The following is a 44,444-nucleotide window of genomic DNA, read 5'->3' as shown; positions in this document are numbered from 1 at the left end:
GTACTACTAATAACGGAGATTTGCAATGCAGTTGAGCCTCAAAAGTATTGAATTTACGCTGTTTTCAGAGCCTTGACAGTAGTTACTAGTACAAATGGCTTAAAACTCAGAATCCACGATGTGTTCAAACCATACGGAAAGGTCAGCATCGCTGTATATCAATGTGATCTGCTTATCCGGGTTCTCCTCGTTCCATGCCTCGATTGCATTCGACACATTGGAACCAGCATCTGATTCAATCTTATATCCCCGCTCTGCAGCATCCGCAAGTGACGTCAGCGGCTTGTCGTCCTCTCTCTGAATGAAGACATTGGAAGTTACTCCGTAGGGAAGAGAATAGTAGTAAATTTCGGCGTGCTTTTTCTGGTAGCTGATATTGTTCACTACTATGTCGTAAGTGCCTGCATCCAGACCGCTGAAAAGAGATGCGAATTCAGCTGTCTGAAACTCCAGCTTGTATTGAGGAAGCTGGTCAAAGACTGCGCGGAGAACTTCAATATCATATCCTGTGAGATTTCCATTTTCGTCCTGATATACATACGGCTTGGGCATACCTGTGGTTGCCGCCTTGATCACAGTCACATCGCCGCTGCCATCCTGTGTCCCCGCATCTGCGGAACCGGTCTGTGCCGAAGAAGCCGCTGCAGTACCTGATGGGTCATTCGGACATCAGCGTAACGATGAACACCTACACGCATCTGGGACTGGAGGATGCGGAAAATGAATTGCGGAGACTGTCGGAGATAAACAGCGCGCGAGTGGAACTTGACCGGCTGAACGGAACGGGCTTCAGCATCGAGAGCAGTGTGAAATTTGGATAAGGGAAGAAAAAAAGACTGGATGAATGTGACCAGAAGGAGCATATAGATCAGAAGGACCCGGGAGGCAGATGCGATTGTGTGAAATGCTTTCTAGGTCTTTTGTCGTCTCCGGCATCATGATAAACTGAAATATCAGGAGGAAGGAAATATTATATGATAAAAATACTTTTCGTCTGCCACGGCAATATTTGCCGCTCTGTCGGAGCCCAGTATATCCTTCAGGATATGGTGAATCGCCGTGGGCTTGCCGGAGATTTTCTGATTGAGTCTGCAGCGGCAACTACGGAGGAGATCGGAAATCCGATCTATCCGCCGATGGAGCGGGCGCTTCGCAAAAAGGGCATTCCGATCGGCGATCACAGAGCACGCCAGCTTCGAAAGGCGGACTATAACCGATATGATTTGCTGATCGGAATGGATGAAGAGAATCTGAGCGACATGAACTGGATCCTCGGCGGCGATCCGGAGGGAAAGCTGCATTACCTGATGGAGTATACAGGCAGACCGGAACATAAGATCGAGGATCCCTGGTATACCCGGCGGTTTGATGCCTGCGCGGATGAGATCATCGAAGGATGCGAGGGACTGCTCGCGCACTTTGAATCAAAACGGCGCTGACAGATCGTCTTGAATGCAGCTTGATAAATGAATCTGAAAAAGGAGATAAGCAGGTGGAAGAGGGCAATTCTGATAAGATATATATCGGCTGCCATTTATCCATATCGAACGGATATGAGGCCATGGGCAGGGAATGTCTTTCGATGGGCGGCAATACATTCGCATTTTTCACACGCAATCCGCGGGGCGGTCAGGTGAAAAAAACGGAACCGGCCGATATGGCTGCGCTTGAGGGGTTTCTGAAAGCGCATGGGTTCGGGAAGCTTGTAGCGCACGCGCCATATACCATGAATCTGTGCTCAGATAAAGAGCGGGCACGCGAATATGCGGAGGAGTGCTTTCGAGATGATCTGGCGAAAATGGAGCAGCTTCCGGGCAATTTCTTCAATTTCCATCCGGGGAACTCGCTGAAGCAGGATCAGGAGAGTTGCATGGATCGCATTGCGCAGGTTATGAACCGCTATATCAGTCCGGGGCAGAGTACGGTTGTGCTGCTGGAGACGATGGCAGGGAAGGGAACGGAGATCGGCAGAACATTTGAACAGCTGCGTGAGATTCTGGACCGGATCGATGAGGACAAGCGGGAGAAGGTTGGGGTCTGCTTTGATACCTGTCATGTATGGGATGCAGGGTATGACATCGCTGGGGATCTGGACGGCGTGCTTTCGGAATTTGACCGGGTGGTAGGTCTCCGGAATCTGCGGGCAGTGCATCTGAACGATTCCAAAAATCCGTGCGGTTCTCACAAAGACCGGCATGAGAAGCTGGGGCAAGGCTGCATCGGATTAGAAGCACTTCGGCGCGTCGTGCGTCACCCGGCACTGTCAGGGAGACCGTTTGTACTGGAAACACCGAATGAATGGGACGGATACATCCGGGAAATCAGAATGGTGAAAGAGTGGCAGTCTGCATGAGACAAATCGTGGAAAGAAAGGATGAGAGATGCTTCAATGTCTGATTGTTGCCGTCGGAGGGGCGGCCGGTGCAGTGCTGCGTTATCTGATGGGTCTGCTTCCGATGAACCCTGAGAATGGGTTTCCGCTCAGGACGTTTCTGATCAATGTCATCGGCGCCTTCGTTATCGGTCTGGTAGCGGCGGCTGCCACGAAGAATTCACTCAATCCAAGACTGGTGTTGTTTTTGAAAGTCGGGATCTGCGGCGGGTTTACGACATTTTCCTCCTTTGCGCTGGAGACGGAGGCACTGATGGCGAAGGGACAAAATGGGGTGGCAGTTTTGTATGTCATTCTAAGTCTTTCCTGTGGCATACTGGCGGTGTCGGCAGCTGAGCATATTGTGTAAGAAAGGCATGCGGGAAAGGCTGCATCGTGTAGAATGGATATGATTGTGAAGCATAGTCAAGGGCTGAGGAGGCAGCGAGTTTACGACATGAAAACCTTTACACTGGATGGAACATGGAGCATGCTGGCACCGGATGGAAACAAGACCGAGGGGAAAATTCCCGGATCTGTCTACAGTTTCCTTCTGGATGCAGGCAAGATGGAGGATCCTTTCTACAGGGATAATGAATACAAGGCGCTGGAGCTTGTGAAGGGGGACTATACCTTCGTGAAGGCGTTTGACGCAGATCCAGCGCTTCTGAGTCGGGCTCATCAGGTGCTTCGCTTTGATGGCGTCGATACCATCTCGGACATCTACCTGAACGGGATGTGGATCGGGTTGACGATGGATATGCACACGGCTTACGAGTTCGATGTGAGAGGTCTGCTCCTAGAGAGCGGAAATGAACTGAAGGTATGTATCAAGTCTCCGACGAGGTGGATTGCACAGAGGGACAAGGAACATCACCTTGGCGGCTCGATCGAAGCAATGAAGGGTTTCTCGTATCTCCGGAAGGCTCACTGCATGTTTGGCTGGGACTGGGGCCCGAGACTGCCTGATGAAGGTATCTGGAAGGATGTCACCCTCCTTGGCTGGAATGATGAGAGAATCACGGATGTGCGCATTCACCAGAATCATCTGCTGGAGGATGGCAGTGCGGCGATGGGCGCTTCGGAGCATGCTGCACAGGCAAAGGCGGGCAGGGTGCGTGTGCAGCTGACGGTGAAAGCAGAGACATCAGCATCCAGTACTGATGGTGCGGACAGCTGCGCAGCTGCATCACACAGTGTTGGTGCCGCGAGGAGCAGCAAAGCTGTATCACACGGTATTGATAGCGCTGGAAGTGGTGAAGCCGCAGGGCAGACCGGCAGCGATCAGATATGCGGCAGGGACGATGCTAAATCGATCAGAATCGAACTGACAGCCCCGGACGGACAAGTCTTCTGCCTGAAAAACGGTGAGCCGTTCGAGGTAGAGCGTCCACAGCTCTGGTGGCCGAACGGACTTGGAGACCAGCCCCTTTACACAGTGACGGTCAGTCTCCTTGGAAGAGAGGGAGAGGTCATCGAACGGCAGACCAGGAGAATTGGCCTCCGCACGATGACGATGAGAAGAAAGAAAGATCAGTGGGGTGAAACATTTGCCACAGAGGCAAATGGTCAGACATTCTTCGCCATGGGGGCAGATTATATTCCGGAGGACAACATTCTTTCGAGGAGATCGCCGGAGCGGACGAAGCGCATGCTCGGATACTGCAGAGAGTCTCACTTCAATGCGATCCGGGTCTGGGGCGGCGGCTTCTATCCGGATGACTGGTTCTTCGACTACTGTGATGAATACGGCCTGGTTGTGTGGGAAGATCTGATGTTTGCCTGCGCGTTCTATCCGTCCGATGAGGCATTCTATGACGAGATCCGGGAGGAAATCCGACAGAATGTCAGACGGATCCGCCATCATGCGAGCCTGGGACTCTGGTGCTGCAACAACGAGATGGAAGGATTCACCTTTGACGGTGGCTACGAGTGCAATGCCATCACGAAGGCAGATTATCTGATTCAGAATGAATATGTGATTCCGCAGATTCTGAAAGAGGAAGACCCGGACACCTTCTGGTGGCCGTCCTCTCCGTCATCAGGCGGAAAGCTGGACAATCCGAGCGATCCCAGCCGCGGAGATGTCCATTACTGGAACGTCTGGCACGGCGGTGTCCCGTTTACGGAATACCGGAAGTTCCGGTTCCGCTATCTGTCAGAGTTTGGATTTCAGTCTTTCCCGTGCCTGACGACGGTGAAAAGCTTTACGGAGCCTCAGGACCGCAACATTTTCTCTTATGTGATGGAGATGCATCAGAGAAATGCAGGTGCGAACGGGAAGATCATGATGTACCTGTCGCAGAATTACCGCTACCCGGAGACTTTTGAAAACCTGCTCTATGCATCACAGCTGCTTCAGGCTGAGGCCATCAAGTATGGTGTTGAGCATTTCAGACGAAACAGAAACGATGACAGATGCATGGGTGCAATTTACTGGCAGCTGAATGACATCTGGCCGGTCGCGTCCTGGGCGTCTTTAGACTACTATTATCGCTGGAAGGCACTCCAGTACTATGCAAAGCGTTTCTTTGCGCCGGTCATGCTGAGCTGCGAGGAAAACGGCATGGCATCTCAGGGACTGACCTGCATCAGTGAACCGGAACCGCATACCTATTCAGCGCGGCTTTGCCTGACAAATGAGACCTGGGATGTGCAGAAGAGGACGGTTGTATGGGAACTGCGGGATGAGTCGAGCTGCATTCTCAAAAGCGGACGTATTGAGGCGGAAGTGAAACCATTCTCAAGCGAGTGGTTCGACACCATCGATGTTTCAGATGCTGACATCCGCTCCGTGCATCTGCACTATGCACTGCTGAAAGGAGAGGGGACGCAAGGCGCAGCGGACGGAGCCGATCTGACTGCGGATGATACGGCACAGGGAAGCGTTCTGTTTGTGCCGACGAAGCACTATCGTTTTGCTGATCCGCACCTGGAGCTTGATGTCAACAGGAAGGACCGCACGGTCACAGTGACAGCTGAAGCGTACGCAAAGTCGGTGGAGATCTATAGTGCAGGCGGTTACGTACGGCTGGACGACAACTTCTTCGACATGGAGAAAGGCAGCCGCACCCTTCAGATTCTTGAGGGAGATATGGACGATCTGAAGGTGAGAAGCGTATTTGATATTTGATGAATCACAGAGAGGACGATTCTGCATGGCATCTGGGATGCTGTGGAATCGTCCTCTTTTTTTATACGTCAGAAGGACGACGATGCAGTCTGACTGGTCCTGCGCAGGTTCCGCCATCATAGTATGACACTGGCAGAACAATATCCTGGCGGGCTGCGGCGGGGTGCTCGATCCGGTTCATAAGCGCCTTCACTGCATACTCCGCGATGCTGTATCCCTTGGTATGGGCAATGCTGGACAGCCTTGGCAGAAACCGGATATCGCTTCCGATGCTGTCGAACCCGCAGAGAGATACATCCTGCGGAATACGATACCCTTCGTCCTGCAGAGCCTGCATGCAATAGTAAGCAACTTCGTCATTAAAGCAGACAAGCGCGGAATAGTCACGCGGTGTTAGAAGACGGGCCAGCTGGCCGGATCGGATGGCGGCGAAACAGTCGTTTTCTTCAGTGATTCTGACACTTCTATTTGTCGCGGGGCAGTAATCGCTGACAGCCTGTAAAAAACCCTTTTGCCTGAGTGGCTGTGAGGTATTGTTCTGGGGACCAGCCAGGAACAGAAAATGACGATGTCCAAGCTGAGATAAAACTTTACCGGCAAGGTATCCGCCTGCCTCATCGTCTACTCTGACACAGTCGATATCCTGCTGCCGGATGGAACGGTCTACAATGACAACCGGGATGTGGTTTGCCTGAAGAAGCTGAACTGCAGAAGATCCCTCATTCGCCGTCTTCACACTATCCTGAGGAAAAAGAAGGACACCGGAGACAGAGTAAGAGACGGCTAGGGCAGCCAGTTCCTTTTCCGATGCAAGACTTTTGTTGTTGCACAGGATTATCACGTTGTAGCCTCTGATTTGAAGCTCCTGTTCGATCCTTGCCATCAGATGCGAATAATGCGGGTTCTCGATGTCCTCGATGATGATTGCAACGACATGCGATTCATGCGACCGCAAACTTGAAGCGAGCCGGTTCGGAATGTATCCGGTTTCATCTGCGGCGGCCTTGATCTTTTGAACTGTAGCCTGGGGAAGCTTTGGGTCTCCGCGGAGTGCGCGTGAAACTGTATTGACGGAGTAGCCGCAGCGCTGCGCAACTGTCGAGAGAGTTGGTCTTTTTTTATGATTCAACATTGTGCTCTCCTGCTCTCGCTTTATACATATGCGAATGGGTTTTATATGCAGATAATGTACATCAATAGAATCGGAGAGTCATGTCATGATCACACTTTCAAGTATTACGATGATGGAAAACATGACAATAAAAAATGATATCGGTACCAATTATTGTAAATAATAAACATATATAATAAAAACAATCAATGATTAAATGTATATAATAATATTATTATAATCTTGTGAAATAATTATATTGACATATACGTAAGATAACGTTAATCTATCTTCATCGTAAGAATAACGTTCACCCTCCGTACGGAACTGTATTTCGAATGAAATACAAAAATAGTAACATAATAATCAGGGAGTCAGGAAAGGAGAAACTGATGAAGAAATTAGTCGGAAAAGTTCTTGCATCTACACTGGCTGTTTCCACAATTCTGGGAGCGGTGCCGGCGTTTGCTTCCGGGACTGATGGAGCTACGCAAGGGACAAATACGTTTGTTGATGGAGGAACAGATATCCAGTTCTGGACTTTTCAGGAACTTCATGTTCCGTTCTGGACATCGATGGCAGATGAATGGAACAAGCAGAACCCGGACAGACCGATCAACATAACGGTAACCACAGGAGAATCGCATGCTCTGCATGAGAAACTTCTTACGGCCTGCGCGGCAGGTGAGGGAACACCGGATATGGCTGATATCGAGATCGGCTACTACGGATCGTTCCTGAACGGCGGATATCTGATTCCAATTGATGATGCTGTCGAGCCGTACAAGAATGATATTGTCTATTCCAGAGTATCCATGTATGGGGATGGGGAGCATGTATATGGAGCGGACTTCCATCTTGGAGCGACTGTCACATACTACAATATGGATATTATGAATGAGGCAGGTGTTGATCCATCAAAGATTGACACATGGGATGATTTCGCTGCAGCTGGAAAGACAGTTCTGGAAAAAACCGGAAAACCAATGGCGTGTGTCGAAGTGAATGATCTCTTCCTGCCGCAGGCGATGCTGCTGGAGAAGGGAAGCCAGTATGTAGATGAAGATGGGAATCCATCGATCGCAAACCAGGATCACGCAGATGTCATCAACTTCATTCGTCAGATGATCAAAGACGGCACAATCCAGATTGCTCCAGGCGGCGGCTTCCATACTGAGGAGTGGTACGGATTTATGAATAACGGTGGATGCGCATCCATCACGATGCCGCTGTGGTACATGGGACGTTTCACCGATTACATGACAGACCTCAAAGGAAAGATGGCGATTTATCCGATGCCGGTCTGGAAGTCGGGAGATGTGCATGAGGTTCTGCAGGGCGGAACGGGTACTTCCGTAATCAAAGGAGCGAAGGACGAACAGCTCTGCAAGGATTTCCTTGCTTTTGCAAAGCTTTCGAAGGAAGGCTGCACTTATGAATGGGAAAAGCTCGGGTTTGATCCAATCAGGACGGAGCTTTGGGATGATAAGACGATTACAGAAGATCCTGACAATAAGTTCCTTCAGTTCTTCACAACCAATCCATTCGATATTCTGAAGGCAAATGGAACAGACATTACGGCACCGAACATCAGAGGAGCATATTCAGCCACTTATTCTGTGCTGGTGTCCACAACCTATGCAAATGCATTCGAAAATTCTGTTGATGAAGATGCTATGCAGCTTCTTCAGGATGAGCAGGATACAATCGTTTACTGATCGGCAGGCTTCAGAAGAGAGGTGTCAGGCAGTAGCCGTGACACCTCTTTTTTAGATGATTCAGGACACATTGGAGGAATTGAAAGATGCATAGAAAACGCGCTGCAACGAAATTCATATACTCGAAAAAGGTAGCACCATATATGTTTGTCCTTCCGTTTCTGATTTCATTTGCAGTGTTTTATGTATACTGCATCTTCAGCATGGTAGGAATGAGCTTCCAGAATGTTCAGACAGGAGCATTCGTTGGATTGAAAAATTATAAAATCGTAAAGAATGCGGTCTTTATCAAATCACTGAAAAACAGCATTTTTTATACAGTTGTATCCTGCGCGTTGATGATTCCGATTCCTCTGATATTAGCCGCTCTTTTAAACAGTCGGGAAATGCGGGCAAAAACAACATTTCGAAGTATTCTCTTTATCCCGGCGCTAACGTCAGTTGTTGTGGCTGGCGTTGTCTTCCGCCTGATGTTTGGTGAACTTCCCGGTTCGTTTATGAATCAGTTCATTGAAATATTTGGGGCAAAGCCCGTTGTCTGGCTGCGCAATCCTGCCACAGTCTGGATGGCACTGTTCTTTATTTGTTTGTGGAGATGGACAGGTGTCAATATGATGTATTATCTGGCAGGAATTCAGCAGATCCCGGGAGATCTGTATGAGTCTGCTGAAGTCGATGGCGCATCCAGAATGCAGCAGTTCTTTTATGTGACACTTCCGCTCCTGAAGCCGACGGCCATATATGTACTGACGATTTCAATATTCGGCGGTATGGCGATGTTCTCGGAGTCATATATGCTGTTTAACGGGAACAAGTCTCCTAACAATGTTGGAACAACGCTTGTCGGTTTTTTGTACAGGATGGGGCTGGAGCAAAATCAGCTAGGAATCGGATCGGCTGTAGGAGTTATATTCCTGATTATAGTAATAGGAATCAACCTGATTCAGCTGACAGTGAATGGAACGATTGGAAAGAAAGGAAAGGGGGTGTAAGCAATGAAAAAGAACGAAAAGAGACGCTCTGTCCAGCTATTCATTCTATTTCTGATCATTGTGATCATTACGCTCCTGCCTCTGGCCTTGCTGTTTGTTGCATCTCTGAGACCTGGCGCGGAACTGATGAGAAATGGATTGAATTTTAAGATTGATTGGGCTCACGCAAACTTTGACGAGTACAAGCTCCTGTTCAGCGGGAAAAATGATTACTTTGTTTGGTACAAGAACAGTCTGGTTATCACAGTTGTTCAGACGGCCTTGTCCTTGTTTTTGAGCGCCTGGGTTGCATACGGTTTTGCCATGTATGAATTCAGGTTTAAGAATCTGTTTTTTGTCTTTGTTCTCATGGTCATGATGGTTCCAACAGAGGTTATTCTTCTGCCTCTGTACAAATTAACGATTCGTATGCATTTGATTAACAGCATGTGGGGAATCATTCTGCCATATGTGGTCGTCCCGATGATGGTGTTCTTTTTTCGCCAGTATTTATCAGGGCTTCCGAAGGAGCTGATAGATGCTGCAAGAGTGGATGGATGTTCAGAATACGGCATCTTCTTTCGGGTGATCTTACCCCTCATGAAACCTTCCTTTGCTGCGATGGGAATTTACGAGGGGATGACAAGCTGGAACAATTTCCTCTGGCCGATGATTGTTATTAACAAGATGGATAAAATCACACTTCCTGTTGGATTGCAGTCATTGCTTTCACCATATGGCAACAATTACGATATTTTGATAGCGGGCTCGTGCTTTGCGATCATCCCGATATTGATTTTGTTTATCTGCTTCCAGAAATACTTTATTGAAGGAATGACAGCGGGCAGTGTAAAAGGATAATAATCGCATGGAATGATGGCTTTATTACATTCACATTATTGGATCAAATGATTGATGAGGAGGAGTTTATCATGGAAGAGAGAAAGCAGGCAAGAATCAGTATTGACCGTGAGGTTGAAGTATCCAGAGTAGATGAGCGGATCTTCAGCTCGTTTATCGAGCATCTGGGAAGGGCGGTATATGAAGGAATCTATCAGCCGGGCAGCAAATTCGCCGATGAGGATGGGTTGAGAACGGATACCATCGACCTGATCAAAGAACTGAAGGTCCCATATGTCCGCTATCCGGGCGGAAACTTTGTCTCCGGGTTCAAGTGGGAGGATTCTGTCGGTCCGGTCAGCCAGAGACCCCACAGGATCGACCCAGCGTGGGGCGTGATTGAGACGAACGAGTTCGGCCTCCATGAGTTCATGAACTGGGCGAAGAAGGCGGATGTGAAGCCGATGTACACGATCAATCTTGGAACCCGCGGCGTGACTGAAGCAAAGGATGTGATTGAGTACTGCAACATCAAGAGCGGAACCTATCTGAGCGACCTCCGCAGAAAAAACGGGGCCGAGGAGCCTTTAGGCATCAAGCTCTGGTGCCTCGGCAATGAGATGGACGGTCCCTGGCAGATGGGGCATAAGACAGCACGCGAGTATGGAAGAATCGCCCATGAAGCGGGTCGTATGCTGAAGTTTATCGATCCATCGGTGGAGTGCGTCGCCTGCGGGTCCTCGAATTCATCCATGCCGACATTTGCAAGCTGGGAGCGGACGGTGCTCGAGGAAAGCTACGACACAACCGATTACATCAGCCTGCACACATATTACGGAAACCGCGACAACAACACACCGGATTTTCTTGCAAGCAGCGTGGACATGGATCAGTTCATCAGCAGCGTTGTCGCGACCTGCGATTATGTCAAGGCGGTGAAGAGATCGGACAAGAAGATTAATCTGAGCTTTGACGAGTGGAATGTCTGGTACCATTCCAACGAGGCGGATGCGAAGCTTGAAAAGTGGGTGCAGCATCCGCATCAGCTCGAGGACATCTACAACTTTGAGGACGCGCTGCTGGTTGGAAGTATGCTGATCACACTTCTGCGGCACGCAGACCGTGTCAAGATCGCCTGCCTGGCGCAGCTGGTGAACGTCATCGCACCGATCATGACATCTGATACAGGTGCCTGGAAGCAGACAATCTTCTATCCGTACCTGCATGCCAGCACGATGGGGCGCGGCACGGTTCTCAATACCGCCGTCAAGGTCGATACATATGAGAGTAAGTATGGAGATGCACCCTTCGTTGACGCGGTTGTGATTGCGGATGAGGGGAAGGAAACGCTCACGCTCTTTGCCGTCAACAAGGATCTGAAGAGCGATTACAGCGTAACGATGGATGTCAGACAGTTCGAGGGGTATCAGGTTCAGGAGCATATCCTTCTGACGAATGAAGACCTCAAGGCTGTCAACACGGAAGAGAAGCCGGACAATGTGGCGCCGGTATTCTGTCAGAACAGCAAAGTTGAAGACGGAACACTGAAAAGTGTTCTGCCGGCGAGAAGCTGGAACGTGATCAGGCTGAAAAAGACGGTCTGATCAACATGCAAAGGCCGCTGTCTTCTCTGGGAACCAGAAGAAGGCAGCGGCCTTTTTGAAAGGGGAGAGTCACATGATGTCTGCCAAATATCGCTTCAGCTCCTCATCTGCATCCGCAACAATCTTTTCTTCATCTGCGCCGGCAAGGCGGCCGTGCTCGACCGTCACCTTTCCATTCACAACAGTCCAGTCTACAGCGCCTTTCAGGCCGACCGTAGCAAGGACGGATTTCGGATCATAGCAGGCACCGACCAGCTCGAGCCTGTGCGAGTCGATTAGGAAGAAGTCCGCACACTTCCCGGTTTCGAGGCTGCCGATTTCATGCTCACGACCCAGAAGGGCAGCGCTTCCGATGGTTGCCATCTTCAGCACCTGATAGCCGTCGGGTGCTGCCTTCGAGGAGTTCAGACGGTGCAGAAGGAAGCAGACACGCATCTCTTCAAGAAGATTGCTTCCATCGTTGCTGGCACTTCCGTCGACACCGAGGCCGACATGGACGCCGGCCTTCAGCATGTCCGGGATGCGGGCAATGCCGGAGGAAAGCTTCATATTCGAGATCGGGCAGTGGCAGACGCCGGTGCCGGTGTCTGCCAGAAGCTGAAGCTCCTCATCATTCAGGTGGATGCCGTGCGCAAACCAGACATCCGGTCCGAGCCAGCCGAGGCTCTCCATGTAGGCGACAGGCCTCATCCCGAAGCGCTCGAGCGTGAAGCGTTCTTCATCCTTTGTCTCGCAGAGGTGCGTATGGAGACGGACATGGCAGCTTCTCGCCAGCTTCGCGCTTTCCCGGAGCAGGTCTGGTGAGACGGAAAATGGAGAACAAGGTGCCAGTGCAATGCGGTGCATGGACGTGAAGGAATTGTCCTGATATTTTTCCACCAGGCGAACAGAATCCTTCATGATCTCATCAACGCTCTGTACGACGGAATCCGGTGGCAGCCCTCCGTCCTTTTTGGACAGATCCATGGACCCTCTGGAAAAATGCATCCGTGCGCCAAGCATTTCTGCCGCCTGCCACTGAGCTGCCAGCAGATCGCCGCCATTTTCCGGAAAGACATAATGATGGTCAAAGATGGTCGTACAGCCGTTCTTCATCAGTTCGCCGATTCCGACAAGAGAGGAGAGGCGGATGGTGTCTTCGTTCAGATTCTTCCACACCTCGTACAGAGTGGTGAGCCAGTCGAACAGCTCCATGTTCTGAACCTGCGGCAGGTTCCGCGAGAAGATCTGGTAGAGATGATGGTGCGCGTTCACCAGCCCCGGGTAGCAGAGCATGCCTGTTCCATCGATCACTGTGTCATATTCCGCTTCGGCTGCGTCGCCTTTTGGCATATGGCCGGAAGAGTCGCCTGATGTGCAGCAACTGCTGGAACGAACCGCCGGCGAGTCCTCATGCGGACGAATCGCGCAGATCCTTCCGTCCTCACAGACCAGATCGACATGGTTGTAGACATGATCGTCGTTATCACAGGAAACAAGCGTATCAATATTCTTTACAAGAAGTCTGCTCATCACAACACTTCCTTTCCAGATTGCAGATCCAGGTCGATTATGAGCCAGTTTTCTCAAACTGGGAGCTGTCTGCTATACTTGAGCAGACAAGTCTGATTCATCAGCCTCATCGTAGCACACATTGCAAATGATTGGAAGACTGTCAGACAAAAATTCAGGATTTCGGGAATGGAACCGGAGTGTAATATCTGGTATATTCAGGCTATATCTGAGGCCGGGACAGCAGCCTGAGACGGGAGGGCATTCATGGACAAAGACCAGAAGAAAGACCAGAAGAAAGACGGACAGACGATTGAGACAGATGGTCTGAAGGAGGATCCGGGAGTGAAGGGAGCAGCCCCCGATGCGGAGAAAAGAGCGTCGAAGCAGGAGAAACACTTCCGGGACCGGATCCCGAATAATCACAGATACAGCGTGATCTCATTCTACGTGGTTTTTACGGTTGTTGTGATCTTCATTCTGATCCGGATCGGGGACAATCTGGACAAGATCGCGCTGGCACTCGGCGCGGGGTTTCACTGGATGAGGGTGATCTTTGTACCGCTGGCGCTGGGCTTTGCACTGGCGTACCTGTTCGCGCCGATTGTACGTTTTTTCAGGCGGAGGCTGGAGAAACTTCCTTATTACAGGAAAAGAAATAAAAGTGGGCTGGGAGCAGCGGTCGGAATCACATTTCTGATTGTAGCCGCAGCGCTGGCACTGGGGCTGACATTCCTGATTTCTGCATTTACGCATGAGCTGACGGTTGTCAGCTTTGACAGCATCACCAACTTCATCAACGGAATCTCGAAGTCATTCAACGAGGTATACATTCAGCTGAAAAAGTGGTCCGAGCAGATGAACATCTCCTCGGATGCGCTCGCGACGGTCACAGACACGATTACGTCGTGGGCAGGAAATCTCGCCTCTCAGGCAGGAAGGGCGGTCAGCGATGCTTTGTCTCATCTGACTGGCTATCTTGCAAATGGAGCCTTCGCGGTTATTTTTGCGGTGTATTTTTCACTTGACGCCGATGGATTGAAACGGTACTGGAAACGATTCTTCCGGTCTGTTTTTCCGGAAAAAGCGACAAATGTGATGCGGACAGCAGTGCGCGATGCCGACAGAGTTTTCTCCGGATATATTCGCGGACAGCTGCTCGATGCGCTGTTTATGATGGTGGTTGTGAGCATTGCCCTTCTGCTTCTGAATGTGAAGTTTGCCGTCATCATCGGCGTGCTGACGGGGATCGGGAACCTGGTTCCGTATGTGGGTCCGTTCGTGGCGTACGGATGCACAGGCTTTGTCGGAATTATGAGCCAGGACTGGAAAAAACTGATCGTCAGCATCATCGTCGTGTTTATCATCCAGACAATCGATGGAAACATTGTGAATCCGAAGCTTCTGAGTCACGCGGTGAAGGTTCATCCGATGTTGGTGATCATTGCCCTGCTTCTGGGAAGCAAAATCGGAGGACTGGGCGGGATGATTCTGGCCGTTCCGGTGGCAGCGCTTCTGAAAGTATGGCTGGATCGATGGGTCGGCATCATGGAAGCGAGAAAGCTGCGGCAGAAGGAATGAGGAGAGAGCCGGGATGGGCCGCGGGCGTGAGATGCAGGCACTATGGACCGGAGCTGAAACTGGGATATGATCGAAAGAATCCGGTCTGGTGGGTGGCCGAAAATGCGTCGGCTGGTTGAGTATGCAGACAGAATCGGGTACAATAGACTCAGATTAAGATATGGAAAGGAAGCAGTTTCAAGATGTCAGAAAAGAAGCGTAAAGTAATTCTGACCGGTGACCGGCCGACAGGCCGTCTTCATATCGGCCATTATGTCGGATCTCTAAGAGAGCGTGTGGTGCTTCAGAACAGTGGTGCGTTTGATGATGTTCTCATCATGATTGCGGACGCGCAGGCGCTGACCGACAACTGGGATAATCCGGAGAAGGTCAGGAGCAATATCATGAATGTCACGCTTGATTACCTGTCAGCAGGCATTGACCCGAAAAAATCGCACATTCTCATTCAGTCTCAGATCCCGGAGCTGCCGGAGCTCACCCAGTACTACATGAACCTGGTCACGGTTCAGAGACTGCAGCGAAATCCTACTGTGAAGGCAGAGATCAAGCTGAGGGGCTTCTCCGAGCGTGAGGAAAGTCAGGGAACGCCGGTTGGCTTTTTCTGCTACCCGATCTCACAGGCAGCGGACATCACAGCCTTCCGCGCAACGGTTGTCCCGGCAGGGGAAGACCAGGAGCCGATGGTCGAGCAGACGAGAGAAATTGTCAGAAAGTTCAACTCCATCTATGGAGAGACACTGGTGGAGCCGGAGATCCTGCTGCCGAAGAGCGCTGCGTCCCGCAGGCTCCCGGGGACAGACGGCAAGGCGAAGATGAGCAAGTCTCTCGGAAACTGCATCTATCTTTCAGATGATGAGAAGACGGTAAAGACCAAGGTCATGAGCATGTTCACAGACCCGGGACATCTGAAGGTTTCTGATCCGGGAAAGACGGAGGGCAATCCGGTGTTCATCTACCTGGAGGCATTTGCGGGGGAGGATGCGCCGAACGCAAAGCAGCTGTTTGAGGAGTATGCGCCGGATTATCAGAACCTCAGCGAGATGGAGGAGCATTACAGAAGAGGCGGACTCGGGGACGTAAAGGTGAAGAAGTTCCTGAACAACGTGCTGGAGGAAGCGCTGCGTCCGATCCGGGCACGCCGCGCCGAGTACGAGAAAGATCTCCAGTCGGTTATTGAGATCCTGAAGGACGGTACCAAGTACGCAGAAAACATCGCCGCTCAGACACTGAGCGACGTCAAAAAATCCATGCAAATCAACTACTTCAGCGCATAAGTCCAGTCGCTGTGCGGACTCGCACGACGCGCTTGCGCGTCAGGGGGAGTCCACACAAGCGACGACAACAGAGATGAGCGCGTAGCAGCGCGGAAGCGGTGCGGGAGCGCGAATCTCTGGAAGCGGGCCGGAAGCTGCGGAGCAGCGCCGGGCCGCGGGGACTTATGCAGAGAACACGGCGTCCAGTCGCTGTGCGGACTCGCACGACGCGCTTGCGCGTCAGGGGGAGTCCACACAAGCGACGACAACAGAGATGAGCGCGTAGCAGCGCGGAAGCGGTGCGGGAGCGCGGCACAACAGAGATGAGCGTGGGAGCACAGGAAGGGAGGGAGTTTATGGAGAATAAAGGGAAAGTCCGCAGGCTGCTGTTTTTGACGGCTATCCTGACAATGCTGATGGCGGGCTGTACGTATGCGGCGAGCCTGTCATCGAGGTCGTACACACTATCGCCGCAGGGGTATATTGCCTGGTCTGACTTCAGTGTCCCGTCCAGCGAGACGGTGACGATCAACGTCTCTTCTTCCACCGTGAACAAGGCGGGACTGACGCAGAAAACGCTTAGTGCCCTGAAGTATGAAATCCTGAACCTCTCGAATGGAACGGTCGCCGGAACCTATACCCGGTACGGCGCCCAGCGGTATGTTCAGGTCAAGTCATCCAAGTACCAGGTCTATGACCGGATCAGTGTGACGCTCCAGGCAGGATCTTACCGGTTCCGCGTTACCGATACGGAAGCGGTCCGGCAGCCGCTTCTGGTATCCTATGCTGTGACGGACAACCGAGCGGAAGCGGGGCCATCCTACATCCTCTCCTCGGAGATCACTGTCGCGGCGGGAAAGACGGTTCTGGTTCCGACCCGGAACAATCAGGGAGCTCTGGTCAAAGTGTCCTCAGCGAAGTCTTCCAATACAAAGGTTGCGAGGGTGTCGGTATCTGGAACGAATCTCTCTGTGACGGGTGTGTCAGCCGGGATCTGCAGCATTTCGGTGACATACCAGAAGAAGGTCCGGACATTCAAGGTGACTGTTCAGACAAGAAAACCGGAGTTTCAGGCCTATATCAAAAGCATTTCCAAAAACAGGAAGTATATGTACGTCCGCATTCACAACGCGGGAGACAAAACGATTTCGTTCTACAGCGCATATGCGGCTGAATATTCGGTCAATAAGTCGGACAACAATTCCGCAGCGTCTGATAAGATAGCGAAGCTGAAGATGGCAAGCCGGAAGCGGGTCGATATCCAGCCTGGCAAATGGGCGACCGTGAAGCTGATGCGCAGGAGCGGGCTGTTCCCGAGCCGGAGCCTTTTCTCGAAGGAGATTCGGCTGAGATTCCGCTATGAAGGGATCAAGTATACGGCGGCGATCGAGGACAGCTGGCTGGATGGGCAGTATCATCTCCGGAAGGTGACGGCGCCCTGGTATCCGGCTCTTCCGCCAGAAACAATTTCAGAGCAGCATGAAAGGAAGGTGATTCAGACCTCTTGCATTTCCGGCAGCTTTTTCATACAATGAACCCGGCAATTTAATAATGGGAGAAGAGATTCCAGTCGATAGGAGACAGGCAATGAATAAAAAATCACTTGCTGCTCTGCTGACTGCCTTCGTGCTTGCGGGTTCACTTGGCACTGTCTGCCTTGGAGCTACGACTGAGACGGAGGCTTCCAGCGACGGAGATGTTGCTTCTTCCGGGGACACCGGGATTACGATCGGTCTGCCCCAGGACCTGGATTCGAGTCTTGACCCGTATCAGATAACGGCTGCAGGAACCAGAGAGGTCATGTTCAATGTGTTTGAAGGGCTTGTAAAGCCCGACAAGGACGGTAATTTTATGGACGCTGTCGCGTCGTCGCACGAGATTTCGGACGACGGTCTGACCTACACTTTCACGCTCAGGGACGGGGTGAAGTTCCACAACGGAGAGACAGTGACAGCGGATGACGTTCTCTATTCATTCAAGACCTGCGCCGATACCACGGTTAATTCTTCTGTGGCGTCGGCGCTTTCTGATATTGCGGGTGAGAAGGCGGATGGAAATACTGTCACCATTACGCTGAAGGAGCCGCTGAGTAGTTTTCTGAGCGCTGTTTCAAGCGTATCCATCGTTCCGGCAGATTATACCGATCAGGCGTCTGCACCGGTTGGAACCGGCCCCTACAGGTTTGTTTCCCGCTCGGTGCAGGACAATGCCGTGTTTGAGCGCAATGACGATTATTACGGAAAGCTGCCGCAGATAAAGACAGTGACCTGTAAGATCTTCGAGGACAACAACGCGCTCTTCACCGCCCTGAACGCGGGAGCGTTGGACATGGCGTTTCACCTGACAGTGGACCAGACAAAGAATCTTACGAATGGCTACAAGGTCACGGAAGGGGAAATGAATCTGGTTCAGGCGCTTTATCTGAACAATGCGAAGGCACCATTTGACGACGAGAAGGTTCGTCAGGCGCTTTGCTACGGAATCGATGTGGATTCGATTCTGGAGCTCACGGAGGACGGACATGGCGCAAAACTCGGAAGCTCGATGTACCCGAGCTTTAAAAAGTACTTTGACGACAGCCTCACCGATGCCTATCCGTATGATCCGGAAAAGGCACAGCAGCTTCTTGCCGACGCGGGGGCCCAGGGGTTGAGCTTCACAATCAAGGTACCTGGCAACTATACACAGCATGTAGACACTGCGACGGTCATCGCGGAGCAGCTGTCCCAGATCGGCGTGACGGCAAACATTGAGCAGGGCGACTGGGAGACCTGGCTGAGCGATGTGTATCAGAATCGGGATTTCGATGCGACCGTGATCGGCTTCGATGCGGCGTATCTCAGTCCGGACGCGCTGCTTCAGCGATGGATGTCAGACGATGCGACAAACATGATCGGGTACAGCAATCCGGATTATGATGCTGTCATGAAGAAGGCACAGTCGACAACCGATGACAAGGAGCAGACGGAGCTGTACAGGCAGGCGGAAAAGATTCTGTCTGACACAGCCGCGAATGTCTACATCCAGGACCTGGCGGACTTTGTCGCGCTGAGCCCGAAGTTCACAGGCTACACGCCGTATCCGCTTTACGCGCTGGATTTTTCCACGCTGAAGCTGGCGTAATCTGCAGATTCTTTTGCGAGGAGAGAGCATGAAGGTTTTGCTGAGAAAAATACTGAATCTCATGATCGCATTATTGATTGTCACATTGCTCACCTTCCTCGCGCTGCAGGTCATTCCCGGAGATCCGGTGACAAAGATGCTTGGCGCGGATGCAACAGCGGCGCAGGCGGCACAGCTCCGCGCCAGGCTGGGGCTGGATCAGCCAGTTCTGGTCCGGTACGGCCGGTGGCTTCTTTCATTTCTGAAAGGAGACCCCGGGATGTCCTACAGCTACAGCATGCCCGTTGCGGAGATGCTGAAGGGAAAGCTGTCTGTGACAGTGATCCTGACCGCGCTGTCATTCGCCATGACGGTGTTTATATCGATACCGCTCGGGATTCTGACTGCAAGGTCAGAAAGCGTGCGGGTGAATCATTTCTTCCTGATCATGGATCAGCTGTTCATGGCACTTCCGCCTTTCTTTATCGGAATCCTCAGTGTCTATCTGTTTGGTATTGTGCTGAAGCTCTTTGTGCCGGGCGCCTATGTTCCGCTTTCTGAAAGTGTGACAGGGGGACTGGGGTATCTTCTGCTGCCGGCGCTGGCGATGGCGCTCCCGCGGTCTGCCATGACCGTGAAGATGCTGCGCAGCTCAATCCGCAGCCAGATGGCCGAGGACTATGTGCGGACTGCCCGCTCAAGGGGGCTGACGGACGGCCAGATTTTGCGGCGCCACGCCCTGAGAGGCGCAATGGTGCCGGTTGTGACATTTCTCGCGCAGTCGGCTGCGGAAATCATGACCGGAACCATCATCATCGAGCAGGTTTTTACGATTCCGGGGCTGGGACGGCTGCTTCTGTCCTCGATCGGGAGCAGGGATTTCCCGGTCGTCCAGGCAATCGTGGTCATGATGGCAGTCTTTATCATTCTGGTAAACTTTGCGGCGGATCTCATCAATATGGCAATTGATCCGAGAATCCGGGTATCCTGAGGGAATTTCATGAAGATTCGGAAGAATAGTTTTCTGAAAACAGGCGGAATCATGTCGCTGGTGCTGGCTGCTGTCATTGTTGCAGGATTTTTCTGGACACCGTACGGGACGACCGCGATGAATGCGGCGGAGAAGACCCTGCCGCCTTCCCTGCATCACCTTCTGGGAACAGACAACTTCGGGAGGGATGTGCTTTCGAGGGTGATCAGCGGGGCTGGAACCAGCTTCCTGATTGCACTGGGGGTGGTCGCTGTCGGATGCATCGGCGGTGTGCTGATCGGAAGCCTGTGCGGCTATTTCGGAGGGATTGCAGATGCTGTTTTAATGCGGGTATGTGACGCGATCACGGCATTTCCGGCCATCCTGCTTGCATTGGTGGTGGTCAGTCTCTTCGGCGGAGGCATGGCGAACATTCTGCTCTGCCTTGGTCTTCTGTTTATTCCGAGCTTTGCACGGGTTGTCCGGACGGAGGTTGCCCGCGTGCGGGATACGAACTACATTCAGTCCGCAAGGCTGATGGGTGTTTCCACAGGGCGGATTCTGCTTCGGCATATTTTGCCGAATACGTTCCCGGTTCTTCTTCCGGCGGTGACGATCGGCTTCAACAATGCTGTGCTGGCGGAGGCAAGCATGAGCTTTCTGGGGGTCGGGATCCAGCCACCGCAGGCAAGCCTGGGTTCCATGCTGAAGGACAGTCAGACCTACCTGAATACAGCACCCTGGTATGCGCTCGGGACGGGAGGCATGATTGTGCTGCTTGTTTTAGCCGTCTCGCTGCTTTCCGAAGGCATACAGCAGGGAACCGGAAGAGGACAGGCATGAAGAGAAGGATGGCGTACGGCAAACGTTCAGTCAAATGCCAGGTGAGAATGCGGGAGATGAGATGACGGACAGACAAAGCCAGAAGAATGGTGGGCAGCAGGCACCAGACCTGCTGAAGGTGAGCGGACTCAGGGTTCACTTTCACAATGCGGCACCGGAGCGGTATGCGGTGAACGGTGTTTCATTTTCCCTGAAGAGGGGGGAGACGCTGGGCATTGTCGGAGAGAGTGGAAGCGGGAAGACGGTGACGGCAATGTGTGTCAGCGGTCTGATGCCGCGCGGGAAGGCGGACGAGGAGGGCAGCATTCTGCTTGATGGACGGGAGATGTTTTCCTGCAGTGAGGAGGACCTGCGCAGGATCCGGGGACAGGATGTAGGCGTGGTGTTCCAGGACCCGATGACGACCTTCGACCCGCTCTGCAGGATCGGCAGGCAGGTGGAGGAGGCTCTGACAGTCCGTGGTATACCGAAAATGGAGCGGAGGAAGCGGGCCATCGAGGCCATGGGACTCGCAGGCCTGAGAGATGCGGAGGAGCTGTACAGCCGGTATCCGTACGAGCTTTCGGGCGGCATGCTCCAGCGGGCCTCCATCGCGGCAGCCATGATCACAAAGCCAAAGCTGCTTATCTGCGATGAGGTCACGACGGCGCTGGATGTTCTGATCCAGGAACAGATCCTTGAACTGCTGAGGAACCTGAATGAGGATTACGGCATGACAATTCTGTTTATCAGTCATGATCTGCATGTCGTGAAGAAGATCTGCAAGAGCGTCCTGGTCATGGAACGGGGAAAGATTGTGGAGAGAGGGGAGACAGCGGAGGTGTTTGCCCGTCCGCAGCACGCTTATACGAAGAAATTGATCGCATCCATTCCGACGAGGGAAGAGAGGTGCAGGGCATATGACTGATTCTGTGCTGGAAGTGAGGCATGTAAGCAGCTATTATAGGAAAGCACGCAGATTCTCCGGAACACATTCTGGATTCGGTGAGAGGGATATGCAGGTCCTCCGGGATGTGACATTCTCGATTCAAAAAGGCGAGACACTGGGACTCGTCGGAGAGAGCGGGAGCGGAAAAACGACGCTCTGCCGTGCGGTCCTGGGGCTTGGAATGGACTACGAGGGTGAGATCATCCACCATACGGATCATCCGCAGATGGTGTTTCAGGATCCTTACTCGAGCCTGAATCCTGTAAGAACAGTGGGGTGGACGCTGCGGGAAGCCCTGCGTGCAGGGGAGAGGCGCGGCAAACGGGCAGACCGGACTCTTGTTCCGGAGATTCTGGAACAGGTAGGACTTTCAGAGGAGTATATCGATAGATATCCATACGAATTGTCCGGCGGACAGCGGCAGCGTGTCTGTATTGCCGCGGCTATGATTCAGCAGCCGCAGCTGGTCCTGCTGGATGAACCGGTGTCCGCACTGGACGTGACCGTCCAGGCGCAGATTCTGAGGCTGCTGGTCCGGCTGAAGGAGGAATTCAGACTGAGTTATCTGTTTATCAGCCATGATCTGAACGTGATTTACCAGATCTGCGACCGGGTGCTGGTCATGAAACAGGGCGAAATTGTGGAAAGTGGAGATGTCCGGCAGGTATTTGAAGAACCGCAGCACGACTATACAAAAATGCTGCTTGCTGCAGTGGACTGAGCGGAAATGGAGTGACTGAAATGAAACTGACTTGGCTTGGAACTGCCGTTTTTGTGCTTGAGAGCGGGAAAGAGAAGATCCTGTTCGACCCATTCATGGAGCTGCAGGGCGGACATGTCGCGCTGACAGATGATGAACTGCTTCAGTATGATACGGTGTTTATCACACACTGTCATTTTGATCACTTTGCCTTTACCGCGGACAAGATCGATGACAGTGACTTTACGGTTTTCTGCACGAGGCAGTGCGTAAAGACGCTGGAACGGTTTGAGGCGGATCAGGACCGCGTGGTGGAAATTCAACCGGACAGAACGTACCCGATTGGTGATATCAGGATTACACCGCTTCGTGCAAGGCACATTGCGTTCAGATGGCGATACATCCTCGACACACTCTCGCCCTGGCGTATGATCCGGTATGCGGGAAATCTGCCGTTTTTGTTCTGGGCAAACCGGACCTTCAAGGAAGCAGGGGAGATTGTGGCATATGATATCAAGGCGGAAGGACGTGAAATCCTGCTCCTGGGGAGTCTGGCACTTGATCCGGCGGAAACCTACCCGAAGCATGCTGATGTCCTGATCCTTCCATACCAGGGCAACAATGATCTGCCAGCCCGTGCACGCGAGGTCCTGTCTGTCCTTCAGCCGAAAAGCGTCGTCCTGTCGCATTTTGACAATGCCTTTCCGCCAATGTCGCGGGATGTTGATCTCAGACCGCTGAAGAAGCTGATGCAGGAGGAATTTCCGGATATCAAAGTGGTAAAGCCGGAGGCGTTCAGGACAATGACCATCTGAGCCGGTACTTTGTAAAAGCAGGGAGACTCCTGCCGGACAGCCGGAAAAGCACGAAACATATGAAGAAGGCACTGGATCCATCGTGTGATCCGGTGCCTTCTTGATACCTGTGCGCGGGGAAATAATCTGACATTGTGAGGCAGACGCTCCGGCTGCGCGGAGCTGTCTGGTACGGCAATTCAGCGTGTGAGCGGACTCCCCGGCTGCGCGGAGCTGTCTGATGGTATCAGACGGTGAGCGTGCTCTCCACCTTCTTCAGGGCTCTGTCCAGGAAGTCGACATCCATCTCTGCGAACCGACCTTCATCTGCGAGCTGGGCGTAGTCCGGGTTGATCGGGATGTTGCCGCAGACCTCAAGTCCTGTGCTCTTTGAAACCTCGTCGATGTGACTCTCGCCGAAGACCTTGATGATCTTCCCGCAGTCAGGACACTTCAGATAGCTGTAGTTTTCGATCATGCCGAGGACCGGAATCTTCATCATCTGTGCCATGTTCCAGGCCTTCGCGACGATCATGCGAACCAGATCCTGCGGGCTGGTGACGATAAAGATTCCGTCAACCGGCAGTGACTGGAAGACTGTCAGCGGAACATCACCTGTTCCGGGCGGCATGTCGACCAGCAGATAGTCGAGCTGTCCCCAGGCAACGTCGCTCCAGAACTGCTGAATCACCTGTCCGAGGATCGGCCCTCTCCAGATGACAGCCTGTTCCGGGTCCTGGATGATCAGATTCAGACTCATGACCTTGATGCCGTTTGCCGTAGTGACCGGGAGCAGCGTGTGCTCATCCACCGCGCGCGTCTGGTCAGCGGTCAGTCCATACATCTTCGGGATGGACGGACCGGTAATGTCGGCGTCAAGGATTCCGACGCTGTGACCGGCTTTTACAAGTGCATTTGCCAGGGAAGCGGTCACGAAGCTCTTTCCGACACCGCCCTTACCGGACACGACACCGATCACATGTTTGACAAAACTTCCTGGATTCTGCGGAAACTTCTGCGGACCATGTGCTTCTTTTTCATGCTCCGGGCAGCCCTCACAGCTTGAGCGGCTGCAGGAAGAAGCTTCCTGGCAGTCCTGATCTTTCTGTGCCATATGAAAAACCTCCTTCTTGGATGTCTGTTTTGAGAGACTCTGCAGATAGTGTACCATAGAGCCTGCTGCAGATACAAGGATTAATCAGAATACAAAATCAAATTTTGTAAAATCAAATAGTAATTGTCTATGCACGGGTTTCTCCTCTTGTGGTATACTCGGGATGCTTCGAAAGGGCTGTTCCCCCATGCTGCTGAACCTGCACATTGCGAAAGAGGGTGTGATCCATACATTTTTGTATGGGTAGAAGGTGAGAGCGGGGCGGACAAGCGAAGCGGTCTGATGAAAAGGAGACGGGCGGATATGCTGCTTGCAATCGATATCGGGAATACCAATACGGTCCTTGGAGGGTATCAAGGATGGAAAGCCATATTCACGGAACGCATTTCCACGGATACTTCCAAGACATCGCTCGAATATGCGATCTTATTCAAGACAGCCCTGGATCTTCATGGAGTGGATGTGTCCATGATTGACGGGGCAATCATCGGCTCTGTAGTCCCGCCGCTGACATACATCGTGCGGACTGCCCTGAAGAAGGTCTGCGGTGTGCAGGCATACGTGGTCGGACCCGGCTTGAAAACCGGTCTGAATATCCGGATGGATGACCCGACATCGATCGGGGCGGACCTGATTGCCGGAGCGGTCGGAGCGCTGGCGAAGTTTGATCCGCCGCTGATGGTGATTGACATGGGGACCGCAACGACGATGATCGTGATTGATGAAACCCGCAGCTATGTCGGCGGCATGATCATGACCGGACTTCGGCTGTCGCTGGATGCACTGGTGAAGGAAACGTCGATGCTCCAGGGAATCAGTCTGGAGGTGCCGAAGAAGGTCATCGGAAAGAATACGGCGGACGCGATGCGCAGCGGACTGCTCTACGGGAACGCAGCGATGATTGACGGCCTGATTGACCGGGTGGAGGCAGAGACTGGAACTCAGCTCCAGGTCGTTGCGACCGGCGGGCTGGCCGGCACAGTGATCGGAGCCTGCACACATGACATCACCCTGGTCCGGACACTCGTCCTGGACGGGCTGGTAGAAATCTACCATAAGAATACAAAATCCGGGGTGGATGCAAAATCTGCCGGAGCACTGGTCTGATCCGGCTTTGGCGGAAAGTCCAGGACAGATTCATCCTGCATAAACCGGGCGGGATGGAACGTCGTTTTCGCGATCAATGATGAAACAGGAGGAGGAAAGACGATATGACAGTACCGGAGAGACTGACCGCTCTGAGGGCGGAGATGAAAAAGCATGGGATTGATGCCTGGCTGGTGCCGACGGACGATTTCCACAGCTCAGAGTACGTCGGGAATTATTTCAAGTGCAGAGAGTTTATCACCGGCTTCACGGGCTCGGCGGGGACAGCATTGATTCTGAAGGACAGTGCCTACCTCTGGACGGATGGCCGGTATTTCCTGCAGGCAGCAGATCAGCTGAAGGATTCCGGGGTGACACTGATGAGAATGGGCGATGAGGGTGTCCCGACGACAGAGGAATTCATCGCAGCGCACCTTGCGAAGGAACAGGTACTGGGATTTGACGGCCGCTGCATGACGGCCGGAAAGGGCAGCAGGCTGGCCGGGATCGCAAAAAAGAACGGAGCTTCCATATCGTCTGACCTGGATCTGGTCGGGGCGATCTGGGAAGACCGCCCGGCACTGTCCTGCCGTCCGGTCTGGGAACTTGATACAAAGTGGACGGGGAAGTCGAGAGCGGACAAGATTGCGGATCTGAGAGAGGCGATGAAAAGTCATAAGGCAGACTATCATGTGCTGACTTCCCTTGACGATATTGCCTGGCTTCTGAACCTCCGCGGGGACGATGTCGCCTGCAATCCGGTCTTTCTGGCCTATGTTGCCGTGACACCGCAGGAAGTCCTCCTGTTCACGCAGGCAGAGGCGTTTGCGGACGGGGCAGACCCGGCGGCCGTCCATGGTGTCTGCGGGAGCGCGCTCGTCAGGGAGCTGGAAAAGGACCATGTCCGTCTGGTTCCTTACAACGACTTGTACAGCTGGATGAAGACGATTCCGGAGAAGAGCACGCTATTGTTTGACACATCGACCGTCAACTATACGGTCTGGTCCTCCGTGCCGAAGGGCGTCCGCGTGGTCGATACGACGAATCCAACCTTGCTTCCGAAGGCGATCCGCACCCCGGTGGAAATGGAGCACACCGGGGAGGCACATCTGAAGGATGGCGTGGCGGTCACGAAGTTTATGTACTGGCTCAAGCAGCAGATGGCACACTACGATCCGGCCCATCCGATCACGGAGCTGTCCGCCTGCGACAGACTGCTGAAGTTCAGGCAGGAACAGGAGCATTTCCTCGGAATCAGCTTCGATACCATCGCGGGCTTTGGTTCCCATGGTGCCATCGTGCACTATGAGCCGACACCGGAGACAGACATTCCGCTCGAGCCCAGAAGCTTCCTGCTGGTGGATTCCGGCGGACAGTATCTGGAGGGAACCACGGATATCACGAGGACCTTTGCCTGCGGGATTCTGACGCAGGAGGAGAAGGAGATGTATACTCGGGTGCTGCGCGGCAATCTGAATCTCGGTGCAGCGAAATTCCACTATGGATGCACCGGGACGGCCATCGACTACCTTGCACGCAGTCCGCTCTGGGAGGCAGGACTTGACTATAACCATGGGACCGGGCATGGTGTCGGATATCTTCTGAATGTCCATGAGGGGCCGAACAGCGTCAACTATACCTGGAGACCGGGACGCCGCACGCCATGCGTCTTTGAAGAGGGGATGGTGACATCCGATGAACCCGGCATCTATCTGACCGGGAAGTTCGGTGTCCGCTGCGAGAATCTGATGCTGTGCAGAAAGGCGGAAAAGAATGAGTACGGGCAGTTCATGGAATTCGAAGTTCTGACCCTTGTGCCGTGGGATCTGGATGCAGTTGTGCCGGAGATGCTCTCAGAGAGAGAAAAAGAGATTCTGAATCAATATCACAGAAGGGTTTACGCGGAGGTCTCCCCTTACCTGAGTGAAGAAGAGAGAACGTGGCTGAGACACGCAACCAGGGAAATCTGAGGCTTCAGGAGGCTTGCCTGTGACTGCTTTCAGGCAAGCCTGCCGGGTCAGGCTGCGCAGTTTCAGTTCTCATCTTCGCCGGGCTTGACGAGAATGTAATCGCTCAGCTCCATCTGTGTTCCGCCGGTGACCAGGTTCTGAATACCGGGATCACTTCCGTATTTCTGGATGATGCCCTGGACAGTTCCGAAGCCGAGGCCGGTGTGGGATGCGATTTCACGGATTGTAAAGTTTTTGCGGCGCAGCTTCAGGACGATCAGGATGATCCGCTCGTCCAGCCTGCTCGGAGAAGTGTTTTCCTCTCTGTCAGGTCTGGATGAGCGGTTTTTTCTGCGTTCTTTTCCGATTGCTTTCTCGATCATTGCAACCGTCTCGTTGATCTCCTCCATATGGGCATCGTCCGGTACATTAAAACGCTCGAGCCGCAGGCTGCGGCGTGCATCTTTCTTCAGGTCGTCCATCTGGGCACGCATCATAGCCATCTCAAGGGAGGCAGACTGAACCTGCTTCTTGAGGCTGAAGATCTGCTGATTGAGACGGCTGATCACTTCCCTGCTGTTGTCACGATTCCCGTTTTGATCCTGTTTCATTGGTTTCTCCTGTATTCACACTGGCGTCCTTCTGTCTGTCAGTATATCATAGAAAGAGACTTCTATTGCAGAAGCAAAGGAGAGAAATGGATGGCGAAATCAATCAAGTATCATGAGGCGGCATATCCGGAAGAGGGCGGGGAAGATAAGGGAAAAAACAGTTTCCAGCGGATCTATGATGTTGTCCGTCAGATTCCGAGAGGTAAGGTCGCAACCTATGGCCAGGTAGCCAGGCTTGCGGGCAATCCGCGCTGGGCACGGGTGGTGGGGTTTGCGCTGCATGTAAACAATGATCCCGAGCATGTCCCGTGTTACCGGGTTGTAACAAAGGACGGTGCTGTCTCCAAAGCGTTCGCTTTTGGCGGAGAGAATGAGCAGGTCAGACTGCTGAAGGAGGACGGGGTGGAGTTTCAGGATGGCCACGTGGTGATGGAAAAGTACCAGTGGGAGACGCCGTGGTGTCTGTAAATAAAATGCGTCGCTTCACGCTCATTTCCGGTTGTCGTCGCTGTAATGCGTACGCGTATAAGTCCTACGCGTCCCTTCGCTGCTTTCGCAGCTTCCGGGCCGCTACAGGCATTCGCGTTCCCGCGCCGCTGACGCGTCGCTTCACGCTCATGCCTGTTGTCGTCACTAAAGAGCAGCCGGATACGCATGCAAGCATGCGACCTGGCTGCTCTTTGTGACTGGACTTATACACTGAAACATTATAAAATCTGGGTGCGAGTCTGCTGGATGTTGCGGAGGGGTTGTGCCTAAGCGGAGCAGGCGGATGGAGGTTTTATCATGATGAGAAATAGGACTGCGGCTGTTTGGCTGGCCGGGGTTTTGGCGATGGAGTGTGCCTTCGGAGCGGGGGCTGCACCGGCAGTGATCCTGGGAGAGTCGGAGACGGAGACTGCCTTGGAGGCGGCTGGCAGCGGGGAAAAGAATGCAATCGCGCTTTCACAGGGTGCAGCTCAGGAGGGCTCGACCGCAGCGATTTCCGGGGAGAAGACGAATGAAACAGAAGGCGCGTCTTCAGAAGGGAAGTCGGACGGAGCCGGACCGACGAATGCGGAGGCTGAGGGAATCACCGCAGAGGAGGCTGTCAGGCAGGCAAGGGCGCTCTATTCGAAGATGAAGCACTATGCGGAGCTGACGGACAACGAGAATTTTGCTTCCTGTTTTGAAACTGCGATGGATGCGGATACGCTTCAGAATCAGATGAAGTCTGTGAGTCAGGCGGAGGCGGAGACAAAGGCTCTCACGGGGCACAAAGATGTCTGCTTCCTGGATCCGACGAAAGACAAGACCCAGTCACCGTACTATTTTGGAGTCGGACTGACCGATTATGAGGTTGAGAAGGATGGTTCGGTACAGTGGTATTCAGTGCTGATGCGCATCGCAAAGTACAAGAACGGCTGGAAGGCGGCGGCACTTCCGGAGGGCAATTACTTTTCCGGGAAGTATCCGGAGGGGTACGAGGCTGCCCTTGGAAGCGGAAGAAATGCGGTTGACCTGTATCCTTATCTGGCTCTTCGATTCTCTGAAAAGGGTGTGTTCGACGGGGCGTTCTACAGTCTTGTGAATATGGCCTGGCAGAACACAGACGGCAGCCTCGGACTGGCTCTGTGGCTTGCTAACGGCCAGGATGGGACGAAGTGGTGCGACAGCATCGATCTGGTGCTGACCGATGGGACAAAGCAGGTGGCATCGGTGAACACGCCTGTTCAGCAGGCAGTCGAGGGCGGACAAAGCATGCTCGTTACAGTGAATATCCCGGCGGCCAATGTGAAGACAGGAACGGACAAGTGGAGCAGCCTGTCTGTTTCTTCCAATCTTCTTTATCAGTGATGTGAGAGCGTCGGAGCGAGGGCGTTCCGGCCCGGGGGACGGGTATGAGAGTTTGCAGAAAGTGCGGGGCTCCGCTCCGGAAAACGGATCATTACTGCAGCCAGTGCGGCGCGAGGGTTCCGGTAAGTCCGGAGGAGAAGAGGGCAGAGCGGCTTGAGAAACAGCAGAAGAAAGAACTGAAGAAAGTTCATTTTCGTACGGCACCCCCCGGACGCAGACGGGACCGGGCTCTTGACAGCTTTGAAGAATATGAGAATCGGTCCAAAGCCCTGAAAACAACAGTCAGAGCGCTGATCATCATCATCGTACTGACTGCCGCGGCAGTCCTGGGTTTTGCCTGGAGAGAACAAAAGTGGATGTTTCACCCAGGAACAGAAAAAAGCCGGCAGATTGTGCTTCAGAGTGAGGAGAGCGAGGCAGGCAAGGTGGAAAGTGAACTGAGAAAACAGCTGAATCAGCCAGACAGCTGATAAATTCAGATCTTATTTTTGGCAACCTGCTGTGTCTGGGAGACAGGCCAGCCCCACATCAAAGAGGAGAAGAGCGGATGAGTGTCAGAAGAGTCTATGCTGAGAAGAAGAAGGGGTTTCGCGGCGCGGCGGAGAGCCTGGCTCACGAGGTCAGGAATTATCTCGGGATTCCGGAACTGAAAGAGATCCGGATTCTGATTCGTTATGATGTCGAGAATATCAGCGATGAGGTGTTCCGGGAAGCCGAGAAGTGTGTCTTTTCGGAACCGCCTGTTGACGATCTCACGGAGGAAACCTTCCCTGTGGCAGATGACGAAAGGGTGTTTGCGGTCGAGTATCTGCCCGGACAGTTCGATCAGAGGGCGGATTCCGCCGAGGCCTGCGTGAAGCTTCTCGGAGAGAGAGGCGATGTCCGGATCCGCACAGCGACGGTTTATGTCTGCAGGGGGGCCCTCTCAGATGAGGAGATCGGCCGGATTGAGAGCTACGTGATCAACCCGGTTGATTCCAGACTGGCATCCCTGGAAAAGGCGGATACGCTCAAGCGCCGGTATGAACAGCCCGCAGACGTCAGTGTCTTTGATCATTTCCGCGCTCTTTCTGAGGAGAAACTCAGGTCGCTGTATGAATCCCTGAATCTTGCGATGACCTTCCGTGACTTTCAGTTCATCCAGACCTACTATCTGCAGGAGGCGCACAGAGATCCGACCGTAACGGAGATCCGTGTGCTGGACACCTACTGGTCGGACCACTGCAGACATACGACATTTGCAACGGAGCTCAGAACAATATCCATCGAAGATGGGCGATATAAAAAGCCGATTGAGGACACCCTCCGGCAGTATCTCTCCGATCGAAGGGCGGTTTACGGAGACAGAAAGGACAAATATGTCTGTCTGATGGACCTGGCGACCATGGGTGCCAGAGTCCTGAAGAAGGAGGGCAGACTGAGCGACCAGGAGGACACGGACGAAATCAATGCCTGCTCCATCGTGGTTCCGGTCAAAATCGATGGGAAGACCGAGGAGTGGCTTGTGAATTTCAAGAACGAGACGCACAACCACCCGACCGAGATTGAACCCTTCGGCGGCGCGGCAACCTGTCTGGGCGGCGCGATCCGCGATCCGCTTTCCGGCAGAACCTATGTCTATCAGGCGATGCGCATCACAGGTGCGGCGGATCCCCGTCAGCCGATCGGTGAGACGATGAACGGAAAGCTGCCGCAGAAGAAGCTGGTCCGGGAGGCTGCGCATGGCTACAGCTCCTATGGAAACCAGATCGGGCTGGCGACCGGATATGTAAAGGAATTTTATCATCCGAATTATGTCGCAAAGCGGATGGAGCTTGGCGCAGTCATGGCGGCGGCTCCGAGAAAGAACGTCCTCCGCGCGGATTCGAGACCGGGAGACGTAATCATTCTGCTCGGCGGACGGACCGGACGGGATGGAATCGGGGGTGCGACCGGGTCCTCGAAGGCACACAACGCGCAGTCGATCGAGGTGTGCGGGGCCGAGGTTCAGAAGGGGAATGCACCCACAGAGCGAAAGCTTCAGCGGATGTTCAGGAGACCGGAGGTTTCGAAGCTGATCCGCAAGTGCAATGATTTCGGAGCAGGCGGCGTGTCTGTTGCGATCGGGGAGCTGGCAGCCGGGCTTGTCATTGACCTTGACAAGGTTCCGAAGAAATATGCCGGACTTGACGGAACCGAGATTGCGATTTCGGAGTCTCAGGAACGGATGGCGGTCGTCATCGATCCGAAGGATGAGCCGGCTTTCATGAAATATGCGGCGGAGGAGAACCTTGAGGCCACGGAGGTGGCGAAGGTTACAGAGGAGCCCAGGCTGGTCATGAACTGGAGAGGGAAGACCATCGTCGATATTGAGCGGGCTTTCCTTGACACGAATGGAGCGCATCAGGAGACAGATGCCAGAATTGAAGAGCCTGATGAGCAGGCCCGGTTCTTTGAGAAAAAGCCGATCGACGAGGCGGAGGTCCGGGACAGGTGGCTCAGAAGTCTCTCGGATCTGAACGGCTGCTCGCAGAAGGGGCTTGTGGAGATGTTCGATTCCTCCATCGGTGCAGGGACGGTCCTCATGCCCTATGGCGGAAAGTATCAGCTGACAGAGACCCAGTCAATGGTTGCAAAGCTTCCAGTCCTGAAGGGAACATGTGACACGGTTACGATGATGGCAGCCGGGTTTGATCCCTGGCTTTCTTCCTGGAGCCCGTACCATGGCGCACAGTACGCTGTCCTGGAGTCTGTCGCGCGTATTGTTGCAGGCGGCGGAGACTGGAAGAAGATTCATTTTACCTTCCAGGAGTATTTCAGAAGGATGAGCACGGACCCGGAGAGATGGAGCCAGCCGCTGGCGGCACTGCTCGGGGCGTACGCCGCACAGCGGGGATTCGGTCTTGCCTCCATCGGCGGGAAGGATTCCATGTCAGGAACATTTGACGACATTGATGTGCCGCCGACACTCGTATCGTTCGCGGTCGATGTCAATGAACTTGGCAATATCATCTCACCGGAGCTGAAGAAGGCGGGATCAAAGCTTGTCCTGATCCAGGTCCCGAGGGATTCATACGATCTCCCGGACTATGAGGCGGCAAAAGAGCAGTATGGCAGGTTCTTTGAGGATGTGAAGGCCGGAAGAGTGATTTCTGCCTATGCGATTGACCGGATGGGGGTCGCGGCTGCCCTGTCAAAGATGGCGTTCGGCAATCATCTCGGCTTTCGGATCGAGCATTCGGTTGCACCTGAGGATCTGTTCTTCCCGGATTTCGGCGCAATTGTGGCAGAAGTACCGGACGGGAAGGTCTCAGAGCTTCAGACAGCCTATACGGTGGTCGGTGTTGTGACGGATGACCGGAAGCTGTCCTACAGGAGCATCACAATTCCGGTAGAGGAGGCGATATCCTCCTGGACTGGTACGCTGGAGCAGGTCTTCCACTCGCACCCGGGCAGGCCGGAGAAAAGCGCAGAGGCACCGGAAAAGCTTCCGATCTGCGAGGTGCCGCAGATTTCAGTCTGCACACATCATTTTGCACAGCCGAATGTCTTTATCCCGGTCTTCCCGGGAACGAACTGTGAGTATGATTCGGCCAAGGCCTTTGATGCTGCGGGAGCCAACACGGATGTGAAGGTTCTGCGGAGCCGGACAGCGGAAGAAATATCGGAATCGATCGATGAGTTTGCGGCATCGATCGACAAAGCCCAGATCCTCATGTTCCCGGGCGGATTTTCCGCAGGAGATGAACCGGATGGCTCTGCAAAGTTTTTTGCAACCGCCTTCCGAAACGAGAAGTTGAAGGAGGCTGTCACAAGGCTTCTGAACGAACGCGATGGTCTCATACTTGGCATCTGCAACGGTTTTCAGGCCCTGATCAAGCTGGGGCTTGTGCCGTATGGCGGGATCGTCGGCCAGAAGGAGGATTCTCCGACGCTGACCTTCAATACCATTCACAGGCACATTTCGAGAATGGTATATACAAAGGTCGTTTCAAAGAAGAGCCCCTGGCTCAGCAGGGCAGAGGCAGGCGGTGTGTATGTGAATCCGGCTTCCCACGGTGAAGGCCGGTTCGTGGCGGATGAGGCCTGGGTACGGAAGCTGCTTGAAAATGGACAGGCAGCGACGATGTACTGCACACCGGAAGGAACGGTCACATCTGACAGTGAGTGGAACGTGAACGGCTCGGTCTGCTGTATTGAGGGGATCACGAGCCCGGACGGGCGGATCTTCGGAAAGATGGCACATGTCGAGCGCAGAGGCGACGGCGTCGCAATCAATATCAGCGGCGAGCAGGATATGAAGGTATTTGAGAGTGGCGTTGACTACTTCAGGGTGTAAATGATTCATGGATAACGAAGAAATCAGGGAGCTTCTGAAGGAGCTTAAGGAAACATCAGACGAGAGTACGGCCGTAAGATCGAGGGTTGTGAAGATTCATTTCGACACGCGCCAGGAAGCGGAACGCCGGGCGCGTGAGAGAGAGAAGGCTCGGGAAGAAGCGGAAAGACAGCGCGAGAAGGAAGAGCAGGAGGAAAAAGAGCGGCAGGAAGCACTCAGCCGGAAGGCGGAGGAGCAGACTGAAGCCATTGTCAGTGAGGCAAAAGCGGAAGCTTCTGCGGCGTTCTCACCGGATCTTTCCACCGATATGGAGAAGCTGGAGGAGAAAAAGCCGGAGGAAACACAGCCGGAAGAGACAGATCTGAAGCTTCACTGGGGGATTGCGCGTCTTCCGAAGAGGGGCGAGACCTCTGTCCGAGAAGCCGCGCAGCGGTGGCAGCCGCCGAAGGAAAACGGCAGCTCCGAAGGGACGGCGAAGGAGGACGAAAATCCGGAAGAAGAAAACCCGAAAGAGATATCTGAACCGGATTCCCTCCCCGGGCGTCTGGCTGAGAGAATCCGGGGCGGATTTGGAAGCCTGATCCAGCGCCTTTCCCGTGAGGATGAGAATCAAGATCAGGAAGGCGTACAGGAGGGATCGAAAGAAAAACGGAGATGGAATGACAGCCGTGACGACGATCCGGATGAGGAAGACGCGTTGGATGAGGATGAGTTCGGAGATGAGGAGGAACCGGAGCCATATGCGCCGGAGCCGCAGCCGGAAGGACGATCAGAGGAAGACGATATCGGAAAGCTTCTGTATGGAGTGCCGGCATCTCCGGAGATAGAGATGAGAGAGATTCATGCCCCGCAGCCTGAGGACGCATCCGAGAGGACAGAAACCGGCGCGGGAGCATCAGCGTCTGTCAGAGCGGGAACGCAGGACCAGAAAACATCAGCGTCTGTGCCGGAAGCATCACGAAAAACGGAGCAGCCGACAGGCACTGCCGGTATCGAGTCAGACCGGCCTGAGGACGACTGGAAGAGGCGAATGGAGCAGCCTCCGCGTTTCAATCTTCGTCATGTCCGGATTCCGGATCTCCCGGTGAAGCAGTGGGTCCGCCCGGATGACGGGAAGAAGGAAGAGGAGCAGGCGGGTGCATTAAGGCGATCTCAGGAAAAGGATCTGTCCCTGGATGATTTTGAATCGGATGAGGCAGACTTCCGGTCTGAGAGATCGGCCGGGGAACCGGAAGGGGCGAAGAGACGGTTACGGAATGAAGAATCTTCGCTTTCAAAAATGCTTGAACGTGTGTCAGGTCTTTTTGGAACGAAGAGGAAAAGCGCGGCAGCCAGGAATCCGGAGGACAAACAGCCGATTGCGGAGGATGAGTCTGTACAGCCGGCTGATACAGCTGATGAAAATCCGCAGAAGACCACAGAAGCTGAAGAACCACAGCCGGAGATGAAGCCTGTCGTCAGCTGGCAGGACGGAACTCAGCCGGAGATGAAGCCTGCCGTCAGCTGGCAGAACGGAAATCAGCCGGACGGCGAGCGTGCTCACCTGGCCGAGGGGGGTGAAGCGTCTGCAGCGGATCAGACACCGGCAGCGATGCCGCGAAGCATCGAGGTTGTCAATCTGAATGAGAATGCCAACCATAAACAGGTTGAGGTTATAGACCTTGATGGCTCAAAGACAGGTCCTCTGCCTGATCTGTCTGCCGCAGACAGCGGAAGCAGGAGAACGCAGGAAGGCGGGCGCCGTTTCCTGAAGGAAGCAGGGAGGAACTCAGGAGGATTCCTGGACGGTTTGAGCGGCAGGCTTTCCAAACTGAGAGCAGGGAAAAGCAGACAGGGAAAGAACCAGGCAAGCGTTTCGGAGATTCTCGGAACAGATCCGCGGGCAGAGCTGGCTTCAGCAAAAGCAGCCGGGATGAGGGAGACGACCCCGCAGGCCAGAAAAAAGAGAGGTCTGATCATGGCAGGCTTCCTGGCAGCAGGAATCCTCCTTGCCGTGCTTCTGATTTTCTGGGCGGCAGGTTCCGGCACGGACGGGTCCGCGTCCTCGTCAGGAAGCGGCATCACAGCGGACGAGGGACTGACAGTCCGTATCCGGCGGCAGCCGACATCGTATACAACCTCCGGTGATGTGACCCTTTCGGTCCGTGCCCCGAAGACCATCCAGTCAATCACCGTTAATGGGGATGCAGTCAAGTTTTCCGGAGATAAAAAGACGGATATCACCGTTCAGGCAGCAACCGGGACGCTGAAACTGATGGTTGTGTCGACAGACAAGGTCCGGAATGCCACGGTAAAGCTGGCATATGTGGATGCAGATCCGCCGGTTGTCACGGTTCATGAATCTGCCGGAAAGGTGACACTGGAGGCAACAGACGACTCATCCGGTGTGGCAGGCATCTACTATGGCGTGACGGGTCCTGCGTCGGATGTGCCGCTCTATCAGGCCTACACGCAGCCCTTTGAAGAAGAGAAGAACCAGGTTTACTGGTGGTATGCAGTTGACAAGGCAGGGAATATGACAGCCCCAGTGAGCGGAACGTTCACCGAGGCTGAGTCTCTCTCATTCTCAAAGAAGAGCTATTTTGTCACGCCGGGCAGCTCGATGACCATCCATGCGGATGTCAGACCGAAGAATGCGTATGTCAATCATCTTACATATACATCCTCGGATGAGAAGGTATTCCGGATCGATCAGGGGAACATCATTGTTCCGGTTTCTGAAGGGAAGGCAAAGGTGACGGCGTCTGCGGACGGCCTTCCGGATACGACAGCCGAGATTACTGTGTCGGACGCGAAAACGGTAACGATTACAGCAGTCGGAGACTGTACCCTCGGGACGGATCCGTCCCTGGCGGCTGACACCAGTTTCCCGGCTTTCCAGGCTGTCCACGGAGACAGCTATTTCTTCCAGAATGTGCGTGATATCCTCAGCCAGGACGATCTGACCATCGCGAATTTTGAGGGAACCCTGACGACATCCGATCAGAGGGCGAACAAGAAGTTTACATTTAAGGGGGACCCGGCTTATACGGCGATTCTGAAAGACGGGAGCATCGAGGCGGTGACACTTGCCAACAATCACACGATGGATTACGGCGAGCAGGGGCTGAAGGATACTGAGGATGCACTGACCGGCGCAGGGATTGCATGGTGCAGCGGAAATGATATCGCCTATCAGGAACTGAATGGAGTCAAATGTGCATTTATCGGCATCTATGCAGTTGAGAACGGGCTGGAGAGCCTGGACCAGCTGAAAAGCGCTGTTAAGCAGGCGAAAGCGGAGAATGCCCAGCTTGTGGTTGTTGACTTCCACTGGAATTCAGAGCTGGTCGAGGAGCCAAATGAGGATATGGTGACGCTGGGACATGCGGCAGTTGATGCCGGCGCGGATCTGGTCGTCGGCTCCCATTCCCACATCGTGTCCGGCATTGAAAAGTACAATGGGAAGTTCATTGTGTATGGACTTGGAAACTTCTGCTTTGGCGGGAATCTGCACCCGAGAGACATGGACGCTATGATGTTCAGACAGACCTTTACGGTCACCGGAGATGGCGCGCAGAAGGATGACAATATCGCTATTATTCCAGTCTGCGTCAGCTCGGACAGCAGTTATAATAATTACCAGCCGACACCGGTATCCGGAAGCGCGGCGGATCAGATCATGCAGAAGATCGATGCGCGGAGCAGGCAGTTCGAGACGACATGGGATTCGTACATGAAAGAGGCATCCTGAGCAGGAAAAAAGCGAAAAGTCCGGCGGAATCTTCCGCCGGACTTTTGCATTTCAGGAGGATATACCATGTCAGGACACAGAAGACAGCGGCAGTCATACAGACAGGAACACATACAGACAGGAACAGTACTCGATTCGGCGACTCCGCCGTCATCTCGTGCTCCGCGCTTGATGATGAGCGGACGCCAGGAGTTTTCACAAAAAAAGGGAAGCCTGCAAAGGCTTCCCAGACGTAGCGGAGAGGAGATTCGAACTCTTGACACTGCGGGTATGAACCGCATGCTCTAGCCAACTGAGCTACTCCGCCATATATGGATTCTGACTTCTGATGGGACCTACAGGGCTCGAACCTGTGACCCCCTGCTTGTAAGGCAGATGCTCTCCCAGCTGAGCTAAGATCCCACAATCTTCAATCAGAATGACAATCTGTTCTCTCGAACGCGATGACTTTGCTATCATACATGCCGGGAGACAGATTGTCAAGATGTTTTATAAAAATATCGGCAAAAATTCAGCCCTCATCCGCTTCGGTCTCAGATTCACGGTAGTAGGTACCGTTGATGGCAGACTGCGAGGCATCATCTCCGCCCACCGTCACCTTGAGAATGTCTCCCGAGACGGAAAATGTGATTGTGTAGTCATCATCTCCTTTGTACACAGCTGTCTGTCCGGAAACCTGTGCACTGCCATGGATACCGCAACTGGCGAAAGAAAAGGACAAATCGGTGTCATTGTCAAGGCTGAGTGTGACGGATTCGCTGTCGTCCTCCTTGCTGAAGGAGCCGGTAAACTGATCAACACCCTGCTGTGTATCGCTGGAATCATCATCCGCATCTGCGTCATAGACGGAAGGAGTATCATCCTCAGCACCATTCTGATGCTGCTCATCGTAGGTGACGATGTCCCCTCTGTCGGACGTACCGGAGCCTGCCGATGTCTGACTCTGCGTGGTACTCTGTGTATTCTGGGCAGCTTGGCCTGCTGATGGCTGACCAGCCTGGTCTGTCGTCCCGGTCTGCCCGTCTGCTGATGAAAGAACGAGATCCGGACGAGCATCCGCTGAACCGGACGAGGCTGCTGACTGGGTGGCAGAACCGCCCTGCGCTGCAGGGGTCTGGCTGCCGCTGCTCAGATTGCCGGACTGTGTACTGGTACAGCCGGAGAGAAGCACGCCTGTCAGGCTGAGGACAGCTCCGAGCAAAACGCCATACTTTCCATATCTTTTGATCATTCGAAGTTACCTCCTGTCATCCCTTTATACCATTAATCGGCTGCTTTGTCACAGGTACAGGAGAAACTTAAGAAAAATATGCGGAAGACGGGACATTATCCGACCCGGGCAACAAGAGAGGGAACAGAAGACTCAGCGTCAGCTTGAGCCGGCCTCTCCGGACATTCGGAAGCCGGACTTGCCGGAGGTTGTGACGGAAGACAGGCAAGTGTTGTAAAAATGACCGGAGCTGACAGACAGTCAGGAAAGAAACGGCCTGAGCGTTCGATTTCCCGGTGCCGGCGGACAAGATTTCGCCTCGAGCGCCCGGCGTCGGGAGAAAGGTTTTCATAGACTGTCTCGGCGTTGAGGCCGTTCCAGGAGGGCCGGTTCCGATAGATCTGGATGGAGGACCACCAGTAGTCAAAGGCAGCCCGTACATAGCCCAGATCCCGTGCAACAAGGTGGACATAGATCAGGGCATCCACGATTTCATCCTTGCCGTTCAACAGACAGAGGGTGAGTTTCAGGTTTGAGCCATTCTGAAAGAATCGGCGGTCATCCTGTGTCAGACAGTCAGTTTTCAAATAATGCTGAAGGATGATGAGAACATCCCGGCAGGCCTCTTCTTCTGTATAGGCTCCGAACTTACCAATCACCAGGAAAGCCCGGTCGCTGAAAATGGAGAAGGCATATACTTCGATCCCGAGCCGGCGTTTTTCGTCAAGGACAGAGTCGATGAACTGTTTCTTGCTGGCTTCGTCCCACAGAAGCATGCTGCCGAATTCCATCATGATGTAAACGACTTGATTGCCGGATAAGAGTCGTGGCGCCATGTCATCTCCTTTCACTGCACTCCGGGTCAGACTGATTTATGGATCAGACGATTGTGCAGAATGAAAACAGTTAAACAATAATAGGAACAGATATCATGATAACAGGGAAAAAGATGAAAGACAAATGGACAAATTATATGAAAAATTAGAATAATATATAGAAAACGTGCATAAATAATCTTTTTTCAGTCAGAAAAGACGGTTGTCTGACAGGACTGACGCGGAGGATGCGTCTGAAGAGGGTAGATTCAGAGATGGAAGTTCATCGATGATTTTCGATGCCAGAAGGGCACGCTTGATCATATATGCGGTTTCCGGATAACGGATTTCGACATCGGACAGACTGGAACTGTCGTAGGGACGGCCGCTGACGAAGGCATTCACAAGCTTCCAGATTTCCTCCGCTTCCAGATTGTGCTCGGCGTGTGCTTCTGCCTGCTCGATCTGACCCTGGTCCCGCATCAGATGCAGACGGAAATCATGCTCAATCAGCGTCGCGTTCAGGGTTTCAAGCATCATGGAAAAGTGCTCTGTGTCCCAGGCAGAAAGGTACATACACTTGCAGAGCCCCTTGGTGAAGAATGGCTTGTCAAAATAACAATCCAGAAGATCGTAGAAGCGGTGTCTGTGCCCGTCATTCTCAAACAGGTTATGATGTGCCAGATTAAGGATACACTTTTCTGTCCACTTCATGACGAACGCTCCCCCTCGAAGATCCTTCCTTTGATATTGACCACTATAGCGATTTTTAAGCTGACAGACAAGCCCTTGACACGCAGAATCCCCTCGCTCATAATCGGGAATAAATGAAGGCATCGGACGGCTGGAAGATGCATCGGACAGCCGGAATCAAAGTGGAAAAGCTGGAAGCGAGGTGTCAGTATGGGTTGGAGCAATCTGGGACAGAAACTTGCCAGGATCGGACGCGATACAAAGAATGGTGTTCAGAAGATGAGCGACAGCGTCTCCATCAAGGGACGAATCTCTGCAGAGAAGCGTGCTCTTGAAAGACTTTTTGCAGTCATCGGGGAAAGTGTCTACAAGGAGAATCCGGACAGTCCGAGGAACGGACTGGAGGATGAGTATGCGGCTGTAAAGGTTGCATATGCGAATATCGAAAAGTATTCAAAGCAGCTTGACGAGGTCAACGGGATTGTCTACTGTCCGAACTGCGGCAAGCCGGCTGATCCGGGAGACAAGTTCTGTGCGAAGTGCGGGGCAAGACTGTCGCCGGAGGAAGGGGCCGGGGCAAAGGTTGCCCAGGATTTTCGGGAAGTCGGGCAGGAAGTCGGGAAGCTTGCGGGAAGTGCAGCAGACAAAACAGGAGAGTTTTTCGGGAGCGCGGCGGCAAAGACGAAGAACGGGTTCACAAGCCTGAAGGAGCGCAGTGCGAAGTTTGTGAAGGATACGTCCAGAAAGCTGACCCGAAGGATGGAGGATGTCCCACAGGATCCGGAGCTGACCGGAAATCTCCAGGCAGAGCAGACGGAGACGGGCGTAGACACGGAAGCGCAGTCGGCAGATGCAGCACTGGCGCAGCAGGCAGCAGATACCGAGGTACCAGCACATCAGGCGAAAGACACTGAAATACACGCGCAGCAGGCACCAGACATTGAAGTGCCCGCGCAGCAGGCAGAGGCAGAAACTGCAGAGACACCTGCCGCAGAACAGGAGAAGGCAGCAGAAGCGTTTGCAAAGGATATGAAACAGGCAGATAAGACTGCGGAGGATGGAAAGGACAGGAAAGCAGAGTCATGACGCGTACATACCGGATCTTCATCATCAACCCCGGATCGACATCCACCAAACTGTCGCTATTTGAGAATGATAAAAACATCTATACGACAGACGTCTTCCACGACTCGAAGGTTCTTCTTTCATTTCCAACCATCAATGACCAGCTGGATTACCGCATGAAGGTTATCTACGATTTCCTGAAGGAGGATCACATCGACCTGACCGGCATCGATGCGGTTGTCGGCCGGGGCGGGGGCTGCTATGCGGTGCCCGGAGGCATATACCAGATCGATGAGCGGCTGATTGCGGATACAAGAGCGGCCAGGGGCGGGCTGTACCACGCGTCCATGCTGGGCGTCCAGATGGCGAACGAGGTGCATCAGAAATACGGTGGAATCATGATCATGATGGATCCTCCGGTTGTTGACGAGCTCTGCGATGATGCGCGTATCACAGGACTGAAAGGGGTCTACAGACGGGCGGTCTCTCATGCCCTGAACCTGAAGGCGACAGCCAGAACCCACGCAAAACGGATGGGAAAGCGGTATGAAGACTGCAACTTCATCGTCTGTCATATCGACGGCGGCATATCGGTGACGGCACATGAACATGGAAGGATGATCGATGGAAATGATGCCGGCGGTGGTGAGGGACCATTTACGCCGACCAGAATGGGCAGCCTTGCGGTGACGGACGGAAGGCGGGTTCTGCTTGGCCGCACGGACCGCGAGATCCGGGATCTCTGCTCACAGGCGGGCGGCCTGTCCTCCTGGTTTGGAACATCCAACTCTGACAAGGTGCATCGGATGGTTGAGAATGGCAATGAGACAGCCATCCGGGTCTGGAATGCGATGATCTACCAGATCATCAAGTGGATCGGGATGATGAGCACACCGCTGAAGGGGCAGGTTGACGCCATCCTTCTGACCGGCGGACTGCTCCGGTTCCCGGAGATCGGAAAACGGATCGAAGAAAGCTGCAGTTTCATAGCCCCGGTGTACCAGTATCCGGGTGAGTTTGAGCAGGAGGCGATGGCAGCCGGTGCCATGCGGATTCTGACCGGCGAGGAGCAGGTGAAGACTTATCCGGGCAAACCAGTCTGGAGCGGTTTTGACAGCTGACAAGGCTGACAAAAAAATTTCGGGAGCCCTCCGATTTCCGAAAGAAATGCTTTGACATTCTGCATGATTGGTGGTATTGTCTTCCATAACAGCGAAGGCGCTGACAGATGGGTTCATCTGTCAGCGCCTTTTTTGCTTCCAGAATCAATACGCAGGTCGTTTTGCAGGCATCGGGAGGGTTCACTATGTGTTCGATCATGTGTTTCACAGATAAGGCACTGAAGCCGGATGAGTTCCGGGAGGCGTTTGACCGCACGATTCCGCGCGGACCGGACAAAAGCGCGATCACAGAGACTGCGTCGGGATATCTGTGTTATCACCGGCTGGCGATCATGGATATGTCAGACAGAGGCATGCAGCCGTTTGTGAAGGATGGCAACATGGCGATCTGCAACGGTGAGATTTACGGATTCCGCATCCTGATGGGGCAGCTGAAGAACCTGGGATACAAGTTTTCCTCCGTTTCAGACTGCGAGGTCCTTCTTCCGATGTATGAACAGTATGGAACCAGGATGTTCCGCAAGCTGGATGCCGAGTACGCTCTCGTGATTTATGACGGGGCGCATGACCGTTATATCGCAGCACGTGACCCGATCGGGATTCGCCCGCTGTTCTACGGTTTTTCGAAGAAAACCGGATCGATCATATTTGCTTCGGAGGCCTGCAACCTTATTGGCCTGTGTGACCGCATCAAGCCATTTCCGCCCGGATACTACTACATCGGAAAGGCCGGGGCAAAAGAGGGTGAGGGCATCTTCACCCGCTATATGGACATCACGACGGTCGAGGACTACAACCAGGACAGCCTTGAAATCGCATGCCGGACGATCCGCGAAAAGCTGATCAAGGGAGTTGACAAGCGGCTGGATGCCGACGCACCGCTGGGCTTTCTGCTCTCAGGCGGACTCGACTCATCGCTTGTCTGCGCCATATCCGCAAAGATCCTTGGGAAGAAGATCCGGACCTTCGCAATCGGGATGGACAAGGATGCCATAGACCTGAAATATGCGAGGGAGGTTGCAGACTTCATCGGCGCCGAGCACACGGAGGTCTATATGACTGCGCAGGAGGTGATTGACTATCTGCCGACGGTCATCAAGACACTTGGAACCTGGGATATCACGACGATCCGTGCAAGCATGGGTATGTATCTGTGCTGCAAGGCGATTCACGAGCAGACAGATGTCCGGGTTCTGCTGACCGGGGAGATTTCCGACGAACTGTTCGGCTATAAGTACACAGACTTTGCGCCGACGGCGGAAGCCTTCCAGGCGGAGTCCAAGAAGCGTGTCGATGAGCTGTACATGTATGACGTCCTTCGTGCGGACAGATGCATCGCGGACAACAGTATCGAGGCGCGTGTTCCATTCGGAGATCTGGAATTCGTGCACTATGTCATGAGTATCAATCCGAAGATGAAGATGAACACCTATAACATGGGAAAGTATTTACTCAGACATGCCTTCGAGAAGGACCATATTCT

36 protein-coding genes and 2 tRNA genes (1 of these 38 cut by a window edge) are annotated in these 44,444 nt (G+C 53.4%); 28 read left to right on the top strand and 10 right to left on the bottom strand.

All coding sequences use genetic code 11. The features are described from left to right. Positions 1–99: 99 nt before the first annotated feature. Entirely contained in the window at positions 100–582 is a 483-nt protein-coding gene (locus ACTQ1N_RS02070; RefSeq protein WP_441954138.1) for a transporter substrate-binding domain-containing protein, read from the bottom strand. A gap of 44 nt (positions 583–626) precedes the next feature. On the opposite strand from ACTQ1N_RS02070, the gene ACTQ1N_RS02065 reads away from it, so the two are divergent. The 5 genes from ACTQ1N_RS02065 to ACTQ1N_RS02045 all read left to right on the top strand — a co-directional run bounded on the left by ACTQ1N_RS02065 (position 627) and on the right by ACTQ1N_RS02045 (position 5,504). Continuing rightward, positions 627–821, top strand: a complete 195-nt coding sequence (locus tag ACTQ1N_RS02065) for an integrase (protein ID WP_441954136.1) — start codon at positions 627–629, stop codon at positions 819–821. 153 nt (positions 822–974) lie between these two features. Next, positions 975–1,439 carry a low molecular weight protein-tyrosine-phosphatase gene (locus ACTQ1N_RS02060; RefSeq protein WP_154522758.1) on the top strand — a complete coding sequence of 155 codons (465 nt, stop codon included), beginning with the start codon at positions 975–977 and terminating at the stop codon, positions 1,437–1,439. A 53-nt stretch (positions 1,440–1,492) separates the two neighbouring features. Then, a complete protein-coding gene (locus ACTQ1N_RS02055; protein ID WP_441954134.1) occupies positions 1,493–2,353 on the top strand; it encodes a deoxyribonuclease IV in 861 nt (286 codons plus the stop codon). 28 nt (positions 2,354–2,381) lie between these two features. Beyond that, the gene (crcB, locus tag ACTQ1N_RS02050) at positions 2,382–2,741 is read left to right on the top strand and encodes a fluoride efflux transporter CrcB (RefSeq protein WP_441954132.1); all 360 of its coding nucleotides are present in this window, start codon (positions 2,382–2,384) and stop codon (positions 2,739–2,741) included. An 87-nt stretch (positions 2,742–2,828) separates the two neighbouring features. Further along, positions 2,829–5,504 carry a glycosyl hydrolase 2 galactose-binding domain-containing protein gene (locus ACTQ1N_RS02045; protein ID WP_441954130.1) on the top strand — a complete coding sequence of 892 codons (2,676 nt, stop codon included), beginning with the start codon at positions 2,829–2,831 and terminating at the stop codon, positions 5,502–5,504. A 61-nt stretch (positions 5,505–5,565) separates the two neighbouring features. Here the strand turns inward: ACTQ1N_RS02045 and ACTQ1N_RS02040 are convergent, their stop codons facing one another. Then, entirely contained in the window at positions 5,566–6,636 is a 1,071-nt protein-coding gene (locus ACTQ1N_RS02040; RefSeq protein WP_441954128.1) for a LacI family DNA-binding transcriptional regulator, read from the bottom strand. Between the two features lie 371 nt (positions 6,637–7,007). Between ACTQ1N_RS02040 and ACTQ1N_RS02035 the strand changes: the two genes are divergently transcribed. The 4 genes from ACTQ1N_RS02035 to arfA all read left to right on the top strand — a co-directional run bounded on the left by ACTQ1N_RS02035 (position 7,008) and on the right by arfA (position 11,748). Next, on the top strand, positions 7,008–8,333 hold the full coding sequence (locus ACTQ1N_RS02035) for an ABC transporter substrate-binding protein (protein WP_441954126.1): 1,326 nt from the start codon (positions 7,008–7,010) through the stop codon (positions 8,331–8,333). An 86-nt stretch (positions 8,334–8,419) separates the two neighbouring features. Further along, positions 8,420–9,325, top strand: a complete 906-nt coding sequence (locus tag ACTQ1N_RS02030) for a carbohydrate ABC transporter permease (protein ID WP_441954124.1) — start codon at positions 8,420–8,422, stop codon at positions 9,323–9,325. A gap of 3 nt (positions 9,326–9,328) precedes the next feature. After that, positions 9,329–10,165 (top strand): carbohydrate ABC transporter permease, encoded by an 837-nt coding sequence (locus ACTQ1N_RS02025; RefSeq protein WP_320807954.1) that lies wholly within the window; start codon positions 9,329–9,331, stop codon positions 10,163–10,165. A 71-nt stretch (positions 10,166–10,236) separates the two neighbouring features. Continuing rightward, positions 10,237–11,748 (top strand): arabinosylfuranosidase ArfA, encoded by a 1,512-nt coding sequence (arfA, locus tag ACTQ1N_RS02020; protein WP_441954122.1) that lies wholly within the window; start codon positions 10,237–10,239, stop codon positions 11,746–11,748. Between the two features lie 69 nt (positions 11,749–11,817). Here the strand turns inward: arfA and ACTQ1N_RS02015 are convergent, their stop codons facing one another. Further along, positions 11,818–13,260 (bottom strand): 8-oxoguanine deaminase, encoded by a 1,443-nt coding sequence (locus ACTQ1N_RS02015; protein WP_441954120.1) that lies wholly within the window; start codon positions 13,258–13,260, stop codon positions 11,818–11,820. Between the two features lie 246 nt (positions 13,261–13,506). Here ACTQ1N_RS02015 and ACTQ1N_RS02010 point away from each other — a divergent pair, with 246 nt between their 5' ends. From ACTQ1N_RS02010 to ACTQ1N_RS01970, 9 genes are all read left to right on the top strand, one after another. Continuing rightward, the gene (locus ACTQ1N_RS02010) at positions 13,507–14,820 is read left to right on the top strand and encodes an AI-2E family transporter (RefSeq protein ID WP_441954118.1); all 1,314 of its coding nucleotides are present in this window, start codon (positions 13,507–13,509) and stop codon (positions 14,818–14,820) included. Positions 14,821–15,002: 182 nt separating this feature from the next. Beyond that, the gene (trpS, locus tag ACTQ1N_RS02005) at positions 15,003–16,094 is read left to right on the top strand and encodes a tryptophan--tRNA ligase (RefSeq protein ID WP_154522719.1); all 1,092 of its coding nucleotides are present in this window, start codon (positions 15,003–15,005) and stop codon (positions 16,092–16,094) included. A gap of 335 nt (positions 16,095–16,429) precedes the next feature. Further along, positions 16,430–17,608, top strand: coding sequence for a hypothetical protein (locus ACTQ1N_RS02000; RefSeq protein WP_441954116.1), 1,179 nt, complete (start codon positions 16,430–16,432; stop codon positions 17,606–17,608). 52 nt (positions 17,609–17,660) lie between these two features. Then, positions 17,661–19,196, top strand: a complete 1,536-nt coding sequence (locus tag ACTQ1N_RS01995) for an ABC transporter substrate-binding protein (RefSeq protein WP_441954114.1) — start codon at positions 17,661–17,663, stop codon at positions 19,194–19,196. A 28-nt stretch (positions 19,197–19,224) separates the two neighbouring features. Then, a complete protein-coding gene (locus ACTQ1N_RS01990) occupies positions 19,225–20,166 on the top strand; it encodes an ABC transporter permease (protein ID WP_441954112.1) in 942 nt (313 codons plus the stop codon). A gap of 9 nt (positions 20,167–20,175) precedes the next feature. Continuing rightward, the gene (locus tag ACTQ1N_RS01985; RefSeq protein ID WP_441954110.1) at positions 20,176–20,988 is read left to right on the top strand and encodes an ABC transporter permease; all 813 of its coding nucleotides are present in this window, start codon (positions 20,176–20,178) and stop codon (positions 20,986–20,988) included. Between the two features lie 61 nt (positions 20,989–21,049). Continuing rightward, positions 21,050–21,895: an ABC transporter ATP-binding protein gene (locus tag ACTQ1N_RS01980; protein ID WP_441954108.1), complete on the top strand. Its 846-nt coding sequence runs from the start codon at positions 21,050–21,052 to the stop codon at positions 21,893–21,895. Then, positions 21,888–22,637: an ABC transporter ATP-binding protein gene (locus tag ACTQ1N_RS01975; protein WP_277067836.1), complete on the top strand. Its 750-nt coding sequence runs from the start codon at positions 21,888–21,890 to the stop codon at positions 22,635–22,637. The genes ACTQ1N_RS01980 and ACTQ1N_RS01975 overlap by 8 nt, the downstream gene beginning before the upstream one ends. A 20-nt stretch (positions 22,638–22,657) precedes the next feature. Then, on the top strand, positions 22,658–23,431 hold the full coding sequence (locus ACTQ1N_RS01970; protein ID WP_154522704.1) for an MBL fold metallo-hydrolase: 774 nt from the start codon (positions 22,658–22,660) through the stop codon (positions 23,429–23,431). A 226-nt stretch (positions 23,432–23,657) separates the two neighbouring features. Here the strand turns inward: ACTQ1N_RS01970 and ACTQ1N_RS01965 are convergent, their stop codons facing one another. Further along, positions 23,658–24,524 (bottom strand): P-loop NTPase, encoded by an 867-nt coding sequence (locus ACTQ1N_RS01965; RefSeq protein ID WP_441954105.1) that lies wholly within the window; start codon positions 24,522–24,524, stop codon positions 23,658–23,660. 303 nt (positions 24,525–24,827) lie between these two features. Between ACTQ1N_RS01965 and ACTQ1N_RS01960 the strand changes: the two genes are divergently transcribed. Both ACTQ1N_RS01960 and ACTQ1N_RS01955 read left to right on the top strand, forming a co-directional pair. Continuing rightward, positions 24,828–25,631 (top strand): type III pantothenate kinase, encoded by an 804-nt coding sequence (locus ACTQ1N_RS01960; protein ID WP_441954103.1) that lies wholly within the window; start codon positions 24,828–24,830, stop codon positions 25,629–25,631. 104 nt (positions 25,632–25,735) lie between these two features. Continuing rightward, the gene (locus ACTQ1N_RS01955; protein WP_441954101.1) at positions 25,736–27,580 is read left to right on the top strand and encodes an aminopeptidase P family protein; all 1,845 of its coding nucleotides are present in this window, start codon (positions 25,736–25,738) and stop codon (positions 27,578–27,580) included. 62 nt (positions 27,581–27,642) lie between these two features. Here the strand turns inward: ACTQ1N_RS01955 and ACTQ1N_RS01950 are convergent, their stop codons facing one another. Continuing rightward, entirely contained in the window at positions 27,643–28,170 is a 528-nt protein-coding gene (locus ACTQ1N_RS01950) for a hypothetical protein (RefSeq protein WP_441954099.1), read from the bottom strand. A 90-nt stretch (positions 28,171–28,260) separates the two neighbouring features. Between ACTQ1N_RS01950 and ACTQ1N_RS01945 the strand changes: the two genes are divergently transcribed. From ACTQ1N_RS01945 to ACTQ1N_RS01925, 5 genes are all read left to right on the top strand, one after another. Next, complete coding sequence (locus ACTQ1N_RS01945) at positions 28,261–28,638, top strand: MGMT family protein (RefSeq protein ID WP_277067834.1); 378 nt, start codon at positions 28,261–28,263, stop codon at positions 28,636–28,638. A 318-nt stretch (positions 28,639–28,956) separates the two neighbouring features. Then, positions 28,957–30,006, top strand: a complete 1,050-nt coding sequence (locus ACTQ1N_RS01940; RefSeq protein WP_441954097.1) for a hypothetical protein — start codon at positions 28,957–28,959, stop codon at positions 30,004–30,006. 44 nt (positions 30,007–30,050) lie between these two features. Next, on the top strand, positions 30,051–30,476 hold the full coding sequence (locus ACTQ1N_RS01935; protein WP_154522684.1) for a zinc ribbon domain-containing protein: 426 nt from the start codon (positions 30,051–30,053) through the stop codon (positions 30,474–30,476). Positions 30,477–30,553: 77 nt separating this feature from the next. Next, on the top strand, positions 30,554–34,324 hold the full coding sequence (locus ACTQ1N_RS01930; RefSeq protein WP_441954094.1) for a phosphoribosylformylglycinamidine synthase: 3,771 nt from the start codon (positions 30,554–30,556) through the stop codon (positions 34,322–34,324). Between the two features lie 7 nt (positions 34,325–34,331). Then, positions 34,332–38,057, top strand: coding sequence for a CapA family protein (locus ACTQ1N_RS01925; RefSeq protein WP_441954092.1), 3,726 nt, complete (start codon positions 34,332–34,334; stop codon positions 38,055–38,057). 233 nt (positions 38,058–38,290) lie between these two features. Here the strand turns inward: ACTQ1N_RS01925 and ACTQ1N_RS01920 are convergent. From ACTQ1N_RS01920 to ACTQ1N_RS01900, 5 genes are all read right to left on the bottom strand, one after another. Further along, a tRNA-Met gene (locus ACTQ1N_RS01920) sits at positions 38,291–38,364 on the bottom strand. A gap of 22 nt (positions 38,365–38,386) precedes the next feature. Continuing rightward, a tRNA-Val gene (locus ACTQ1N_RS01915) sits at positions 38,387–38,459 on the bottom strand. 109 nt (positions 38,460–38,568) lie between these two features. Then, positions 38,569–39,288, bottom strand: a complete 720-nt coding sequence (locus ACTQ1N_RS01910) for a hypothetical protein (RefSeq protein WP_320808264.1) — start codon at positions 39,286–39,288, stop codon at positions 38,569–38,571. A 95-nt stretch (positions 39,289–39,383) separates the two neighbouring features. Beyond that, positions 39,384–40,103 (bottom strand): hypothetical protein, encoded by a 720-nt coding sequence (locus ACTQ1N_RS01905; RefSeq protein ID WP_441954090.1) that lies wholly within the window; start codon positions 40,101–40,103, stop codon positions 39,384–39,386. Between the two features lie 189 nt (positions 40,104–40,292). Then, positions 40,293–40,796, bottom strand: a complete 504-nt coding sequence (locus ACTQ1N_RS01900; protein WP_154522669.1) for a hypothetical protein — start codon at positions 40,794–40,796, stop codon at positions 40,293–40,295. 189 nt (positions 40,797–40,985) lie between these two features. On the opposite strand from ACTQ1N_RS01900, the gene ACTQ1N_RS01895 reads away from it, so the two are divergent. The 3 genes from ACTQ1N_RS01895 to asnB form a co-directional block, all read left to right on the top strand. Continuing rightward, positions 40,986–41,861 (top strand): zinc ribbon domain-containing protein, encoded by an 876-nt coding sequence (locus ACTQ1N_RS01895; RefSeq protein WP_441954088.1) that lies wholly within the window; start codon positions 40,986–40,988, stop codon positions 41,859–41,861. Then, positions 41,858–42,961 carry a butyrate kinase gene (gene buk, locus ACTQ1N_RS01890; RefSeq protein ID WP_154522663.1) on the top strand — a complete coding sequence of 368 codons (1,104 nt, stop codon included), beginning with the start codon at positions 41,858–41,860 and terminating at the stop codon, positions 42,959–42,961. The genes ACTQ1N_RS01895 and buk overlap by 4 nt, the downstream gene beginning before the upstream one ends. Before the next feature lie 185 nt (positions 42,962–43,146). Next, positions 43,147–44,444, top strand: partial view of an asparagine synthase B gene (gene asnB / locus ACTQ1N_RS01885; protein WP_154522660.1) — the 5' portion only. The gene runs 313 nt beyond the window's last position; 1,298 of the gene's 1,611 nt are visible here — the first part of the coding sequence; its start codon is at positions 43,147–43,149; its stop codon lies off the right edge, out of view.

The sequence above is a fragment of the Porcincola sp. LCP21S3_C12 genome (assembly GCF_052118625.1).
Lineage (GTDB): Bacteria > Bacillota > Clostridia > Lachnospirales > Lachnospiraceae > Porcincola.
The sequence above is the reverse complement of the archived record's forward strand: the minus strand, read 5'-3'. Positions and strand labels throughout refer to the sequence as shown.

Bases quoted from the DNA above. Each gene is read 5' to 3' on its own strand.
- ACTQ1N_RS01950 (WP_441954099.1), bottom strand. From the start codon at position 28,170: ATGAAACAGGATCAAAACGGGAATCGTGACAACAGCAGGGAAGTGATC.
- ACTQ1N_RS01985 (WP_441954110.1), top strand. From the start codon at position 20,176: ATGAAGATTCGGAAGAATAGTTTTCTGAAAACAGGCGGAATCATGTCG.
- ACTQ1N_RS01940 (WP_441954097.1), top strand. From the start codon at position 28,957: ATGATGAGAAATAGGACTGCGGCTGTTTGGCTGGCCGGGGTTTTGGCG.
- ACTQ1N_RS02060 (WP_154522758.1), top strand. From the start codon at position 975: ATGATAAAAATACTTTTCGTCTGCCACGGCAATATTTGCCGCTCTGTC.
- ACTQ1N_RS01995 (WP_441954114.1), top strand. From the start codon at position 17,661: ATGAATAAAAAATCACTTGCTGCTCTGCTGACTGCCTTCGTGCTTGCG.
- buk (WP_154522663.1), top strand. From the start codon at position 41,858: ATGACGCGTACATACCGGATCTTCATCATCAACCCCGGATCGACATCC.
- ACTQ1N_RS01975 (WP_277067836.1), top strand. From the start codon at position 21,888: ATGACTGATTCTGTGCTGGAAGTGAGGCATGTAAGCAGCTATTATAGG.
- ACTQ1N_RS01990 (WP_441954112.1), top strand. From the start codon at position 19,225: ATGAAGGTTTTGCTGAGAAAAATACTGAATCTCATGATCGCATTATTG.
- ACTQ1N_RS01970 (WP_154522704.1), top strand. From the start codon at position 22,658: ATGAAACTGACTTGGCTTGGAACTGCCGTTTTTGTGCTTGAGAGCGGG.
- ACTQ1N_RS02010 (WP_441954118.1), top strand. From the start codon at position 13,507: ATGGACAAAGACCAGAAGAAAGACCAGAAGAAAGACGGACAGACGATT.
- ACTQ1N_RS01905 (WP_441954090.1), bottom strand. From the start codon at position 40,103: ATGGCGCCACGACTCTTATCCGGCAATCAAGTCGTTTACATCATGATG.
- ACTQ1N_RS02030 (WP_441954124.1), top strand. From the start codon at position 8,420: ATGCATAGAAAACGCGCTGCAACGAAATTCATATACTCGAAAAAGGTA.
- ACTQ1N_RS02025 (WP_320807954.1), top strand. From the start codon at position 9,329: ATGAAAAAGAACGAAAAGAGACGCTCTGTCCAGCTATTCATTCTATTT.
- ACTQ1N_RS02035 (WP_441954126.1), top strand. From the start codon at position 7,008: ATGAAGAAATTAGTCGGAAAAGTTCTTGCATCTACACTGGCTGTTTCC.
- ACTQ1N_RS01895 (WP_441954088.1), top strand. From the start codon at position 40,986: ATGGGTTGGAGCAATCTGGGACAGAAACTTGCCAGGATCGGACGCGAT.
- ACTQ1N_RS02000 (WP_441954116.1), top strand. From the start codon at position 16,430: ATGGAGAATAAAGGGAAAGTCCGCAGGCTGCTGTTTTTGACGGCTATC.
- arfA (WP_441954122.1), top strand. From the start codon at position 10,237: ATGGAAGAGAGAAAGCAGGCAAGAATCAGTATTGACCGTGAGGTTGAA.
- ACTQ1N_RS01960 (WP_441954103.1), top strand. From the start codon at position 24,828: ATGCTGCTTGCAATCGATATCGGGAATACCAATACGGTCCTTGGAGGG.
- ACTQ1N_RS01980 (WP_441954108.1), top strand. From the start codon at position 21,050: ATGACGGACAGACAAAGCCAGAAGAATGGTGGGCAGCAGGCACCAGAC.
- ACTQ1N_RS01955 (WP_441954101.1), top strand. From the start codon at position 25,736: ATGACAGTACCGGAGAGACTGACCGCTCTGAGGGCGGAGATGAAAAAG.
- ACTQ1N_RS02015 (WP_441954120.1), bottom strand. From the start codon at position 13,260: ATGAGCAGACTTCTTGTAAAGAATATTGATACGCTTGTTTCCTGTGAT.
- ACTQ1N_RS01900 (WP_154522669.1), bottom strand. From the start codon at position 40,796: ATGAAGTGGACAGAAAAGTGTATCCTTAATCTGGCACATCATAACCTG.
- ACTQ1N_RS01945 (WP_277067834.1), top strand. From the start codon at position 28,261: ATGGCGAAATCAATCAAGTATCATGAGGCGGCATATCCGGAAGAGGGC.
- ACTQ1N_RS02045 (WP_441954130.1), top strand. From the start codon at position 2,829: ATGAAAACCTTTACACTGGATGGAACATGGAGCATGCTGGCACCGGAT.
- crcB (WP_441954132.1), top strand. From the start codon at position 2,382: ATGCTTCAATGTCTGATTGTTGCCGTCGGAGGGGCGGCCGGTGCAGTG.
- ACTQ1N_RS01935 (WP_154522684.1), top strand. From the start codon at position 30,051: ATGAGAGTTTGCAGAAAGTGCGGGGCTCCGCTCCGGAAAACGGATCAT.
- ACTQ1N_RS01925 (WP_441954092.1), top strand. From the start codon at position 34,332: ATGGATAACGAAGAAATCAGGGAGCTTCTGAAGGAGCTTAAGGAAACA.
- ACTQ1N_RS01965 (WP_441954105.1), bottom strand. From the start codon at position 24,524: ATGGCACAGAAAGATCAGGACTGCCAGGAAGCTTCTTCCTGCAGCCGC.
- trpS (WP_154522719.1), top strand. From the start codon at position 15,003: ATGTCAGAAAAGAAGCGTAAAGTAATTCTGACCGGTGACCGGCCGACA.
- ACTQ1N_RS01910 (WP_320808264.1), bottom strand. From the start codon at position 39,288: ATGATCAAAAGATATGGAAAGTATGGCGTTTTGCTCGGAGCTGTCCTC.
- ACTQ1N_RS01930 (WP_441954094.1), top strand. From the start codon at position 30,554: ATGAGTGTCAGAAGAGTCTATGCTGAGAAGAAGAAGGGGTTTCGCGGC.
- ACTQ1N_RS02040 (WP_441954128.1), bottom strand. From the start codon at position 6,636: ATGTTGAATCATAAAAAAAGACCAACTCTCTCGACAGTTGCGCAGCGC.